The organism is Paenibacillus sp. LHD-117, from assembly GCF_030929555.1.
Lineage (GTDB): Bacteria > Bacillota > Bacilli > Paenibacillales > Paenibacillaceae > Pristimantibacillus.
In genome coordinates, this window is sequence record NZ_JAVFVT010000028.1 from 56,507 (window position 1) to 100,976 (window position 44,470).

At 55.5% G+C, this 44,470-nt stretch carries 39 protein-coding genes (1 of these 39 only partly in view); 30 read left to right on the forward strand and 9 right to left on the reverse strand.

From position 1 onward, the window contains the following. Both RB620_RS20605 and RB620_RS20610 read right to left on the reverse strand, forming a co-directional pair. Window positions 1-546, reverse strand: partial view of an LTA synthase family protein gene (locus RB620_RS20605; RefSeq protein ID WP_308097572.1) — the beginning only. Its footprint begins 1,506 nt before the window's first position; 546 of the gene's 2,052 nt are visible here — the first part of the coding sequence; it begins with the start codon at window positions 544-546; its stop codon lies off the left edge, out of view. Next, complete coding sequence (locus RB620_RS20610) at window positions 539-1,687, reverse strand: THUMP domain-containing class I SAM-dependent RNA methyltransferase (protein ID WP_308097573.1); 1,149 nt, start codon at window positions 1,685-1,687, stop codon at window positions 539-541. Before RB620_RS20610 ends, RB620_RS20605 begins: the two co-directional genes overlap by 8 nt. 163 nt (window positions 1,688-1,850) lie before the next feature. On the opposite strand from RB620_RS20610, the gene RB620_RS20615 reads away from it, so the two are divergent. Next, complete coding sequence (locus RB620_RS20615; RefSeq protein WP_308097574.1) at window positions 1,851-2,492, forward strand: O-methyltransferase; 642 nt, start codon at window positions 1,851-1,853, stop codon at window positions 2,490-2,492. Between the two features lie 83 nt (window positions 2,493-2,575). Here RB620_RS20615 and RB620_RS20620 read toward each other — a convergent pair whose 3' ends face one another. Further along, entirely contained in the window at window positions 2,576-3,787 is a 1,212-nt protein-coding gene (locus RB620_RS20620) for an MFS transporter (RefSeq protein ID WP_308097576.1), read from the reverse strand. Between the two features lie 166 nt (window positions 3,788-3,953). On the opposite strand from RB620_RS20620, the gene hemE reads away from it, so the two are divergent. The 6 genes from hemE (at window position 3,954) to RB620_RS20650 (ending at window position 10,757) form a co-directional block, all read left to right on the forward strand. Then, window positions 3,954-5,027 carry a uroporphyrinogen decarboxylase gene (gene hemE / locus RB620_RS20625; RefSeq protein ID WP_308097578.1) on the forward strand — a complete coding sequence of 358 codons (1,074 nt, stop codon included), beginning with the start codon at window positions 3,954-3,956 and terminating at the stop codon, window positions 5,025-5,027. Beyond that, window positions 5,017-5,955 carry a ferrochelatase gene (gene hemH, locus RB620_RS20630; RefSeq protein ID WP_308097580.1) on the forward strand — a complete coding sequence of 313 codons (939 nt, stop codon included), beginning with the start codon at window positions 5,017-5,019 and terminating at the stop codon, window positions 5,953-5,955. The genes hemE and hemH overlap by 11 nt, the downstream gene beginning before the upstream one ends. A gap of 202 nt (window positions 5,956-6,157) precedes the next feature. Continuing rightward, window positions 6,158-7,579 carry a protoporphyrinogen oxidase gene (hemG, locus tag RB620_RS20635; RefSeq protein WP_308097582.1) on the forward strand — a complete coding sequence of 474 codons (1,422 nt, stop codon included), beginning with the start codon at window positions 6,158-6,160 and terminating at the stop codon, window positions 7,577-7,579. A 183-nt stretch (window positions 7,580-7,762) separates the two neighbouring features. Beyond that, on the forward strand, window positions 7,763-9,070 hold the full coding sequence (locus RB620_RS20640) for a CapA family protein (RefSeq protein WP_308097584.1): 1,308 nt from the start codon (window positions 7,763-7,765) through the stop codon (window positions 9,068-9,070). A 25-nt stretch (window positions 9,071-9,095) separates the two neighbouring features. Next, the gene (locus RB620_RS20645) at window positions 9,096-9,863 is read left to right on the forward strand and encodes a glycerophosphodiester phosphodiesterase (RefSeq protein WP_374121441.1); all 768 of its coding nucleotides are present in this window, start codon (window positions 9,096-9,098) and stop codon (window positions 9,861-9,863) included. Window positions 9,864-9,890: 27 nt separating this feature from the next. After that, window positions 9,891-10,757, forward strand: coding sequence for a DUF92 domain-containing protein (locus RB620_RS20650; protein ID WP_308097588.1), 867 nt, complete (start codon window positions 9,891-9,893; stop codon window positions 10,755-10,757). A gap of 151 nt (window positions 10,758-10,908) precedes the next feature. Here RB620_RS20650 and pepF read toward each other — a convergent pair whose 3' ends face one another. The 3 genes from pepF to RB620_RS20665 form a co-directional block, all read right to left on the reverse strand. Beyond that, window positions 10,909-12,711, reverse strand: coding sequence for an oligoendopeptidase F (gene pepF, locus RB620_RS20655; RefSeq protein ID WP_308097648.1), 1,803 nt, complete (start codon window positions 12,709-12,711; stop codon window positions 10,909-10,911). A 250-nt stretch (window positions 12,712-12,961) separates the two neighbouring features. Beyond that, window positions 12,962-13,141: a hypothetical protein gene (locus tag RB620_RS20660; protein ID WP_308097590.1), complete on the reverse strand. Its 180-nt coding sequence runs from the start codon at window positions 13,139-13,141 to the stop codon at window positions 12,962-12,964. Between the two features lie 100 nt (window positions 13,142-13,241). After that, the gene (locus tag RB620_RS20665; protein ID WP_308097592.1) at window positions 13,242-13,475 is read right to left on the reverse strand and encodes a hypothetical protein; all 234 of its coding nucleotides are present in this window, start codon (window positions 13,473-13,475) and stop codon (window positions 13,242-13,244) included. A gap of 204 nt (window positions 13,476-13,679) precedes the next feature. Between RB620_RS20665 and RB620_RS20670 the strand changes: the two genes are divergently transcribed. From RB620_RS20670 to RB620_RS20680, 3 genes are all read left to right on the forward strand, one after another. Further along, window positions 13,680-14,405, forward strand: coding sequence for a methyltransferase domain-containing protein (locus RB620_RS20670; protein ID WP_308097593.1), 726 nt, complete (start codon window positions 13,680-13,682; stop codon window positions 14,403-14,405). A gap of 85 nt (window positions 14,406-14,490) precedes the next feature. Then, window positions 14,491-14,694, forward strand: coding sequence for a cold-shock protein (locus tag RB620_RS20675; protein WP_308097595.1), 204 nt, complete (start codon window positions 14,491-14,493; stop codon window positions 14,692-14,694). Between the two features lie 356 nt (window positions 14,695-15,050). Then, window positions 15,051-15,719 (forward strand): hypothetical protein, encoded by a 669-nt coding sequence (locus tag RB620_RS20680; protein WP_308097597.1) that lies wholly within the window; start codon window positions 15,051-15,053, stop codon window positions 15,717-15,719. A gap of 565 nt (window positions 15,720-16,284) precedes the next feature. On the opposite strand, the gene RB620_RS20685 is transcribed toward RB620_RS20680, so the two are convergent. Then, complete coding sequence (locus RB620_RS20685) at window positions 16,285-17,472, reverse strand: MFS transporter (protein WP_308097599.1); 1,188 nt, start codon at window positions 17,470-17,472, stop codon at window positions 16,285-16,287. A gap of 237 nt (window positions 17,473-17,709) precedes the next feature. Here RB620_RS20685 and RB620_RS20690 point away from each other — a divergent pair, with 237 nt between their 5' ends. Genes RB620_RS20690 through pfkA form a run of 3 tightly spaced genes read left to right on the forward strand, consistent with a single transcriptional unit; the run spans window position 17,710 to window position 20,130 of the window. Next, window positions 17,710-18,021 carry a hypothetical protein gene (locus RB620_RS20690; protein ID WP_308097601.1) on the forward strand — a complete coding sequence of 104 codons (312 nt, stop codon included), beginning with the start codon at window positions 17,710-17,712 and terminating at the stop codon, window positions 18,019-18,021. A 27-nt stretch (window positions 18,022-18,048) separates the two neighbouring features. Continuing rightward, entirely contained in the window at window positions 18,049-19,131 is a 1,083-nt protein-coding gene (locus tag RB620_RS20695; RefSeq protein ID WP_308097603.1) for a tetraprenyl-beta-curcumene synthase family protein, read from the forward strand. A gap of 30 nt (window positions 19,132-19,161) precedes the next feature. Next, complete coding sequence (gene pfkA, locus RB620_RS20700) at window positions 19,162-20,130, forward strand: 6-phosphofructokinase (protein ID WP_308097604.1); 969 nt, start codon at window positions 19,162-19,164, stop codon at window positions 20,128-20,130. 73 nt (window positions 20,131-20,203) lie between these two features. On the opposite strand, the gene RB620_RS20705 is transcribed toward pfkA, so the two are convergent. Together RB620_RS20705 and RB620_RS20710 are read right to left on the reverse strand one after the other, a co-directional pair. Beyond that, window positions 20,204-20,416 carry a helix-turn-helix transcriptional regulator gene (locus RB620_RS20705; RefSeq protein ID WP_308097649.1) on the reverse strand — a complete coding sequence of 71 codons (213 nt, stop codon included), beginning with the start codon at window positions 20,414-20,416 and terminating at the stop codon, window positions 20,204-20,206. A gap of 128 nt (window positions 20,417-20,544) precedes the next feature. Further along, window positions 20,545-20,730 carry a hypothetical protein gene (locus tag RB620_RS20710; protein WP_308097605.1) on the reverse strand — a complete coding sequence of 62 codons (186 nt, stop codon included), beginning with the start codon at window positions 20,728-20,730 and terminating at the stop codon, window positions 20,545-20,547. A gap of 136 nt (window positions 20,731-20,866) precedes the next feature. On the opposite strand from RB620_RS20710, the gene RB620_RS20715 reads away from it, so the two are divergent. The 17 genes from RB620_RS20715 (at window position 20,867) to RB620_RS20795 (ending at window position 44,280) form a co-directional block, all read left to right on the forward strand. Further along, window positions 20,867-21,799, forward strand: coding sequence for a metallophosphoesterase family protein (locus RB620_RS20715; RefSeq protein WP_308097607.1), 933 nt, complete (start codon window positions 20,867-20,869; stop codon window positions 21,797-21,799). A 22-nt stretch (window positions 21,800-21,821) separates the two neighbouring features. After that, entirely contained in the window at window positions 21,822-22,172 is a 351-nt protein-coding gene (locus RB620_RS20720) for an MBL fold metallo-hydrolase (RefSeq protein WP_308097610.1), read from the forward strand. Window positions 22,173-22,208: 36 nt separating this feature from the next. Beyond that, window positions 22,209-22,886, forward strand: a complete 678-nt coding sequence (locus RB620_RS20725; protein WP_308097612.1) for an MBL fold metallo-hydrolase — start codon at window positions 22,209-22,211, stop codon at window positions 22,884-22,886. A 5-nt stretch (window positions 22,887-22,891) separates the two neighbouring features. Further along, window positions 22,892-23,863, forward strand: a complete 972-nt coding sequence (locus RB620_RS20730) for a metallophosphoesterase family protein (protein ID WP_308097614.1) — start codon at window positions 22,892-22,894, stop codon at window positions 23,861-23,863. Further along, window positions 23,860-25,557 (forward strand): DUF4091 domain-containing protein, encoded by a 1,698-nt coding sequence (locus RB620_RS20735; protein ID WP_308097616.1) that lies wholly within the window; start codon window positions 23,860-23,862, stop codon window positions 25,555-25,557. The genes RB620_RS20730 and RB620_RS20735 overlap by 4 nt, the downstream gene beginning before the upstream one ends. A gap of 120 nt (window positions 25,558-25,677) precedes the next feature. Then, window positions 25,678-27,300: a DUF4091 domain-containing protein gene (locus RB620_RS20740; RefSeq protein WP_308097618.1), complete on the forward strand. Its 1,623-nt coding sequence runs from the start codon at window positions 25,678-25,680 to the stop codon at window positions 27,298-27,300. A gap of 114 nt (window positions 27,301-27,414) precedes the next feature. Further along, complete coding sequence (locus RB620_RS20745) at window positions 27,415-29,211, forward strand: cache domain-containing sensor histidine kinase (RefSeq protein WP_308097620.1); 1,797 nt, start codon at window positions 27,415-27,417, stop codon at window positions 29,209-29,211. Next, the gene (locus RB620_RS20750; protein ID WP_308097622.1) at window positions 29,201-30,637 is read left to right on the forward strand and encodes a response regulator transcription factor; all 1,437 of its coding nucleotides are present in this window, start codon (window positions 29,201-29,203) and stop codon (window positions 30,635-30,637) included. The genes RB620_RS20745 and RB620_RS20750 overlap by 11 nt, the downstream gene beginning before the upstream one ends. Window positions 30,638-30,851: 214 nt before the next feature. Further along, complete coding sequence (locus RB620_RS20755) at window positions 30,852-32,168, forward strand: ABC transporter substrate-binding protein (protein ID WP_308097624.1); 1,317 nt, start codon at window positions 30,852-30,854, stop codon at window positions 32,166-32,168. 88 nt (window positions 32,169-32,256) lie between these two features. After that, window positions 32,257-35,208, forward strand: coding sequence for an extracellular solute-binding protein (locus RB620_RS20760; RefSeq protein ID WP_308097626.1), 2,952 nt, complete (start codon window positions 32,257-32,259; stop codon window positions 35,206-35,208). A 14-nt stretch (window positions 35,209-35,222) separates the two neighbouring features. Continuing rightward, entirely contained in the window at window positions 35,223-36,206 is a 984-nt protein-coding gene (locus RB620_RS20765; RefSeq protein WP_308097627.1) for a carbohydrate ABC transporter permease, read from the forward strand. A 2-nt stretch (window positions 36,207-36,208) separates the two neighbouring features. Next, window positions 36,209-37,096: a carbohydrate ABC transporter permease gene (locus tag RB620_RS20770; protein ID WP_374121440.1), complete on the forward strand. Its 888-nt coding sequence runs from the start codon at window positions 36,209-36,211 to the stop codon at window positions 37,094-37,096. A gap of 22 nt (window positions 37,097-37,118) precedes the next feature. Then, a complete protein-coding gene (locus RB620_RS20775) occupies window positions 37,119-39,230 on the forward strand; it encodes a YIP1 family protein (protein ID WP_308097630.1) in 2,112 nt (703 codons plus the stop codon). Window positions 39,231-39,242: 12 nt separating this feature from the next. After that, window positions 39,243-41,843 (forward strand): DUF5696 domain-containing protein, encoded by a 2,601-nt coding sequence (locus tag RB620_RS20780; protein WP_308097632.1) that lies wholly within the window; start codon window positions 39,243-39,245, stop codon window positions 41,841-41,843. Continuing rightward, a complete protein-coding gene (locus RB620_RS20785) occupies window positions 41,840-42,736 on the forward strand; it encodes a carbohydrate ABC transporter permease (protein ID WP_308097634.1) in 897 nt (298 codons plus the stop codon). The genes RB620_RS20780 and RB620_RS20785 overlap by 4 nt, the downstream gene beginning before the upstream one ends. Before the next feature lie 21 nt (window positions 42,737-42,757). Continuing rightward, window positions 42,758-43,720 (forward strand): carbohydrate ABC transporter permease, encoded by a 963-nt coding sequence (locus RB620_RS20790; RefSeq protein ID WP_308097636.1) that lies wholly within the window; start codon window positions 42,758-42,760, stop codon window positions 43,718-43,720. Further along, window positions 43,720-44,280: an alpha-L-fucosidase gene (locus tag RB620_RS20795; RefSeq protein WP_308097638.1), complete on the forward strand. Its 561-nt coding sequence runs from the start codon at window positions 43,720-43,722 to the stop codon at window positions 44,278-44,280. The genes RB620_RS20790 and RB620_RS20795 overlap by 1 nt, the downstream gene beginning before the upstream one ends. Window positions 44,281-44,470: the final 190 nt, after the last annotated feature.

Sequence of the window (44,470 nt, forward strand, 5' to 3'; positions counted from 1 at the left end):
CACCCAGGACAATTGGCGCGCCGACTTGGCCTCGCGCAATGTTTTGCGGCCTTTCCAGATAACGAATACGGCGTAAGGCAGGATGAAGATCATGTCCGCGAATAACCAGAAGTCGTAAGCGCTCAGCAAGGAAGAAATGCTTCCGCCGAGCGATTCCACTTGCCCGAGCTGAAGCAGCACCGGTACCGTGATCAAGTCTTGAAAGTAACGATAATAGATGACATCCGAATAGAGCAGGAACGACAGAATCAAATTCAGTGCGATCAGCGCCAGCAGGCGGCCGCGGGTCGGCAGCAGCAACGTCCAGCAGGCAAGCAGAAGCACGGCTCCCGTCTCGATGATTTTATCCGTCCTTGTCATGTCCATATATTGAACCGATAGCAGCGTCGAGAAAAAATAAAGCTTCCATACCATGGCGACCGTAAACAGCACGAAATCAACCGCGACCAGCCGGTCAAACCATTTCAAGCTCCATGCGAACAGGCGGCCAAACAAGGTGCGGTTCGGTGCAGCCAGTCGCTTATTGTTTCGGGAAACGTTAAACATGACTTCTCTCCCTCGGAGGGAGAGGGCCGAAAAACTGGTAGAAATCGCATTGGATGCGGCCGTTGAACAGTTTGCGTTTCTTGTCCGCTTGCCTTCCCATGTAATGCTCGACGAGCGTGGACGGACTTATGGCGAATACCGACCACGTCGGGTAATGTAGCGTTGTTAGCCCGAACTGGCGCAGCGCCGCTTCGGCTTCCTTATCGTCCCCGAGACGTTCGCCGTACGGAGGGTTCGTGATGATGACGCCATAATCGCCTATGGGTTTCGCCTTTGCGACGGGCAGAACGTTTACTTTAATATCCTTGGCGAAGCCGGCGCGCTTGATGGCGGCTTCGGCGATTTCGATCGCGTACGGATCGATATCGGAGCCCGCGATCTGCAGCGGGACATCGTCCCGGACGGAATCGTACGCTTCTTCGCGCGCATCGTCCCACATCTTGCGCGTTAGCCGCTGCCAGCCCTCGCTGTCGAAGCTGCGGCGCAGGCCCGGCGCGATGTTCCAGCCGATCATCGCGGCTTCGACGAGAATCGTGCCGGAGCCGCAGAACGGGTCGTAAAGCGGTCTCTCCGGCCGCCAGCGGCTAAGCTGGACGAGCGCGGCCGCCATCGTCTCGCGGATCGGCGCTTCGGTGGACGCAAGCCGGTAACCCCGCTTGTGCAGACCCGAACCCGACGTATCCAGCGTCAGCAGCGCTTCGTCGTTCAGCAACGTAATTTCGATCACGTATTTGCCGCCGTCCTCCGGGAACCATTCTGTGCCGTATTTCGCTTTGAGCGAATCGACGACGGCTTTCTTGACGACGCCTTGAACGGCGGGAACGCTGGTCAGCTGGGACTTATGCGATCTTCCGTTCACGGGAAATTCGCCGTCGGCCGGAATCCAATCCGGCCAGTCCAGCGCTTTCGTTCCTTCGAACAGCTCGTCGAAGGTCGTCGCCTTGAATCTGCCCATATTGATCAGAATACGGCCCGCGGAACGCAGCCATAGGTTCGTGCGGCATATATCCTCGGGCCCGCCTGTGAAGTTCACGCGTCCGTTTTCCGTACGCGTATCCTCGTACCCGAGCTCCTTCAGCTCGCGGGCCACGATAGCTTCAAGCCCCATGGGAGCGGTAGCGATTAATTGCAGTTTGCTCATTTTGTACACTCATTTCCGAATGGATTATAGATGGAACTCGTACTTAAATAGAAACGTTAGGTCCATTTCCCTGTTTCTTGTCACGTATCTCGTAAAAACGTACAATTAAGTATAGGACAAGTTATGGCGAATTTACAAATTGGAAATGGAGGGAATTGGAGAGATGTCAACGAACGAACATTATGTAGACGGACTGTACGAGGCGGACGCGGATTTGGAGCGGGTGAAGGCGGGCATCGCGGAGGCGGGCATGCCAGACATCTCGATCGCGGACGGATATGGCAGGCTGCTCACGCTGCTCGTGCGTATGAGCGGGGCGCGCAAAGTGCTGGAGATCGGGGCGCTCGGCGGATACAGCGGCATCTGCCTCGCGCGCGGGATTGATCAGCAGGAGGGCGGAGGTTCCCTCGTCTCGCTGGAGCTGCTCCAGCCTTACGCGGACGTTGCCGCGCGACATTTGGCGGAAGCCGGTTTCGGCGGCGTCGCGAACTTTATCGTCGGCGACGCGAAGGAAAGTTTGGTTCGCCTGAAGGAAGAAGGCCGCACGTTCGACTTCTTCTTCATCGACGCGGACAAGGAAGGTTACCCGGTTTACTTGGACTATGCGCTGCAGCTCGCGGAACCGGGAGCCGTCATCGTCGGCGACAACATTTTGCTGCGGGGACGCACGACGGACGACACGAAGCAGGGCCCGTCAGTGCAGGCGATCCGCGCGTTCAACGAGCGAATCGCGCGCGACGGACGTCTCGAAAGCACCGTCTTGCCAGGCTACGACGGCCTTGCCATCGCGAGGGTGCGGGGCTGAAGCGGCTCCGGCTATCAAACAAGGGATGTCCCAGCAAGCCAGATCAGGCTTGCCGGAACATCCCTTGTTTGATGCGGCCTCCGTTAACCGCCCGATGCGGGAAGCCGCCGTTTGAGCAACGTCTGCCATACCCAAACGCCGTTCAGCAGCATAAGCGCTCCGGACACCAGGAATAAGCCATGGATGCCGATATAGCCGGACAACGCGCCGCCGGCGATCGGACCGATCATGTTGCCGAGGCTTAGCGTGCTGCTGTTGAAGCTGTAGGCTCGGCTCTCCATGCCGTCCGGCGTATATTTCCGGATGAGTGAGTTGACCGCCGGGATCAATCCCCCGAGGAACAAGCCGAGTCCGAATCTGGCCAGCAGCAGCTGCCAAACGGTATCCGCCAGCGCCTGCGGAATAAAAGCGAGCGCCGCTCCGGCCAGCGAAACGGCAAGCACCTTTTCCGCGCCGATCCGGTCGCTAAGCTTGCCGAGCAGCGGCGAGGCGAACATGTTGGACAGCCCGGTGGCCGAACCGACGAAACCGGCGAGGAAAGCCAAGTTTTCCGTGGAGCCGTGCAGCTCTTGGACGTATAGCGGGATGAGCGTCATCGGGCTCATGTTCGCGAACTGGATGAGGAGCGTCACGCAGAATATAGCCATGAGCTGCGGAATGCGGCTGATCCGTTTCAGGCCATCGATGACGGAAGCTTGTACCCTCGTCGCGGCTTTGGTGAAATCAAACGATTCCTTCACGATGAGGAGGGCGAGCAAAGAGGCGACGAACAGCAGCGCGCCCGTCAAGTAGAAGATCGGGCGGTAACCGACCGCGTCCGCCAGCAATCCGCCGATGAGCGGGCCCAAGATGGTGCCCGCGATCGCGCCGGATTGAATGGAGCCCATCGCGAAGCCCATCCTTACTTTGGGCGTCGTCGCGGAGATAAGGGCGATGGAGGCCGGATTGAAGCCGGATATGGTGCCGTTCAGCATGCGCAAGAGCAGCAAGTGCCAGGGGCTCGTGGCGAACCCCATCAGCACCATGACGACGGCCATGCCGAAGCCGGAGCGGAGGAGCATCATTTTGCGTCCGTAACGGTCGGCGAGTTTCCCCCAGATGGGCTGGAAGATAAACGAAGTCACGAAGTTTCCCGCAAAAATGACGCCTGCCCAAACCCCGATCTCATGCGGATCGGAAAGCCCCAGCTCGAATTGCAAATAGAGGGTGAGGAACGGGATGATCATCGTCATGCCCGCCATGACGAGAAATTGCCCGAACCATAAGACGATTAGGTTTTTTTTCCACTGTTCCATACCGTTAGTATAACATAACCGCCCCTTCCTTTAACCGCCGCGGCCGGAAACGGAATCGCGATTGTCATACTATTGTCATAGGAAGAGACGGTCCGGCGGTTGTTAGGGTCCGGGAAAAAGGGCATAATGGAAAGCAGATGAAATTACATAGAAATGGGGAACGGGAATGTCTTATAACGACCGTTTCATTCGGGCAAGCCGGAAGGAACAAGTAGACCGAGTGCCGGTATGGTACATGAGGCAGGCGGGGCGGTACGATCCGGATTATCGCAAAATAAAAGAAAAATATTCGTTGCTTGAGATTTGCAAGCAGCCAGAACTCGCGGCGGAAGTAACGATGATGCCGATCCGCAAGCTGGGTGTGGATGCGGCTATTCTCTATTCCGACATTATGAATCCGGTTGCTTCGATCGGCATCGACTTCGACATCGTCGCGAACATCGGACCGGTTATCCATAACCCGATTAGATCCGCCGTAGACGTAGCCAAGCTGAAGCCGATCGACGTCGAGGGCGATCTTGGCCATGTGCTGGAGACGATCCGCATCCTAGACCGGGAGCTGGAAGTGCCGCTGATTACGTTCGCGGGCGCGCCGTTTACGATCGCCAGTTATTTGATAGAAGGCAGACCGTCCAAAAACTATCTCCGTACCAAAGAGCTGATGTACAGCGAACCGAAGGTTTGGCATGAGCTGATGCGGAAGCTGGGCGACATGGTCATCGCCTATTTGCGCGCGCATGTCGCTGCGGGCGGCAAAGCGTTCCAGCTGTTTGACAGCTGGGTTGGCGCGTTGTCTCCGGCGGACTTCCGGACGTTCGTATTGCCTACGATCGAAAGAATCTTCGCCGAGCTGTCGGACTTGCCGCAGCCGAAAATCTACTTCCCGGGCGTAAGCTCGGGCGAGCTGCTGCCGGAGCTTCGTGCGGTGCAGGCCGACGTGATCGGTCTGGACTGGCGCGTATCGATCGCGGAAGGCAGACGGAGACTGGATCGCCGCGTAGCGGTGCAAGGCAACCTCGATCCGACGATTCTGACGGCGCCGATGCCGGTTATCGAGTCCTATGCGGCTGAGATCATCGACCAAGGCATCTCGGAGCCGGGCTTTATTTTTAACTTGGGACACGGTTTGTTCCCGGAAGCAAGCCTCGAGAAGCTGGCCGAGCTGACTAAATTCATTCATTCGTATTCCGAGAAGGCGATTGCGGCCAGAAGCAAGGAGGAAGCGGGTTATGTCGGATAAAGCGAACAAGATCGGCGTACTCGTCATGTCTTACGGGACACCTGAATCGATGGACGACGTGGAAGCCTATTACACGCATATTAGACGCGGCCACCCGCCTACGCCGGAGCAGCTGGCGGAATTGACGGAACGGTATGAAGCGATCGTAGGCGGCGTTTTCCCGCTGCGGGAGAACACGAACAGCCAGGTTGCCGGCTTGCAGGACAAGCTGGAATCGACGGCGCCGGGACAATATGTTTGTTACCAAGGGTTGAAACACGCGAAACCTTATATCGAAGACGGAGTCGAAGCGATGGGCAAGGACGGCATCAAGCGCGCCGTCGCGATCGTGCTTGCTCCCCATTACTCGACGATGAGCATCGGCAGTTACATGAAACGGGCAAAAGAGAAGGCGGACGAGCTTGGCATCGAGCTTGCCATGGTCGAGAATTATCACCTGCATCCGAAGCTGCTGAAAGCATTAACGGAGCGCGTGCAAGACGGCTTGCAACGACTGTCTGCCACAAGCGGAGGCGAAACGGCCGTCCGAGTGCTGTTCAGCGCGCACAGCTTGCCTGAGAAAATAAGAGAGCTCGGCGATCCGTACGAGAAGCAGCTGATGGAAACGTCGGCGGCCGTGGCGGAAGCCGCAGGCGTGAAGGATTGGCAATTTACGTGGCAGAGCGCCGGCCGAACGAGAGAGCCTTGGCTCGGTCCGGACATTTTGGAAACGCTCGAGACGATTCGGGAAGAAGGAGTCAAAGCGGTACTCGTCGCGCCGGTCGGTTTCGTATCCGATCATTTGGAAGTGCTCTATGATTTGGACATCGAAGCCAAAGCGGAAGCCACGAAGCTCGATATGACGCTTGAACGCATCGCGATGCTGAACAAGGACCCGCTTTACATGGAGACATTGGCGGAATCCGTTGCTGCGGCGATGCCCGTTTAAATAAGAGTTCAAAAAGTTCGGTTTTCAGCACCGAGAAGATTGAATAAAGCTAGGAAATGAGGAACGGAACGTAGCAGAGCTACGTGAGCACCGGAAGTTCCGGCTGAATTCAAGATTCGATGTCGAGTAGGCTTCCTGGCATACTTCGTGATCAAAAGCGGACTTTTTGAACAACCTCTGTAAGGGGAAAGGAATGAATGAGATGCGGAGAACAGAAACGGTTGATCGAATTGTCATTATTGGCGGGGGGATCAGCGGACTGAGCTCCGCTTTTTATTTGCAGCGAGAAGCGGAGCGGCAAGGCAGGGAGCTGCATATCACGATCGTGGAAGGCGCTCCCGCCTTCGGGGGAAAGATCAATACGCTGCAGCGCGACGGGTTCGTCATCGAGAAGGGACCGGATTCCTTCCTGGCGCGCAAACAAGCCATCATCGACCTGGCCAAGGAGCTGGGTCTCGAGGGGGAATTGACGGCAACGAATCCGGCGGCCAAAAAAACGTACATCATGCACCGCAAAAAACTGTTCCCGATGCCCCCGGGACTCGTGCTCGGCATTCCGACCGAAATCGGGCCGTTCGCGAGAACGGGGTTGTTGTCGTGGAAAGGCAAATTTCGCGCGCTGCTCGACTTGTTCATTCCGGCGAAGCCCGCAAGCGGCGACGAATCGCTTGGCGGTTTCCTGGAGCGGCGAGTCGGCACGGAAGTGATGAGGCGCATCGCCGAGCCGCTGCTTGCCGGCATCTATGCGGGCGATCTGAAGAAGCTGAGCCTGCGAGCGACGTTCCCGCAATTCGGCGAGTCGGAGCGGAAGTTCGGGAGTTTGATCCGCGGCATGCAGCATAACCGCAAAGCGGCCGCGGCCGCAGCGTCTGCCGCGGCGAAGGGCACGACGTTTCTGACGTTTAAGGGCGGTCTCGGCTCACTGGTCGAAGCGTTGATCCATTCGCTGGAAGAGAGCGGCGTCGAGCTGCGCGCCGGCGCCAAGGTGGAGAGAATAGAGAAGCTAGAGCAAGGGTATTCGGTTGTGCTCGCGTCAGGAGACGAACTGCCAGCCGACCGGATCGTTATGACGGCGCCGGCTTTCGCGGCTGCCGACCTGTTAGAAGCGCATGCGGACTGCGGCGAGCTGCGCGGCGTCCGGTACGTCTCGGTCGCCAACGTCGTTATGGCTTTCGACAAGAAAACGTTCGGGCTTGATTTTGACGGATCAGGATTCGTTGTCCCCCGCTCGGAGGGACTTCATATTACGGCCTGCACATGGACGTCGAGCAAGTGGCTGCATTCCAGCCCGGAGGATAAGGTGCTTCTTCGTTGTTATGTCGGCCACTCGGAGGATCAGGAGAGCGTCAAGCTTCCCGATGATCGCTTGATCGCAGCCGTCCGGAGCGATATCAGGGAGACGATGGGCATTACGGCGGAGCCGCTATTTACCGAGATTACAAGACTCGACAACTCCATGCCGCAATATCCGGTCGGACACATCGAACGAATGAACGAATTGAGGAGCAGGCTGGCGGAACGTATGCCGGGCGTATGGGTGACGGGCGCGGCGTTCGATGGCGTCGGACTGCCGGACTGCATCCGCCAAGGGAAAGAAGCGGCGAAGGCCATACTCGAAATATAAGAAAGTATAAGTTTTCTCTATACTGTGCTTCTATTTCTCGGAATGAAACGCGCTGCTGCACCGCCAAAGGACGGCGACAGCCGTTTCACCTTGGCTAGCAAATCGCAGATAAGAGAATTATAGCTTTCGTTTACGAGATAAGAGATTGTATAATGAAGGAAAAACGGGCTAAGGAGTTTTCCCATGTCATTATCGAGATCCGAGTCTCGTCAGAGAGAGAAGCTTAACCGGAAGCAGAAGCAGCGCAGGTCGCTTAGTCTGTTCCTGATTTTGATTGGAAGCGCCATTGTCGTATTCGGCGCATGGCTGATGTTAAACGGCGGAGACGGAATCGGCGGGGGAGGCGGTAATCAGCCTTCGGACCTCGCCGCGAACGGAAATGTAGGTTCTAACGACCATGGTCCGGAGCAGAGTTCGGAAGCAGGCGATGGCAACGAAGATGGAGAGCCGTCGGCGCCAAACGATCCAACCGAGGAAGCGGGGCCAACGCCAACGACTGCGCCCGTAACGGACGAGACGGGAGTGGATGAAGGGCAAGCCGGCGAAGAGGAAGCCGTTTCGATGTCGTTCGTCGGCGATATGCTTCCCGGCGAATATTTGAACCCGCTCATGAAACAGAACGGATTCGATTATCCGTATCGCAACACGCTGCTTTACTTAAGCGAACCGGACATTACGGCGGGCAATCTCGAGCTTCCGATTACGCTGGGCGGAACTCCGATCATCGGTACGCCTTATGTTTACAAAGGCCATCCCGAGGCGCTGCCGGCGATCAAGGACGCGGGCTTCGATGTGCTAAGCCTCGCCAACAACCATGCGATGGATCAGGGCGTGGAAGGCATGCAGGATACGATCAAACACTTGAACGAGGCCGGGATCGGTTTTATGGGTACGGGCAGCAACGATAAGGAAGCGTTCAAGCCTCATATCGTGGAGGCCAAAGGACTGAAGGTCGCATTCGTCGGCATTAGCAGAGTCATACCGTACACCGAGCTGAAGGCGGATCGGAACACCCCGGGCATTGCGGAGACGTACGATACGACCCGCGCGGTCGCGTCGATTAGCGGCGCCAAGAAAAACGCGGATTTGGTCGTGGTTATGGTCCATTGGGGCGATGACGGCGCCGAACAGCCTGTCGATTACCAGAAAACTAACGCCAGGGCGTACATCGACGCCGGCGCGGATCTTGTCATCGGCGCGCATCCGCATGTCCTGCAAGGTTTCGAGATGTATAAAGGCAAATGGATCGCATACAGTTTAGGGAACTTTATTTTTTCGGTTTATCCGAAAGGGACGCAGGCGGAGACCGGCGTTCTGGATGCCGCATGCACGAGGCAGGGCGACTGCAAGCTCAAATTTAACCCAATGATCGTTATGGAAGGCCAGCCGACTCCGCTTCGTGGCGACAAAGCGGCAGCGATGCTCGATCGATTAACTTCCATTTCGCATGGAGCAAGGCTGGATCAAGAAGGTTATTTGGTAGCGGAGTAGTCGGAGGAAGGAAAGGAAGATGGGTATGCGAAATCCGTGCGTCGCGCATCGGGGCTGGTCTGGCCGCGCGCCGGAGAATACGATGGCTGCGATTCGGATGGCTTTGGAGGCGCCGGACGTAGAATGGATCGAAATCGACGTGCAGCTGACCAAGGATGGCGTACCGGTCGTCATCCACGATTATACGCTTCGGCGGACGACGAACGGGAGAGGGGAAGTGAAGAACTGGACGGCGGCCGAGCTGGCTTCGCTCGATGCCGGCTCCTGGTTCTCCTCCGCCTTTAAGGGCGAATCGATTCCGACGCTCGAAGAGGTGCTGAAGGAAGCCGAGGGACGCTGCAAGTTAAATATCGAACTGAAGACCGACGGGATTCGGTATCCGCATATCGAGGACAAAGTGTTGGCGTTGATCGCGGGGCATGGGCTGACGGACGATGTGGTCATCACTTCGTTCCATGTCGGGACGCTGCACCGTGTTCGCAAGCTGTCGAAGCGGATACGGACCGGGCTGATTCTGGACGGCTGGCGCGGCACTTTGATCGAAGAACTGAAGGAATTGGGCTGCGACTTCCTCTCCATCGGCTATGCGAGGCTGAACAAGGATCGGCTGGCGCTGCTGAAGGAAGCGGGCATTCAAGTTATGGCATGGACCGCGAATGACAAGCGGACGATACGCAAGCTTGCCGCGCTTGATCCGAATTTGCTCATTTGCACCAACTATCCCGACCGCTGGCGGGAAGCGACGGGGAGCGGCGGCAGGCCGGCGATGAACGGTTTTTTTCTGAATTTATAAAATCGAGCGGAATTTGGAGGATGTCCGATGGTAGGATGGATCGACGAATGGTGGCTCAGGCTGCTAGCCGGATTGGTCGGCAGCGGCCTTTGCGCGATCGCGGCGTATAAGCTGCGGTCGTTATCGGCGTCAGGCGCCTGGTCGGCCGTCGCGATGGGGACGGGGTTCGTCGCGCTTGGCGAACCCGTATGGTTTGGTTTGTTGGCCGCGTTTTTTGTCTCTTCGAGCCTATGGTCGAAGTGGAAGCGTAAAGCCCGGGCGAAAGCTTCGGCTGAAGCGAAGTATGCCAAAGGCGGACGTCGGGACGCCGGCCAAGTGTGGGCGAACGGGGGCGCAGGCTTGGCGTTATGCGCCGCGCATGCGATCTGGCCCCATGAGGGCTGGCTATTCGCTTTCATCGGCGTCATGGCGGCCGTGAACGCGGATACGTGGGCCACCGAGATCGGGGCCCTAAGCCGGACCGCGCCGCGATCGGTGACGAGCGGCAAGCGGGTCGAACCCGGCACGAGCGGCGGGGTGACGCCGCTCGGCAGCGCAGCAGCGCTGGCGGGCGCCGCGTTCATCGGCGCCGCGGCCGCGCTGCTACTGAGCCCGTCGCTCGCGGGCGATAGCGCCGCGGGCGAGGGCTTGGCCGCGTCAGCTCCGGCGGCGATGGTCATCGCCGTCGCGGCCGCGGCCGGCCTGGCCGGGGCGTTCGCCGACTCCTTGCTCGGCGCAACCGGCCAGGCCATGTATCGCTGCCGGGTCTGCGGCAGCGAGACGGAGCGCGCCGCGCATTGCGGCACCGCGGCGCGGCACGAGCGCGGCTTCGCCGCGCTGACCAACGACAGGGTGAACCTCCTGTCGTCGCTTTTCGCAGGCCTGCTCGCTTACGCGCTCGGTCTGCTGCTCTAACTAGCCGTACTCCAAAAAAAAGTCCCGGAGCCGACTTCAACGTCGGTTTCCGGGACTTTTTTCATTTATACGAATCGAATCGCAGCTTCTCCAAGCAAGCCAAGGGTGGCGCCAGCCGATCTCAGTAGCCCGCTCGTTTGGTCGTTCTTGCTTATTTCGCGGCTTTTGCCGTCAACTGCTCCATCTGGCCGATCAGCTCTTCGAACACGCTCATTGCCTGCTCGATCGGCTCCGTCGTGCTCATGTCGACGCCGGCTTTCTTCAGGATGTTGATCGAGAAGTCGCTGCCGCCGCTTTTCAGGAAGCCGAGATAACGGTCGACCGCAGGCTCGCCTTCTTCCAGAATTTGTTTCGAGAAGCTCGTGGCCGCGGAGAAACCCGTCGCGTATTTGTATACATAGAAGCTGTTGTAGAAGTGAGGGATTCGCGCCCATTCCATTTCGATGTCTTTGTCCACGACCATGCCCGCCCCGTAATAGAGGAGGTTCAAGTCGTAATAAATTTTGCTCAGCTCCTGAGGGGTGAGCGATTCGCCGGCTTCCGCGCGCTCATGCACGATTTTTTCGAATTCAGCGAACATCGTTTGGCGGAACACAGTCGTGCGGAATTGATCCGCATAATAGGTGAGCAAGTACATTTTCTCCTTCGGATCGGTGGACTTGTTCAGCAAATAATCCATGAGCAGCGCCTCGTTCAGCGTGGATGCGACCTCCGCGAGGAAGATCGTATATTGCGCGTCGCGGTAGTTCTGGTTCGTATCGGAGTAATACGAATGAAGCGCATGGCCCATTTCGTGGGTGAGCGTGAACATGCTGTTCAGATTATCCTTATGGTTCAGCAGCACGTAAGGATGCGTACCGAACGCGCCCCAACTGTAAGCGCCGCTCCGTTTGCCTTCGTTCTCGTACACGTCGATCCAGCCGTTGTCGAATCCGTCCTGCAGCACGTTCAAATAATCCTCGCCCAGCGGCTTCAAGCTTTCTTTTATCGTTTTTTTCGCATCCTCGTAGCTGATTTCCATATCGAATTCTTCCACGAGCGGCGCGAATAAGTCGTACATATGCAGTTCGTCGAGACCAAGCAGCTTCTTCCGAAGCTCCATGTAACGATGCATGAGCGGGAGATGTTTGTGGATCGTTTCGATCAGGTTCGTGTACACTTCCTTCGGAATGTTATCGCCGTAGAGCGACATGCCGAGCGCGGAATCGTATTTGCGAGCCTTGGAGTAAAAAATATTTTTGGTCACGTTGGCATTAAGCGTGGAAGCCAGCGTGTTTTTGAGTTTGCCGTATGTATCGTACATGGCGAGGAACGCTTCGCGGCGAACGTCCCGGTTTTTGCTCTCCAGGAACTGAATGTAACGGCCGTGAGTCAGTTCCACTTCTTCGCCTTGCTCGTTATTGACTTTGGGGAATTTCAAATCCGCGTTGTTCAGCATGCCGAAGATCGTTCCCGGCGCGGAGCTGACGTTGCCGACCTGGGCGAGCAGCGACTCTTCGTTTTTGGATAACACATGCGCTTTCTGACGGCGCATCTCTTCCAGCGTATGTCGGAATTTCGCAAGCGATTCGTTGTTGATCATGGCATCCAGATCGGCGTCGGAGAGGCTTAACACCTCGGGCGTCACGAAGGAGAGCGCTTCTCCGGTTTCGACGCTCAGCTTTTTGGATTTGTCGGACAACGCTTGGAAATTAGGCTCAGCCGTATCCTCGTGATGACGCATATTAGCGAAAACGTACAATCGCTCCACATGAAGGGAAAGCTCGTCTTCGAGCTCGAAGCATGCTTTCAGTTGTTCCGGATCGCCAAGCTTGCCCTGGAACCCGGCAACCTTGCCCATCAGCGACTTGGCTTCCTTGTATTCCTTGTCCCATTCGGCCTGCGAAGGGAAAATATCCTCGAGCTTCCAACGGAATTGTTCCTCTGTTTCCGAACGTTTGGGCAGTTGATTCATGGTATTCCTCCTCGATATGGATGGGATGGATTGCTTTGCTTCGCTTGCGCCCTTCTGACTCTGGTTCGTTCGACTTTGTTCCAAATCTTGAATCGCATTGCTTCGAACGGGAACGGCTGCCTGGGTTAGCGACAATGCGAGCATCAGCTTGAGCCACTTCATGCGGTTCACCTCTGGACACAGTTTGTCGATACTGTGCCCTTGCGGTGTACGGATTATGCGTGCGTTCGGCTAATGGTTCCGAGATTCGTTAAGATCCCATGGTGAATAATGAGTAAGCGATTAGGAAAAACGAAAATGCGATCAGCAGGATCGAGACGATGGCGAGCCCTCGCCGCATGCTCTGCGGCAATGAATCGCGCTTCATGATGACGATGGCGCCTAAGCTGAACGCCGCAACGATGAAAATAATAGTGGATGTTGTATCCATGGTGAACCTGATGCCTCCTATCGTTACGTATGCAGATGGGCGCATCGATATGTTCGCCGCGATATCGGCCAAATCCTGCGCCCTGCGTCGCTAGACCCGTTTAGACTTCGCGGAAGGCGTCCATGATCGCCTGCAGCTCATCTTCGCGACCGGCGTAATCCTCGGAACGGAACCGATTTCGAGCCCAATGGAGCATTTCTTGCCGGCTGACGAATTCATGGGATTCTTCGCCCCATTGATCCGAAATCTCGCGCAAAACCAATGTTTTGCCTTTCACTTCGACAGTCAGCATGTTATATTTGTCAGTTTTGTAAATTTGATGTTTTTTGAACATGAGAACCGCTCCTTTCATTAGTTAATTATGGTATAGTTATCATCATAGCTATTCTGAAGTCGGTAAGCAATAGCAAGGCAGAGCGAACCGAATGGCTTCGAACGGCTTGGCGTAAGCGGGTTTCCGCGATGTGTCAAATGAAGTTTTAACAGAGCCGAGATGAGATGGGAAGAGACGAGAAGAGACGAGGAGAGATGAGAAGAGATGGGGAAAACGGAAGGCATTTACGAGCAAGTCGGGGTCGCAATGACCTGCAGGAGCTTCGACGAATATGTAGCAATGTTCCGGTTGACGGACAAGGAGCTGTCCAGCGGTCCGATCTTGGATGTTGCCGCAGGCGGATCCTCCTTCGTGGCGGCGGCATCCGCTGCCGGGTATGAGGTTAGAGGCGTGGATCCCAGATATGACGGGGATCCTACGGACTGGATTAGAGAGGCTGGCGAAGAAATCGAGGCGTCCACCGCCAAGCTTGCCGGATTGGTTGACCGCTTCGACTGGACTTATTACGGTTCGCTGGAGAACCATCGGCTAGGACGCGAACGTTCGCTGGCATTGTTCCGCGCGGATTTGGTGGCAAATGCGTCATTCGATCAATCGGTCTCGAGATATGTTGGCGGCCGACTGCCGCAATTGCCGTTCGAAGATGACCAATTCGGGCTGGTGTTATGCAGCCATTTTTTATTCCTCTACGCTGAGCAATTCGACTTTGATTTCCATGTGCAAGCGGTGCGCGAGCTGCTACGGGTGTGCAGACCGGGAGGTCAGGTGCGGATATACCCGCTGATGTCGTTGCGCTGGGAGCCTTATGAGCGGTTGGGCGATTTGCTTGCGGCCGTGCGGGAAGATGGCGCGGAAGAGGAAGTTTTGGCTTCTGGATTGCCGTTTATTCCGGGCTCGGAATATTATTTGAAGCTCCTAAAAAATGTATGAGTTTTCTGAAATTGCAATCCATGTTTCGGATGGATATAATGGGTTCACTCGCTGCTTTTAAGCGGCGGTACAATTTTAGGAGGTCATGAAGTTGAAAGGTACAGTAAAGTGGTTTAACGCAGAGAAGGGTTACGGATTCATTCAAGTGGAGGACGGGGAAGACGTGTTCGTCCATTTCTCTGCGATTCAAGGCGACGGATTCAAATCACTGGAGGAAGGCCAAGCGGTTGAGTTCGACATTACCGAGGGCAACCGAGGCGCCCAAGCGGCCAACGTCCACAAACTATAGGATTCCAAGAATCGCAAGTACTCCTCAAGTCGCAACGCGGAAGACCCTCACAAGGGGTCTTCCCTAGAGGTTGTGCTAGGGGAGATAGCGCAGGCTTCGGATTGAACAGCATACCGATTTAAATCATCAACATCTAGCGGACTGCATCTGTGTATCTGTGTTGCACTCGGCAACCCGATTATTTTCAAGCTTAACCGAATAACTGCACGCCATTATGTTAGATCGCCATGCACCGTTCATTCATGAAATGATATCATCGTACCGCGCGTAAAGCATACGCCGCTTGTCCCTTGAATAGGGACGGGCGGCGTTTTGTATATTTATAAACTTTATAGGACTGGGAGGCAGTTGATCAAATGATGATAAGAGGATTCGAAGAGCTGTTTGAAGCGTACCTGAACGCGCAGAAAGCACAAGCAAACCCAAGGCGTTTGGAGATGCTGGAACGGGATGTATCGGGCACGGTACGCATGTTCAAGGAAGTGCTTTGGCCGGTGTTTCGTTCGTTTGAAGGGTTTGAGCTTGAGCATGAGTTCACGAGCCCAACCGGTGTGAAAATGTACGTTGACGCATTATACATCCCTTACGGCTTTGCGTTCGAGTGCGAAGGTTTCAGCGTGCATGCCGAGACGATTACAAGAGAACGTTTCAACTTCGAGAAAAGCCGGGTTAGAACGATGTTGCTTTCTGGATACGTGTATGTGCCGTTCACTTGGGACGAGCTGGATAAGAAGGGACAACAGTGCCGGAGCTGCCTTCATGAGTTATTGGGGAAATACAAAGATACACATTCTATGCGGGCTGATCTCTCTATTTACGAAAGAGAAGTGATTCGTTACGCGTTGAGTTTAAGAAGACCCGTCGGAACATTGGATTTATGCGAATGTTTAGGGAAGAAGAAGGATTTTGTTTATCGAGTAATCGACTCACTTATTTCGAAAGGATTGCTTCAGTCAATAAATAGTAGAACTAAGCGCTATCGAACTTACACCGTCGTTAATAATGGGTCTGATTATATTCGCTGATGACAAATTTGCTAAAAGAAATACTCAGGTAGAGAGACGATCTTCTAGGACGCTGATAACGTCTAAGCCATGCTGATATGTGTATTTGAGGACACTAAGACGTTGTAAACGTCTTAGAAGCGCCGATGAAGTGAGTGTAAGGTTCTAAGACGCTGTGAACGTCTAAGCCATGCTGATATGTGTATTTGAGGGCTCTAAGACGTTGTCAACGTCTTAGAAGCGCCGGTGTAGTAAGTGTGAGGCACTAAGACGTTGTCAACGTCTAAGCCAAGCTGATATGTGTATTTGAGGACTCTAAGACGTTGACAACGTCTTAGTAGCGCCGGTGTAGTAAGTGTGAGGTTCTAAGACGCTGTGAACGTCTAAGCCATGCTGATATGTGTATTTGAGGATACTAAGACGTTGTCAACGTCTTAGCAGTCAGCGGTGCGTAAGCGTAGTTGTTTGAGCGTTAAGACACCTGCGAAGATAAAGAGCATCTACTCACCAACTAGTATTTCCCCACAGCAACTATGCACAGACGCGGGCGCGCTAGAACCTAGCGCGCCGCCGCGACCGCTTCCCCCTACCGATTCTGCTGCCCAAGCCAGTGGTACAGCAGGAAGCCTGCCGCAGCTGCGCCGCCGATGAAGGTCGCGGCATGGTAGAAGGCGACGCGGCCGAGCTGTTCGTAGACGACGCCGCCGATGACGCCGCTGATCAGGCCGGCGGCGCCGGTCCAGATAATCGTGTAGACCGCTTGTCCGGAGGAGCGGTATTCGTCCGGGATGAGGAACGAGATATACCTCAGCGCGGTCGAAAAGTAGATGCCGAACGAGATGCTATGCATCGCTTGCGTCGCGATAAACCAGTGCGGATCCGTAATCTCGCTCATCAGCCATAGGCGCAAGCCGTACATCAGCGACGCGAATGCAAGCAGCGGCAGCTCCCGAAGCTTGTGGCCGTATTTGCCCAGCAGGAACAAGATTGGAATTTCACTTGTAGCCGAGACGAGCAGCGCAAGTCCGACCAATGTGTCGCTTGCGCCCAGCTGTCTCATGGTGACGGCAAGGAATCCTTCGTACATCCGGTGCGAGACGGAAACCATCAGAATAAGCAAGAAAAATATCATGACATGGCGCTGGCCTAGCAGCTTGAAAAAGCCGGAAAACTCGATTTTGCGCGCTTTGCTCTGGTAATCCTTGATAAACAAGCTGAGGAACAGCGATACCGATATCGTTCCGAGAGCGACGGCAATCGTCCAATCCGAGCCGATTGCTTTGAGCAGCAGGCCAAGCAGATAGGCGCTGAGGGCGAACCCGAGTGAGCCGAATATTCGAATGAGCGCGTAAGGAGTGCCTGTATGTTGGCTGGATAATAGAATGAGACTGTCGCTCAACGGATTGATCGGCGTCTGAAAAAAATAAAACAACGTCATGACGATCGTGATCAACACGACGTTCTCGAGCGGGAACAATATGCTGACCATGATCAATTGCCCGAACAGCAAGGCGATGAGCAGCTTTCGGATCGTTCGGTATTTGTCGCTGGCCAGTCCCGTAATAATATTCGCGAAGATCGAGACGAACAATCCTGCGGAATAAATGACGCCGATCTGGCTCTCCGAGAAACCTTTGGTCATAAAATACAAGGGGATAAAGGACACGACGAGCGCTTGGGTGGAAAAGGTCGAGAAGTTAAATGCCCGCAGCGCCAACGTTTCTTGTTTGGCCGTGGAAGAGAGCGCTCTTCCCGTGGTGACTGTATCGTTCATAGCAGCAGATTCACTCCATCTCTTTATCATGTGCAAAACGTTTGTCGCCGTCCTATCGCGGCCATAGTTAACGTTTCACGCCGAATTCCAATATCTATTGAAGGATTATTTTATAGGCTTGGAATTTTACAAAATCTACGTGTTTCAGTATAGCATGCTTTCTGCCGAAGATGCTGTCTCTTATTTGTCGCTGGATTATTACCCTCCGAAATGGTACATTATTGATTGGAGGTTGCAATGGACATATTCCAATGGAACGATAGGCTTCGCCTACATATCCCGGCATTGACGAAGGATTGGGAGCGATATTCGCTGGACGATCGAGTGGCGATCATTGCAAGATGGGAGCTCATTCGAGGTTCGATCCCCGATCGCGTGAAGGAGTTCGAGGCCGCCATCAACCGTATTCAAGCCGAATTGAACGAGGAAGACAGCTTCGAGCGCTCCTGTGCGCTCACTTATGAGATTGCGGATTTCGCAAGTCGAATCAACGATCTGCAAATTTGGTACAGAAGAGATCAGGACGTAGAGTCGCGCCGGCATACATGACATGATTTCTCGCAAGGGAGGTGCGCCATGAGATTAACGACGCTATCAGGAAGGCGAGCGCCTCAAGGTCCTATTAAGCTGATGCATCGCGTCTATAAATACGTATTGCCCGAAGTGGAAGCCGAACTTGGCAAGCTAAGAGAATTGGCGGAACGAATACCTGACGACGAGCTGCGGACGCAGGCCTTGAACAGCATGGAAGACAAAAAGTTTCATTGCCAGGGAGGCGGCGTATACGCCGCGGCTAACCTGGAATACCGTCATGTATTGATTCCGCTTATTGTCGCGCTTCAGACGATCAGCGATTACCTGGACAACCTATGCGACCGCAGCACTTCGCTTGACCCCGAGGACTTCCGGTTGCTGCATCAATCCATGCTGGACGCCGTCAATCCGCATGCTAGGCTTCGCAATTATTACGAGCTTCGCAGCGAGAGCGACGACGGAGGCTACTTGCATCATCTCGTGAAAACATGCCAAACCTGCGTTGCCCAGCTTCCGTCATACGGCAGCGTGCAGAAGCATGTGGAAGAGCTCGTTGCGCTGTACGGCGACCTGCAGGTGTACAAGCATATCCGGAAAGACCAGCGCGAAAGCCATTTGCTTGCCTGGTGGGAGAAACATAGCAGCAGGTACCCGAACCTCAAATGGAATGAATTTGCCGCGGCGACAGGTTCCACGCTGGGCATGTTTATGTTGTTTTTGGCCGCGTCGGAAACAAAGTTGTCGGCCAAGGATGCGGAGACGATCCGCCATATTTATTTCCCGCATGTATGCGGCCTTCATATCTTGCTTGATTATCTGATCGACCAGGAAGAGGACCTCATAGGCGGTGATCTTAATTTCTGCAATTACTACGAGAACAAAAATCTGCTTGTCGAGCGTATCGGAACGATCGTTATCCGCGCGAGGGAAGACGTCAAGTCGCTCCCGGCCTCCAGGTTCCACCGTCTCATTATCGAAGGTTTATTGGCCTTGTATTTGACGGACCCGAAGGTTCGTCTTCAAGCCGAAGTGCGCGAAGTATCGAAACGATTGATGAAGAATAGCCCGCTTACGCGACTGTTTTTTATGGTCAACAGCAATTGGATACGGAGACAGCAGGTTTAATCATTACAAAATTGTGTGGAGGAATGAACGATGTCTGCAGTAAAATCGATCGCGGTATTAACAAGCGGAGGAGATTCCCAAGGGATGAACGCTGCCGTCCGGGCCGTCGTCCGGAGCGGGCTATTCCATGGTTTGAAAGTTTACGGAGTACAGAGGGGTTATCAGGGACTGTTGAATGACGATCTGCGCGAAATGGATCTTCGCAGCGTCGGCGACATTATCCAGCGCGGAGGCACGATTCTTCAAACAGCCCGCTGCAAGGAATTTCTAACGCCGGAAGGCCAGCAACGCGGCGCGGACGTGCTGCGAGCGAGAGGCATTGACGGCCTGGTCGTGATCGGCGGCGACGGTTCTTACCAAGGCGCGAACAAGCTAAGCAAGCTGGGCATCAAGACGATGGGTTTGCCGGGAACGATCGACAACGATATTCCGTTCACGGATGCGACGATCGGCTTCGATACGGCGGTTAGCATCGTCGTCGACGCCATCAACAAAATTCGCGACACGATGTCCTCCCATGAACGTTCGTCGATCGTCGAAGTGATGGGCCGCCATTGCGGCGACATCGCGCTCTATGCCGGTCTCGCGAGCGGCGCGGAGACGATTCTGGTACCGGAAGTGCCGTTCGACCTTGCGGAAGTTGCCGATCGGATGAAAACGAACTTCGCCAAGGGCAAACGCCACAGTATCATCGTCGTTGCGGAAGGCGCGGCGAAAGGCGAGGACGTCTCGCAAAAAATTACCGACCTGAGCGGCATCGAAGCGCGCGTGACGGTACTCGGCCACATTCAGCGCGGCGGTACGCCTACGGCAGCCGACCGGATCTTGGCCAGCCGACTTGGCGACTTTGCCGTCAGTCAACTGATGGAAGGCAACTCGGGCAAATCCTGCGGCGTCATCAAAGGCGAGCTCGTCACGACCGACATCGATACGGTCGTCCACAGCAAGAAGCCGTTCGATATGAACATGTACGAGCTGGCGCTTAGACTATCGCAATAGGCACAACCAAAAAACGTCTTTTCCTGCGGAGCAGTTAGCCCGCTGGGGAAAGACGTTTTCGTATTTTGAGGCCTCATAGCGTCGATATCGATTGGCGGTACTGCATTGGCGACATTCCCATCCACCTGCGGAACTGGCGGGAGAAGTGATTGACGGAGCGGAATCCGAGCTGCTCGGCAATCGCGTATACGGTCAGGTTAGAGCCAGCAAGCAGCTCCTTGGCTTTGCTCCATTTCCGCCTCGTCAAATATTGGCAAGGGGACAGCCCGTACACTTTGGTGAAAATTTTGAAATGTTCTTTAGAGAGTGATCTATCGTTGGTTCATCTGAAGAAGGTGGTCACCGGCAGCAGAAGATTATGCAGAGCTTATGAAAGAAAATTGGAAGCTTAAGAAGCTTTATGCAGAGCAAGCCCTAGAGAGCAACTAAAAAAACGAACCCGAACTTGCGGATAAAATAGAGATTGCGTCCGACACATACATGAATCGGTATTTGTTTGAATCGGTATTTGTTCGCATCGAGCTGGTCCTTCAAGCTCCGAATGGCCGTCAACTTGCAAGTACCAATCTCACCGGTCACGCAGCCAATCGACCGCGTCATGACCATGTACTGCAGTCGGGCCACGCACTAATTCGCACAAATGGTTAACTTTATGACTTTTTTAACTATTGCCAGCATGCATAATGTCTCCTTAACATAAAGGAAAACAAGCCTTCTTTGGGGGAGATCCGATACGATGGATAAGCAGTTGAAGTTCAAACCGGACGGAAGCTTTACGATCGTCCAATTTACGGATTTGCATTGGCAAAACGGGGACGAGAAGGATGAACTTACGCGCGCGTTAATGGAAGAGGTGATCCGGGAGGAGAAGCCCGATCTGATTGTGTTCACCGGCGATTTAATCTATAGCGGGCATTGCGAAAATCCGGAACGATCCGTACGCGAGGTCGTCGCGGAAGCGGTTCGCAGCGGAGTGCCTTGGGCGGCCGTTCTCGGGAATCACGACGCGGAAGCGAATGTGACGAGAGAGGAAGTGCTCGGTTACCTGCGTTCGCAGCAGGGAAGCCTTACGGGGCATACGCCCGGGGTGAGAGGCTTCGGCAATTACGCCTTGCAGGTGGCGGGGAGCGACGGCGCACTGGCAGCAGCGCTGTACTTCTTGGACAGCGGCGATTATTCCAAGCTGAAGCATGTCGACAGCTACGCTTGGATCAACCGGGATCAGATTGACTGGTATGCCGCAGAGTCCCGCCATTTCTACGAGAAGAACGGGGGAGAGACGCTGCCGGCGCTTGCCTTTTTCCATATTCCGCTTCCGGAATACGAGACAGTATGGGCGAAGGGGATATGCAGCGGGCAGAAGAATGAGAACGTATGCTGCGCGAAGATCAACTCCGGCTTATTCGCCGCTATGGTGGAGCGGGGCGACGTGATGGGAACCTTCGTCGGCCACGACCATATTAACGATTTTTGGGGCGAGCTGTACGGAATCCGTCTAACATATGGACGAGCGTCCGGCTACAACACCTACGGCAAGGAAGGATTCCCGCGAGGGGCGCGAGTCATTCGTCTGCGTGAAGGAGAGAGGCAATTCGAATCGTGGCTGCGACTGGCGGACGGCTGCGTAGATAGGCAAGAGGCAGCACATGAAGCGGAGCTGAAGCGATAATAGATTCGGGAGGAAGTTAGGCATGAAGTTGCATTTTCTGGGGACGGCTGCGGCCGAAGGATTTCCGAACGTATTTTGCAGATGCGATGCTTGCCTCGAAGCACGCAAGCTGGGCGGCAAAAATATAAGGACAAGAAGCTCCGTCATCGTCGACGACATCATCAAGTTCGATTATTCGCCGGATTCGAGCATGCAGGCGCTTCGGGACGGCATCGATCTGGGGAAAGTCGAGCATTTGCTGTTCACGCATACGCATTGCGACCACTTTATTCCGGAGGATTTGTTCTGCCGGGTTGAGGAGTACGCCCACGGGCCGAAAGCTCCCATGAGGATATACGGCAACGACGCTGTCATTATGCGCAGCTATGCCTAGCTTGGCATTTACGGAGGAAACCGGCTCGCCTTCCAATTGGTCCGTCCTTTCCGTCCGTTTACGTTCGGGGATACGGTGGTTACTCCGCTGCCCGCCGATCACGACCGGCACGAAACTTGTTTGCTTTATTACGTGGAGCGCGGGGGTAAGCGGCTGTTCTACGGACATGATACGGGCTGGTTCCCGGAAGGTACTTGGGAGTGGCTGAAGGACAAAAAAATTGATTTGGCCATTCTGGACTGCACACACGGCTTTACGGGCAACAACCGAAATGCCGGCCATATGAACGTCGAGACGGTGCTGGAGGTGCAAGCGCATGGCGGGAGCAAGGCGTCATCGACGCGGACAGCAAGCTGTATGTTACGCACTTTACGCATAATTCGGGCATGTTGCATAACGATTGGGAAAGAGCTTTTGCTCCGGCGGGTATTCATGTCGCTTACGACGGGCTTGTTATTCACGTCTAATGGAAGAGGGACGAGAACAATCGGCAAGACGCAGCTCGGAGCGCGCGGTTATCGCGGTGGGGGCGGTACGATAACCACTTACACGGTAAGCACGAATTTGGGAGCGGCAGCCGGCCCGGCACTGGCTTATGTCGCTTTGGGGAGCACGAACGGCATCACGACCGCATATATCGCGAGCGCCGTCTTATTCCTTATCATTGGACTTTGGTTCCGAACGGTACCGCGTTTACAAGCAGAGAGGGGATAGCCGCAATGGCCAAAAAACTGACATTTCGCGAGGACGGCACGTTCGTCATCGTCCAGTTTTCCGATACGGAATTTATTTCGGAAGGAGATTACGATCCGGATACGCCAGATTTTAACGCGGAGGCAAGAGCGACGATGGAGACGGTCATCGCGCACGAGAAGCCGGACCTGATCGTCTTCGCCGGCGATGTTACGGCAAGCGCGCGCGGCATCGATCCGCGCGAATCGTTCCGGCAGGCGGTGGCGGTCGCCGAGGAGAAGGGCATTCCATGGGCCGCCGTATTCGGCAACCATGATTCCGAAGGAGCGGTCACGAGAAACGAGATGAACGAGGAGCAGCTGGCGCACCGCTATACCGTCTCGGAGCCGGACCCGCCGCATGTCAGCGGCTTCGGCAATTATTCCGTGACGTTAACGGAAAAGGACGGTGCTGCTTGCGCCGCGCTCTACTTCTTGGACAGCGGCGATTATTCGCAGCTGCCCTCCGTCGGCGGATACGACTGGATTCGCCGCGACCAGATCGACTGGTACGTGACGGAGTCGCGCAAGCGCACGATCGCCGCAGGAGGCGTTCCGCTGCCTTCTCTGGCCTTCTTCCACATTCCGCTTCCGGAGTACAGGGAGGTATGGGAGACGACAACTTGTCTTGGCCATTGTTTCGAGGGAGTAAGCTCCCCCCGCCTCAACTCCGGCATGTTCGCGGCGATGGTGGAGATGGGCGACATTATGGGCACCTTCGTCGGCCACGACCATGCCAACGATTTCAGCGGAGAGCTGCATGGCATCCGCCTGTGCTACGGCCGCTCCACCCGCTATGTCAGCTATGTTGACGGTGCGCGCAACGATCGATTCAAGACAGGCGGCCGCGTCATTAGGCTCCGTGCAGGCGAACGCGGCTTCGATACTTGGATTAGACAAAACGACGGCACGATCGCGGAGCTTAGGGCGCATCGGCCGAATGAGGAGGGGATACGATGACACAGCAACCCAAAACTTTTACGACAAGAAGCTTAAGCTCGCTAAGCAAAATATTTCCGGACGAGGCGCTCGCGGACGAAGCCGTCCAGACCGGAAGCGCAATGTGGAACGAGACGTTCAGCTTTCAGGCTGCCTATTGCTCGTCCCATCTTATCCGTTCGGTACGGGCGAAGATTGAAGCAGATTCCGAGCTGCTTCCCTTTATTACGGTACGTTCCGTAGGGCTGTCACCGTCGGAACTGCCCGTATACGATAAACCGGACGCTAACTATATCCGGACGACGCCGGGCCTGTACCCCGACCCGCTTTATCCGCTCGAAGCAGAATTCAAGGCGCTTCCGGGCCAATGGCGCTCCCTGTGGCTGACCGTTCGAATCCCTTCCATGCCGGAATCGGTCGCTTCCGAGAAGAAGAGCCTCTTCCATGAAATCAGCGTCAGCTTCTTGGATGAGAACGGAGAAGACCTGGGCAAGGATACCTTCACGCTTGAGATCATCCCCGCCGAGCTTCCTCCTCAGAAGCTGATTCATACGGAATGGTTCCACGCCGATTGTATCGCGACGCAATACGGTGTAGATGCGTTTTCCGAGCGCCACTGGGAGCTAATGGAGGGCTATGTCCGCAACGCGGCGGAGCATGGCGTAAACATGCTGTTGACTCCTCTCTTCACGCCGCCCCTCGATACGGCTTTCGGCGAAGAGCGCTTGACCATGCAGCTCATTGACGTAGAAGTTTCGGGAGAAAATGAGTATATATTCGGCTTTGGGAAGCTTGAGCGTTGGATCGAAATGTGCAAGCGCGCCGGCATCCAATATTTCGAATGCTCCCATCTGTTCACGCAGTGGGGCGCAGCTCATGCGCCTAAGATTATGGCGAAGACATCGGAAGGGGAACGGCGCATATTCGGCTGGGAGACGGACGCGGCGGGCGAAGCCTACGACGCTTTCCTGGATTCGTTCCTGCCGATGCTGACGGCGTTCATCCATGCGAGAGGAATGGAGAGCGCCTTTTATTTCCATGTCTCGGATGAGCCGGGATTGGCGCAGCTGGAGTCGTACCGCCGGGCAAGCGAGAAGCTGAAGAAGCATCTCCAAGGCTTCCGCTTCCTCGACGCTTTATCCGACTACGCCTTCTACGAGCAGGGCTTGGTGGAAATACCGGTTCCGGCGAACAATCATATGGACCGGTTTCTGGAAGGGAAGGTCGATCCGCTATGGACCTATTATTGCTGCTCCCAGCATCGGGACGTCTCCAACCGCTTCTTCGCTATGCCGTCCGCTAGAAACCGGATTATCGGGATGCAAATGTACAATTTCGGCATTCAAGGATTCCTGCATTGGGGCTATAACTTCTGGTACAGCCAAGGCTCGAAGCGCGCGATCGACCCTTACAAGGTTACGGATGCGGATTGCGCCTTCCCTTCGGGCGACGCTTACGTCGTCTACCCTGGGCCGGACGGTCCCGTCGATTCCATCCGGTGGGAAGTGTTCCGCGAAGGTCTGCAGGACCAGCGTGCGCTGGAATTGCTGGAGACGCATGCGGGCAGGGAGAAGGCGCTTGCTTTGCTGGCGGAGGACTTGAAGGAGCCGATTGGGTTCAAAGCATTTCCCGTCTCCATCGACTGGATGCTTGGAGCGCGCCGGTGCATTCACGACGCGATCTTGAAGGCGATGGCCGCATCGGCCTCTGCTTGAAGGATTTAGCGCTGCCCGCATGGAATAGATATGGACGGAATTCACTGCAGAGACGACATACCGGAGCGGATGCCGAAGGGCTATTCTAGTGACATATCATAAGTCTTGGAGGATCTCTTTATGTCGATCAGATGGCGAGTATGCGATGCATTTGAATGGTTGTACCCCGATCTCGAGCCTGCGGGAGAAGAGGGCGGCAATATCGTTCTGGAGGCGGCGAGCGGCACGTACGCCGGCTGCCAGCTGTGGTGGGACGGCGTGACGGCCGGAACGAAAGTGGAATGGATGTTCCAATCCGGCGCGTCATCCGAAGACGGTTCGCTCTTGGAATGCTGCAGCTTATATGAGCTACGCAGCGTAAGGGTGGAGGAGAACACGGGACCGGATTATTCCACGGTACCGGTCGGAACGGACGCGCCGTATACGACGCGCCCGGCTCCCTTCCGGGTGTATGACGCCCTTAAGCCGATCGGGAGCTCGTTCCTGACTGGGCCAGAAGGAATGGCGTTATATGTATGCTGGCATATTCCGGAAATGATAAGACCCGGCACGCATACAGGCGCCCTCCGTCTGACGATCGGTTCGGACAACATATCCATACCCGTCCGGATTGGCGTTCACGGCGCTGTCGTTCCAAGCGCGGGCTCGCTCTCCGTTACGAACTGGTTCTCTCTGTCCAATATAGCGAAGTGGCACGGCCTTGAGCTGTGGTCGGAGCCATTCTGGGAGATGACGGCGAAGTACGGCGAAGCTATGCGCAGAGCGCGGCAGACCCACTTCCTCGTCGGCATGGAGCTGACGGACATTCGGAGAAGTGATGAGGGCCGCTACGAATTCGGCTTCGCCAAGGCGGAGCGCCTGATTCGCATGTTTCTGAAGCTTGGATTCACCCGTATAGAAGGCGGGCATCTTGCGGGGCGCAACGGTTGGGACGATCTTCGCTTCGTCCTGTCGTATGATCGAAGCGTTATGGCGACGGGGCCGGAAGGCGCCGCTTTCTTATCGCAATATTTGAAGGCTTGGCGCACGTTTCTCGATTCAAACGGCTGGCTTGCGCTGACGGCGCAGCATATCGCCGACGAACCGATCGCGGAATCGGCCGAAGATTACCGGGTACTCTCCGGCATCTTCAGGAAGTGGATGCCCGGCGTTCCGCTCATCGACGCCGTCATACATCCGGAGCTCGACGGCGCGCTCGATATTTGGGTGCCGACCAACCGGGACTTCGAGCGCCATATGGCGGATTATGAACGTCTTCGCGATTACGGCGACGAAGTTTGGTTCTACACGTGCTGGAATCCCGGTGGCTACTACTTGAACCGGTTTCTCGATCTTCCGCTGCTCAAAACACGGTATTTGCATTGGGGGAATTATTTGTACGGCTTGAATGGTTACCTTCACTGGGGCTTCAACTATTGTCTGAAGGGTCAGGACCCCTTCGAGAGCAACAATCCGATGCTCGCTCCCGGCGTCCATGGGAAGCGCGTGCCTGCAGGGGATACTCATATCGTCTATCCCGGCGATGACGGGCCTTGGCTAAGCATGCGGCTCGAAGCGATGCGGATGGGCGTGGAAGATTACGAGCTGCTTCGGATGGCTGCAGCGCGCAAGCCGGATTTGGCCGACGAGATCGTGGGGAGCTGCATGACGAGCTTTGCCGAGGTCGAGCTCTCTATCTCCCATTTCAAACAGGCGTATCGACGGCTGCTGAAGGCCGCCTCCGGAACAGACGCCATAGGCTAGCATAACAACTCCCTTCTTGAATCTTGATGGATTTCCATATCAAGCTCGAGTACGGGGGTTTTTTTCATAAGAAAGATCGTGAAGCCTATATTCGGAAAGATTGGAGCGATAGACGTGACCCTGCTGCGCAAGCTGACCATTCGTTCTCAATTGTTCATCATCGCGCTATCTATCGCTTTTGTCGTGCTTTTTATTTTACTTTCCAGCTACTGGCAAATGTCCAAAATCATCGGGTCGAACAACGAAAAATATACGAGCGATCTGATCCTCCAGATGAAGCAGACGATCCACTCCAACAAGGACGTTCTCGAGCGCCTCATGATGAACATCGCGTTCAACTCCGACGTGCAGTCTTTTTTGATCGAACAGGACAAAGTGCAAACCTTCATGTTATCGAAAAGGATCGACAGCCTGCTCATCAATTCCCGTACGCTTAAGGAGGGCATTCTGGATATCGTTATTCACGGCGAGAACGGACGTTGGATCGACATTTCCGGAGGCAGGGGTCCAACGAAGCTTTATCAGGGGGCGCTCGGAGAAGATGAATCGTTCCATTACTATGGCTTGCAGCGATTCGCCGGACAATACGATCCGGAGAATGTGTTCCTGATCGGAGCCAAAATCAAATATTCGCAGCCCGGCGCGAAGTTCAACGATACGATCGGGACGCTCTTCTTCGTCGTCTCGCCTGAGGCCCTGCTTGGAGAAATCAGCGAGCTGTCGAGCGAGATGAATACGACCTCTTTCTTCGTGGATTGGCAGAAGCGGGTCGTATCCGGGAGCGGCGCGCTGGAGAACGGCGTCGAGCTGGATGCGCTGAGCGACGAGCGCTCCGGCTCCGTCAAGCGGGAGATCAAGTGGAACGGGAAGACGTACGTGGCCCATACGGAGTATTTGTCCGAGATCAAGAGCTCCATCGTCAGCATGATTCCGAAGGAAGCGCTTATGCGCGACATGAACGCCGTTCGCCTCTTTTTTATCGCGGTCTTCCTGTTCGGCAGCGTCGTCCTGCTCGTGCTCTTCGGCATCATCGCGGGCAATATCCTGCTACCGCTCAAGAAGCTGATGATGTTTATGAATATGCTGAAGCGCGGCGATCTGGGCAAGCTGAAAAGCCGGATCGACCTGGATGGGTACGTCGAAATCAGCCTCATGGCGAACGAGTTCAACCATATGCTCAACCAGATCGACGCGTTGACCCGGGAGCTTCTGAACACGAACGCGGCGCTGTACGGGGCGGAGCTGGAGAAGAAGAAGTCGGAGCTCGCTTATTTGCGCAGCCAGATCAATCCCCACTTTCTCTACAACACGCTGGAGATGATCAAAGGCATGGCGGCCGTCAAGGGCGCGCAGGAAATAAGGGAGGCGGCGTCGTCGCTGGGACGAATATTCCGTTACAGCATTAAAGGAGAAGGCATCGTTCCGCTGCATACGGAGCTGTCCATCGTGGAGTCTTATCTTCAAATCCAGCGGATGCGCTTCGGCTCGCGGTTCATCTTCACCTTCGATATCGACGGCAACGCCCTGCAATGCCAAGTGCCCAAAATGATTCTTCAGCCCATCGTCGAAAATGCGGTCTATCACGGCCTGGAGCCGAAAGAGCAGCATGGCATCCTGAAGATTAAGGCCTACCTGGACGAACGGAACGATCTTATCGTCGTGGTGGAGGACGACGGGGTCGGCATGGAGCCCGAACGTCTTGCGGCGCTGCGGAACGCGTTGTCCGACGAGCAATACAAGCGCCAGCTGGACGGCGAAGGGGGCGGCAGCATCGGCTTCTCCAACGTCAACGCCAGAATCAAGCTGACCTGCGGTTCCGACTACGGGCTGGAAGTCGTCAGCGCGGAGAACGCGGGCACGAGGGTCCGAGTAAAGCTGCCTACGAAAGGAGAGGTTCCGAATGCTATATAAAGTGCTGCTGGTAGACGATGAGGCATGGGTGCTCGAAAGCCTGAAGGCGAGCGTCAATTGGGAGACGCAAGGCTTTGAGGTGGCCGGGACGGCGCTTAGCGGCCAGGAGGCGCTCGCCATGATCGGCGAGATGAAGCCGGACGTCGTATTTACCGATATCCGCATGCCGGGCATGAATGGGCTGGAGCTGATCAAGAAGGGAAGCGAGCTGCCTGATCGCGTCCTGTATATCGTCGTGAGTGGCTACGCGGAGTTCGCATATGCGCAGAAGGCTCTTACTTACGGTGCGGTCGCTTATTGCCTGAAGCCCTTCGACGAAGACGAAATTTTGTCCATTCTCGGGAAGATCAGACGGGACAAGGACGGCGAGCGGATGCGTTCGGGCAAAACGCTGCAAGCTTATCTGGAGGAGCCGGGCGACGGCCGATTGGAGGCGGCACTTGCGACTGAGCTTCGGGAGCTTAATGGCTGGAGCGGGGAGGACGCGGACATCGGCGCGATCGTCTGCTCCCTTGAGGGGGCTATTCCCACGATTGCTTCGGGAACGGCGCTGTATGCCAAGATCGGCAAATCAAAGCATCTCTTTCTCGCTCCATGGAGCAGAGTAGAAACGTTCGCGGAACGTCTGCGACAGGAATTGGGAGATGCGGCTAGGGGGATCGGCATAGGAGGACGGATTGCGGATATGAGGAAGCTGCAGGATGCCGTTAACACGGCAGGCACCCTGGCTGATCATGCGTTCATAGCCGGAAGAACCGGCATATTTCGGGCAGCGGCGCCGCCGGACAAGGAGTCGTTTAACGCCGCGCTGAAGCAACTGGGAGGCGCGATCGGGGAAGGCGACGTCGCGGCTTCGAGCCGCGCTTTCGATGCCATGGAGGCGCTGTTCCGGGAAGGCGGCTTGACGGTGAGGTATGCGCTCCAGCTCTATAACATCGTGCATTCGTTCCTATACCGCTACAAAGCGGAGACGACCGACAATATGCTGTACAGCGTCGACCTGCTGATGGCGTCATTCCGCACCTTCGCTGATATGCTTATATTTTTGAGGCAGTTCGTCAGCCGGTATATGCTGGAGACGCCGGAATTCGCCGCGCAGGAGACTGGCAACGAGACGTTCCGCGCCATCCTTCAATACGTTAACCAGAATTACTTGCAGGAGCTTTCCGTTCAAAGCCTGTCGCAACGGTTCTATACCAATCCAAGCTACATTAGTCAGTTGTTCAAGAAGGAAGTCGGGGAGACGTATACGTCCTATATCGCCAAACTGCGTATCACGTATGCCTGCGAACTCTTGTCCAGTACCAGCATGATGATTGGTGAGATCGCCGAGAAGGCGGGTTATCCCGATTACTTTTACTTCACGAAGCTATTCAAGAAGGCGATCGGCAAAACCCCGTCTCAATTCAGGGCGGAGATGAAATAAGCCCTATGTCTTTTTATTAGCTCTTTATTTCTTTATCTTATATGTACCGATTCCAGGCCCCTGCCTCGTAGGGGTTTTTATGTAGGGAAAGTATGCGACTGGCTAAATACACATGTCCTTTCCTCATCCTTTACAATAAGCGTACAGCCAAGTGAAAGCGCTTACTAGTCAGCATCGAAACGCTAAACCAATTAATCGTGTAGGGGGAAAAAGGATGAAGCTGAAATGGACGCCAGTATTGCTAATCATGCTTGTTATCGCCGTCATGGCGGGCTGCTCCTCCGGCAGCGGTTCGAACAACGAGCCAACGAACGCGCCGGATCCGACCGCAAACGCCGAGACGACAGAAGCGCCTGCGAGCGAGGAGCCGTCGGCCGCGCCTTCGGATGGTCCATCCGACTTGGGCGGTCGAACGATCCGTATCGGGCAATGGTGGGGGATGGAAAATTATTTGTCGGAAGAGGAGAAGGAGAGGCAGCGCAAGACGGAGGAGAAGTATAACGTCAAGATCGAATATGTGACGGTTCCGTTCGCGGAGATACAGTCCAGAATCATTACAACTTCCGTTGCAGGACAGCCGTTCGCGGATATTATCATGATTCCTCTTGAGTGGTCGATTCCGAAGATGGTCAGCGAGGGCTATATTCGCAACATCGACGACCTGGTCGACATGAATGATCAGAACTGGAACCAAATCATGCTGAATTACGGCAAATACAACGGCAAGCAATACAGTTTTACGGACAAGGACAACAACGGTCACGGCTTCTTCTATAACAAAACGCTCATACAGCGCAACGGCCTGGAAGATCCGTACGAGCTCCAGGAGAAGGGCGAATGGACATGGGATAAGTTCCTGGAGATGACGAAAGCGGTGACGAAGGACGGCGTGTTCGGCGTTGCGCCTTACGATACGCCAACAAGCCTCACTATTCCGTTTCTTTACTCTAATAACGGGTTTGTCACGAAGGACGACCAAATTACGTTCGATTCGCCGGAGTCGCTCGAGGCAATCCAGTTCGTTTCCGATCTCTACAATACGCACAAGGTCGTGGGCGGCAGCTGGGTCGAAGGAACGGCGCTCTTCTATCCGGGCTATCGCTGGGCGGCGTACGACTTTAACGGCACTATGGCCGACGATTGGGGCTACGTCTTCTTCCCGAAAGGACCTAAGGCGGACAACTACGTCGTTCCGACGCCGATCAACATGTGGCATCTTATGGCGGATGTCGAAAATCCGAAGGAAGTGATGACGGTCTGGATGGAATTGTTCGAAAGGGATATCGAGAAGAGCAATGATGGCGTAATTCGTGCGGAAGAAGCCAACTTCAGAAACCAGGAGGGGCTGAATACGCTTAGAAAAATGCTTGGCAACGGCACCGTTCTGGAATATTTGGCCTATGATGGCTTCGGCGGCTATTTCAACGAAGCAATCAACAACATCATGTCTGGCAAAGGAACGGTCTCAAGCGAACTGGCTCGAATCAAGCCGCTTACGCAAGCTGCCATTGACGTTACCCTTAAGAAATAACTGCGCAGTTCCATAGCAACGCTTCGGACACCCCAATTACGCTGGTGCGGCTGTTGGGGTGTCTCCGCAAGCGGAGAGGAGGCACCCTATGGTACATGGGGCGAAACGCCGGCTACTGAATTCGGTTGTTCTGATCGCGTTATGCGCGGCTAGCCTGATGCCCGAAGCGATTCCCAACAGATATGCGGAGGCCGCAGGCGTAAGAGGCTCGGTCACGGCGACGAACGGCTCGGATGAAGCGGACGATAAGATGCTGGGCAACAAAAGCGAGGGAGGGTACGACCAATATCTCTCGCAATTCGCGGACGCTCCGAGACCGGATCGGGAGCTGCTCGTGCGCGCGGAGACGTTCAGCGGCGCGGACGGCATGGAGCCGAAGCGGGTAAGCGGCATCCCCGGCGCGGACGGCACATTACTGGAGACGGACGAGAAGGGCAGCGTCACTTGGACCGTCGACGTCCCAGAGACGGGGCTTTACGGCATATCCGTTCGTTATTACCCGGTGGAGGGCAAAGGCGCGAATATCGATCGGGAGCTGCTCATCGACGGTAATTCGCCGTTCTCCGAGAGCCGGAATTTGATGTTTCGCCGCATCTGGTCAAGCGCGGGCGAGCCGGACCGCGACGAGCGGGGGAACGATCTTCACGTGAAGCAGATCGAGAAGCCGCAATGGCTGGAGACCCCACTTCAAAGTTCGGATGGGCGCCATAACGAGCCGTATTTATTTTATTTTACCGAAGGGAGTCATACGATAACGCTGGTTTCGTCGCGCGAGAAGATGATTATCGATTATTTAAAGCTAAGCAATGTTGAAGAACCGGCCGACTACGCCGAACTGGCGGCGGGATACGAACGCGCGGGCAACCGGGACGCATCGGACGTGCTGGTCAAGGTGCAGGCCGAATCGGCGGAATTGAGGTCTAGCCAGGTGCTGTATCCCATGATGGACCGCAGCAGTCCCGCTTTGGAGCCTTACCATATGTCGCAAATCCGGCTCAATACGATCGGAGGCTATAACTGGTCGGAAGCCGGGCAGTGGATGACATGGGAAATCGAAGTCCCGGAGGACGGGCTTTACCATATCGGCGTCAAGCAAAAGCAGGGCTTCCAGCGCGGAATGACCTCCTATAGGAAGCTGTATATCGACGGCAAGATGCCCTTTAAGGAAATGGAGAGCATCGGCTTCGGCTTCTCCACTTCATGGAAGATGACGACGCTCGGAGACGGAAGCGAGCCTTACAAGTTTTATCTGACGAAAGGCAAGCACGAGCTCAAGATGGAAGTAACGCTGGGAGAGATGGACATTCTGCTTCGCACCGTGGAATCCAGCGTGCTCGAGCTGAATCGGATCTACCGACGCATTATTATGGTGACTGGAACCGTTCCGGACGAATATCGCGATTATCAGCTGGAGCAGAAAATTCCGGAATTGGTGGACGTGCTGTCCGAACAGGCGGATATTCTGTCATCCGTCGTTAGCCGGGTGGAGGCCGTTTCGGGCGGAAGCAGTGACCGGACGGCGACGCTTAACCGGCTGATCTACCAGCTTCGGGACATGGCGGAGAAGCCGGATACGATAGCGCGCCGGCTGGAGACGTTCAAGTCGAATACGAGCTCGCTCGGCGATTGGATCTATTCCATTAACTACATGCCGCTCTCGCTCGACTACATCACGGTAGCGTCTCCGGACAAGCGCATGCCTTCCCCCGAAGCAGACTTCTGGGGCAAGCTGAAACATCACACCGGCTCCTTCATGCTGTCCTTCTTCACTGACTACAACCAGCTCGGCGCATCCGTGAAGACGGACAAGAAGATTGAGGTTTGGATGACGCAAGGAATAGACCAGGCCAAAATCGTGAAGAGGCTCCTTGACGAAACGTTCACACCGGAGACCGGCATCTCCGTAGAGATCAAAGTCGTAAGCGAAGCGGTGCTGCTGCAGGCGATGCTGGCGGGTCGCGGTCCAGATGTCGCGTTCGCCCTGCCGGACGACAAGCCGGTCAACTATGCGCTGCGCCATGCGGTAGAGGATCTGTCGGCATACCCCGGCTTCGAGGAAGTGAAGGAGCGCTTCCACGAAAGCGCGCTCGTTCCTTATTCCTTCGACGGAGGAACCTACGCGCTGCCGAGCGAGCAAGACTTCCCCGTCTTGTTCTACCGCAAAGACATCATGGGCGAGCTTGGCCTTGACATTCCGGATACATGGGACGACGTGTTCGAACTGGTTCCGGAGCTGCAGAAGCAAAATTTGCTGTTCGGCTTTCCAATCCAAGTATTGGTCCGTCTGGGTTCCAACGTGCAGGAAAACGCCTCTCTGCCCGTAAACGCGACCTACGGGACGATGCTGTTCCAGAACGGCGGAGAGCTGTACCGGGATGGCGGCAAGGAAAGCGCGCTGGATACCGAGACGGCCGTGAAGGCGTTTATGGATTGGACGGATCTATATACGACATATAAGCTGCCGCTTACGACGGACTTCGTCAACCGGTTCCGGAGCGGGGAGATGCCGATCGCGATCGCCGATTACACGAGGTTCAACATTATAAGCATCGTCGCGCCGGAGCTGAAGGGCTTATGGGATTTCACCGTAGTGCCGGGCATGCGCGGAGAAGACGGCATGATCCGGCGCGACGTTCCGGCCAACGGCAAGTCTGTTGTCATGCTTGAAGACAGCAAGCGCAAGCACGAAGCTTGGGCGTTCATGAAGTGGTGGACCGATGCGGAGACCCAGGCCAAGTACAGCCTGGAGCTCGAAGGCATCTTCGGTCCGGCGGGGAGGAACGCCACTGCGAATTTGGAAGCCGTGGCACGGATACCGTGGCAGGTGGACGATTACAACACGCTGATGGAGCAGTGGGGCTGGGCCAGAGGCGTTCCCGAGGTAGCCGGCGGCTATTTCACGGGACGGCATCTGGACAACGCATTCCGCAGCGTCGTCATCTCGGATGAGGATCCGCGCGAGGCGCTCGATATGTATACGAGGTTCATTAACGATGAAATCAAGAAAAAACGGAAAGAATTCGGCTTGCCGAATGAATGAAAGGGGCGATTGCGATGTCTGCATGGACCGGTCGAAGCGAAGCCGGCACAGAGCTCGGCAGAGGGGCGGGGCCGGCTGCGAGAACGGGTAACAGACGGGGAAAGCTGTCGCTCATGCTCGGCGAGATCAAGTCGAAGCGGCAGGGATACGCGCTTCTTGCGCCATACTTCATTTTGTTCTTCATCTTTACGGCCTTTCCCGTTTTGATGGCGTTCGGGCTCAGCTTTACGAATTTCAATGTGCTGGAGCCGCCGAGCTGGGTCGGGTGGGAAAATTACGCCAACCTGTTCGTGAAGGACGAAGTGTTTCTCATCGCCGTCAAAAACACGCTTCTATTCGCGGCGATTACGGGGCCGCTCAGCTATGTCGCCTGCTTCTTTCTGGCTTGGCTCATTAACGAGCTGTCGCCGGGCATCCGCTCCGTCATTACGCTGCTATTCTACGCGCCGTCCATATCGGGCAACGTTTATCTGATCTGGCAGGTCGCGTTTTCGGGCGATTCCTTCGGCTATGTGAACGCCTTCCTGATGAAGTGGGGATTCATCCTGGAGCCGATCCAATGGCTTCAGGACCCTAAATATATGCTGGGGATCATTATGATCGTCCAGCTGTGGCTCAGCTTGGGAACGGCGTTCCTTGCCTTTATCGCGGGATTGCAGGGCTTGGACATGACGCTCATCGAGGCGGGGGCGATCGACGGCATCCGCAACAGGTGGCAGGAGCTGTGGTATATTACGCTGCCGTCGCTACGGCCGATGCTCATGTTCGGCGCCGTCATGCAGATTACGTCCTCCTTCGCGGTGGCGGACGTGGCGACCAATCTGGTCGGCTTTCCGAGTCCCCAATACGCGGGACATACGATCGTCACCCATCTGAACGACTTCGGCACGATCCGGTTCGAGATGGGCTACGCCAGTGCCATCGCGTCCGTCTTGTTCGCGATGATGTTAGGTTCCAACTTGATTGTGCAGAAGCTGCTGCGGAAGGTGGGGGAATGAGCATGAACGCAAGCTTTCGGCTCAGCTTAAGACGGAGCAAGAAGCTGAACCGCTCAAGGGCGATGGACTTTGCGCTGTTCCTTGTGCTCGCGGGCTCAGGAGCGTTCATGGCCGTGCCGTTCGTCTTTATGATCAGCACGGCGCTGAAGCCGCTCGACGAGATGTTCCTGTTCCCGCCGACCTTTATCGTGCGATCTCCCACACTGGATAACTTTTACGACTTAACGCTTATCTTCTCGAACTCGTGGGTTCCGCTGTCCCGCTACGTGTTCAATACGATATTCGTTTCGATTGCCGGTACGGTCGGTCACGTCATTCTGGCGTCCATGGCCGCCTATCCGCTTGCGAAGCTGAAGCTGCCAGGCGGCGGCGTCTTGTTCACGGTCGTCATCCTGTCGCTTATGTTCGCGCCGCAGGTGACGGCGATCCCGAACTACCTGACCATCACATGGCTTGGGCTGCTCGATTCGTATTGGGCGCTTATCTTCCCGGCGCTAGCAACGTCGCTTGGCTTGTTTCTGATGAAGCAGTTCATGGAGCAGATTCCGGACGCCGTCATCGAAGCGGCCAAAATCGACGGTGCGAGCGAATACCGGATCTTCTGGAGGATCGTCATGCCCATGGTGAAGCCGGCTTGGCTTACGCTCGTCATTTTCTCGTTCAAGGGATTGTGGGGAACGGGAAGCGGCGGACAAGGCGCTTCGTTCGTCTATAGCGAGCAGCTGAAGACGATGGACTACGCGTTCAGCCAAATTTTGTCTGGCGGCTTCATCCGCTCCGGTCCCATGGCCGCGGCGGCGCTCATCATGATGCTTGTGCCCGTGTCCATCTTCATCTTCACGCAGAGCAGCGTCATTCAGACGATGTCGACTTCGGGCCTCAAAGATTAATCGAGAAAGGGGGGGAGCACACATGGCAGTAAGTAGAAAAGCCTGTTTGCTGCTGATCCTCGTCTGCTTCATCGCGGGCTTCTCTGAGGGCTTCGCCGCTCCGGCTTACGCGCTGCCTGACCATGGCTACAACTACTCCTATTGGAACGAGGCGGAGCCTGCCCCATATCCCTATGCGGCGGAGAAGCATATATACGGAGCCGACCTTGGCATCGGCCATTTCAAAGAACCGCAAGACGTTTTTGTGGGAGAAGACCGGAGGATCTATATCGCCGACACCGGCAACAACCGCATCGTATGCCTGGATGAACGGGGCAATCTGATCCGCGTTATCGACGGTTTCCGGCAAGGGGACGGCATGGATACGTTCAATAAGCCGTACGGGGTATACGTCGACGCGAACGGGATTATTTATGTGGCGGATACGTACAACAACCGGATCGTCAAGCTGACGGGAGAAGGCGAATGGCTTGCGGAATACGACAAGCCGGAATCCAGCATCATTCCGAAGGATTTTCAATTTTTCCCATTGAAGCTGAACGTGGACAAAGCAAACCGGATTTATGTCGTGGCTCAGGGAGCCTACGAGGGCATTATGGAGCTGGACGCGTCCGGCGGCTTCAAAGGGTATGTCGGCACGAACAAAGTCAGGTTCAGTCCCGCGGACCTGTTATGGAAGAGGCTGTCCACGAAGGAGCAAGCGGAGAAGATGGAGCTGTTCCTTCCGATTGAATTCAGCAATCTGGACGTCGACGACAGAGGGTTCATCTATGCGGTCTCCTCCGAGGTCAACACGAATGAGCCGATCAAGCGGTTTAACCCGAGCGGCGAAGACATTCTTCGGCGGGAAGGTTATTTCCCGCCGATGGGAGACGTGTCCGTCATACGGGTGGACGCAGCGGCAGCGGGCGATGCGGCCGTTCAGCTCTTGAACGAAGGAAGCTCTCGGTTTATCGACGTCATATCGGAAGAAAGCGGCATGTACAGCGGCCTCGATTCCACGCGGAACCGCATCTTCACATACGACCGCGACGGCAACCTGCTCTATCAGTTCGGCGGCATTGGCACCAGATCGAACAATTTTCAGAAGCCGGTCGCTATCGAAATGATCGGGGATCGGATGGCCGTGATCGACAACGAGATGAACAGGCTGACGATCTTTGCCCCGACCCGCTATGGCACTCTCATCCGCGACGCCGTAAAGGCGCATTACAATGGTATGTCGGAGGAAGCGGCGGAGGCGTGGAACGGAGTGCTCCAGCTGAACGCCAACTTCGACATCGCCTACATCGGCATGGGTAAAGCGCTGCTTAAGCAGGATCGGAACAAGCTGGCGATGGACTATTTCAAAAACGGCAACAACCGCAAATATTATTCCGAAGCCTTCAAGCGTTACCGCAAAGAGCTGGTGTGGGACAACTTCGGGACGATCATGACTGTGCTGCTGTCGGGGGCGGCGGTCGCGATAGCGGCGCGGATCTACTGGGTCAGGCGCCGGCCGAACGTTTACTTCGTTGATACGGGCGTCGTCAAAGCGCCGTTCCATACGATGTTCAGGCCATTTGCGGGATTCTGGGAGCTGAAATACGAGGGCAAAGGCCGGGTTGGCATTGCGCTGCTGATTCTGTTCATGCTGGTGGGGACCATGATCATGAAGCGGCAATTCGCCGGATTTATCGTCAATTTCAATAAGCCGAATGAGCTGAACAGCGTGGATGAACTTGCGTTCATCGTGCTTCCGTTTCTGCTCTTCTGCGTGGCGAACTGGTCGCTGACGACGTTGATGGACGGCGAGGGGAAATTCCGGGAAATCGTCATGGCTGCGGGTTATGCTCTGCTGCCCCTTGTGGTTCTGTACGTCCCGCAAATCTTGTTCAGCACTATGATCACCCGGGAAGAAGCGCCCTTTTATTATTTAATAGAGTCGGTAGCGTATATCTGGTTCCTCTGGCTTCTGTTCATCGGGATGATGACGGTTCACCAGTATTCGATACTGAAAACGGTGGTTACGATGTTTTTGACTGTCGTCGTCATGATCTTTATCGTGTTTTTAGGCATTCTTTGTTTCAGCCTGCTGCAGCAGATGGCTGCGTTCGTAATCTCTCTATTTACCGAAATAAGGGCAAGGGCTTAAGGAGGCGGCAGAATGGGCAAACGGAAATCATGGATCATTCTCCTCGGTTGCTGTCTGATCGCGGCCGTTGTTGCGGCCGAGACGGCGCCGGGCGGCCTTCAGGCTTCGGAGCATGCGGCGGCGGAGGGGGCGGCTGGCGCCATACGGGCGGCTTCCGCCTCCGCCGAAGCTCCCGGCAAAGAGAAGGGCGAGGTCAAGACGGCCGCCGCAACTGTTCGCGGAGAGCTGCCCCCCGGCATGGAGCTCGTCGTGGAAAACGACATGCTGCAGCTGCTGCTGGATCCCGAAACGACGGTCGTCGCTGTGAAGGATAAGCGAAGCGGAGAGTTGTGGTCGACCAACCCCGAAGGGCGGGATGAAGACCGGATCGCGACCGCCGTGAATAAGAAGGAGCTGGCATCCCAGCTTATTTTGTCTTATTACAACGACCGCGGACACGAAGCCTTTATGAATAACGCGGCCGACAGCGTGGAGAAGGGGCAATTCGAGATTGAGACAGACGCGGGCGGCGTTACCGTTACGTACGAAATCGGCAGCTCAGAGAAAGGGCTGAGCGCAATTCCCGTTGCGGTAAGCAAGGAACGGTTCGAGAAGCGAATTCTGGGACAGATCGAGGATGAAGACGCCAGAGGCCGTCTGCGGTCGCGCTTCTTCTACAATGAAGAGAAGGCGCTATACGAACGCAAGGATATGCAGGATTACATCGTAAAGGATGTCGTCGCGATCCTGCAATCCATCGGCTATACCGCCGAGGAAGCGAAGCGGGACAGTGAGCAGGCGGCTAATCAGGAATCGGAGGAAGACTTGGCGCCGCGCTTTACGGTCCCGATCCGCTATGAACTGGACGGCCAGCATCTAATCGCGCGGATCGACACGACGAAGGTAACGGATTCGGAAGCGTTCCCGCTGCACGAAATTCAGCTTCTGCCGTTTTTCGGAGCGGCCGGCCAGGATGAGGAAGGCTACATGCTCGTGCCGGACGGCTCGGGCGCGCTTATCGCCCTGAACGAAACGAACAAAGGAGCGAGAGCTTACGAGGTCCCTCTCTATGGAGAAGACTACACGCCGAAGAGCGAAGAGGGAAGACAGGTTCAATTCGAGCAAATTTCCAGATTGCCCGTATTCGGCATGAAGCGCGGAGACGAGGCGATGTTTGCCATCATCGAGCAGGGAGACGCGCAAGCATCCGTAACGGCGGATACAAGCGGCAAGCTGAACAGCTACAACAGGGTAGGAGCTCTGTTCCGCCTGAAGGACATGGAACCGGTGGAATTCCGGGCAGGCTCCGTTACCCGCCAAGTACCGAAATATTCGGACCTGTACGACGGCGGGATCGCCGTACGCTATTCGTTCCTCTCCGGCGATGACGCCGATTACGCGGGCATGGCCAGCGCGTATCGCCGATATCTAGTAGAGAAGCATGGACTGAAGCCGCTGGAGGCTGAAGAGGACACGCCGTTCGTCATGGAGCTGGTCGGCGCCATTCCGGTGAGGAAGACGTTCATGGGCGTTCCATACCGCTCCACTAGGCCGGTAACGACCTTCAAGCAGGCGACAAGCATATTGGATGAACTGCAAAACCGAGGCGTCTTCCGGATCGATCTCCGCTATTCCGGCTGGTTCAACGAAGGCTATTATCATTCTTTGCCGGACTCCGTCAAGCCGGACGAGTCGCTTGGAGGACGGAAAGGCTGGGAGAGGCTGCTCGCCTACGCGGAGGAGCGAAATATCGAGGTGTATCCCGACGTCGCGTTCCAGCGGGTTTATGTGAACGGCAAAGGCTTCAAGGCGACGAGGGACGGCGCCCGGTTCTTGAACCGGAAAGCGGCGAAACGTTACAAACAAGATCTCGTGACGACGAACCCGGAAGGGAGGGCCTATTACGTGCTGTCCCCGCGCAAGCTGGACGGCGTCGTAGACGGATTCCTGAAGAGCTATTCGTCATACGGGGCTTCGGGTTTATCCTTGCGCGATCTTGGCGAGGACCTAAATAGCGACATCCCTACGAAGGGGACGATCGACCGACAGGACGCAGCCGGCATAGCGGAGCAGAACATGGAGAAGTTTCGCGCGGCATCCGGCAACGTGATGATAAGCGGGGGAAATGCGTATGCTCTGCCGTACGCATCGACGATCGTGAATGCTCCGCTTACGAGCAGCGGCTTCAATATCGCCCCGGAGCAAATTCCGTTCTATTCGATGGTGCTCCATGGGTACGTCGATCTGGCGGGAGCGCCGCTTAATCACGGCCGCAATCAGGACAGCCGCGCCGCTCTGCTCAGAACGCTGGAGACGGGCTCGATTCTGTACTATCAATGGTTCTACGAGGAGCCGTCCGTCATCCGGGATACGAAGCTGAACTATCTCTTCTCCCCATACTACGCCAATTGGCTGGACGAAGCCGCGCAGCTATACAAGGAGACGAACGAGACGCTTAGGGAAGTGCGGGGCCAAACGATCGCGAATCATCGCAAGCTGGCGGACGGCGTCTATGAGACGACCTTCGAGAAGGGCCTGAGGATTATCGTAAATTACAAAAAAGAGGCGGTTACGGAGGGCGGGCTGACAATCGAAGCCCAAGGCTTCCGCGTAATAGGCGGTGAAGGCGTATGACGAGAAGGCGGATGAGTCTGCAGCAGAGAAAGGCGGCGCTAGGCATCATCTTTGTTGCGCCCTGGCTTTTCGGGTTTGTGATTCTATTCCTCATTCCTCTTTATGAATCGTTTCTGTACAGCCTGAATACACTCACGCTAGGCAAGGGCGGGTTCGATACGCAATACGCCGGATTCGCGTTCTATAAGGAGCTGTTCCGGTCTCACCCGACATTCACGCGCACGCTGCTGGAAGCCGTGAGCGACATCGTGATTAATGTTCCTTCCATCACGATATTCAGCTTGTTCGTCGCAACGCTAATTAACCAGAAGTTCAGGGGCAGAGTATTCGCCCGCTCCATCTTCTTCTTGCCGGTGCTGCTGGCCGCGCCCGTCCTGTCGCTGGAGAACAGCTCGCAGATGGCGTCCATCGCGTCTTCCGTCACTGGCGCATCAGAGGATGGGGGGCTCGCCTTTACGAGCTTCGAGCTGCAGAGGCTGCTGCTGGAGGCGGGAGTCGGCGGCGTTATCGTCGATTATGTGACAGGCTCGGTCGATCGGATTTACGAGGTGATTAGCTCTTCCGGCGTGCAGATCCTGATTTTCCTCGCCGCTCTGCAATCCATCTCGCCGTCGCTGTACGAGGCGGCCAAAATCGAGGGGACGACGGGCTACGAGGCGTTCTGGAAAATAACCTTTCCGATGATCAGTCCCATTCTGCTGACGAACGTCGTCTACACGATCGTGGACGCGTACAGCCGAAACGCGCTTAGCCAGATGATTACGGATACGGCGTTCCAATCGCTGAACTTCAGCTTAAGCGCCGCGATGGCGTGGGTTTATTTTATTGTGGTGGGACTGATCCTGCTGCTCACGACGACGTTGATCTCGCGCAAAGTATTCTATTACGACTAATGGATGAAGGAGGAGATTGGCGTGAAGCTTGCCGTTCGTACGCGCGCGGAAGTTTGGGCAGGGCGGGCCCGCCGCTTGCATCCCGTTAACTGGGCGAAGCATTGGAGCTGGGTAACGTTGCGCACGATCCTTGTCGTGGGGTTTTGTTTCGTCATTCTGTACCCTCTGTTCTTTAAGTTATCGGTTTCCTTCAAGGACAGGGTGGACATTTACGACACCACCGTCCTATGGATTCCGAAGCATTTCACATGGGAGACGATCCGCATCTCGTTCGAGGCGCTCAGCTATCCCAAGACGGCGCTTAACTCGCTGACGATCGCCGGCATATCGACGCTGCTGCAGGTCGTGTCCTGTTCGCTTGCGGCTTTCGGCTTCGCGCGGCTGCGCTTCAAGGGAAGCGGCATCCTGTTTGCGTGCGTCATCTTTACGATTATCGTGCCGGTGCAGACGATCATGATCACAACGTATTTGAACTACCGCTACTTCGATATTTTCGGCTTGGTGAAGCTGTTCACGGGACAGCAGGGCATCAACCTGCTGGACAGCTACTGGCCCTTTATTTTGCAATCCGTGACGGGCATGGGCATTAAGAGCGGGCTGTTCATCTTTATATTCCGCCAGTTTTTCCGCGGCATTCCTACGGAGCTGGAGGAGGCGTCCTACATCGATGGCTGCTCCGTCTTCCAGTCGTTTTACCGGATTATGCTGCCGAACGCGGTGCCTGCGATAGTAACCGTTATCCTCTTCTCGTTCGTATGGCAGTGGAACGACAATTATTTCGTATCTCTGTTCCTAACGTCCACGGATGTTCTGTCCACGAAGCTGCCCGTCATGTGGGCCTCCTTCTCGCTGACGGACCCCTTGTACGCTTATTTGGTCAAAAATGCCGGGGAGCTGCTCTTTATCGCCCCGATTGTGCTGCTTTATATGTTTGCGCAGCGTTATTTCGTGGAAAGCGTCGAGCGAAGCGGGCTTATCGGTTAATGTTACGGTTCCCGGCCGAATGCGATGTGCAGATGAGGAACCATTGGTTCTATAGCGACCACGACGAACATATGGTGAAAAGTCTGGATGAGCTGCTGGGACTTTATTACCTGTCAATTGACCGGGGAGCCAATCTGCTCCTGAACATCGGCCCGAACCGGGAAGGCTTATTGCCGCGGAAGGACAAGAAGCATTTGCTTGCGCTCGGTTCGGAGGTCATGCGAAGATTCAGCCATCCCATCGCAAGCTTTGATCATTGCGTGCTGGAGAACGGAACATGGTACTATGAGGCGGAACAGAGCCATCTGCTCGATCATATCGTCATCGAAGAGGATTTGACGCTGGGGGAAAGCGTGGAGTCGTTCGTCATCCGAGTCGTGACAGCCCATTCCGCAGCGGAGGTAACGGTATATGAAGGGCGGAATATCGGTCATAAAGCCATTATCCGGCTTCCTGCGGTGAAGATACGCGGCGTTATTCTCGACATAACGGAAAGCGAAGGCGAACCCGCCATCAGGTGCCTGTCGCTGCATTATGCCGGCGATGCGACCGGCCTTTAAGCGGCATAGAATGGGGACGGAAACGACATTTACAAACATCGGCGGCCTGTCGAACATGAAGATCGACAGGCCGTTTTTTGTGCGCTTGGCAGCGCACTCTACTAAGGAGTGAAAGTCTCCAGTACACCGCAGGTGGCGGAAGTACATAGCCGACACATAGTGCTTAGTCCGTGAGGATAGGTGCGGAGGA

Bases quoted from the DNA above. Each gene is read 5' to 3' on its own strand.
- RB620_RS20610 (WP_308097573.1), bottom strand. From the start codon at position 1,687: ATGAGCAAACTGCAATTAATCGCTACCGCTCCCATGGGGCTTGAAGCT.
- RB620_RS20615 (WP_308097574.1), top strand. From the start codon at position 1,851: ATGTCAACGAACGAACATTATGTAGACGGACTGTACGAGGCGGACGCG.
- RB620_RS20620 (WP_308097576.1), bottom strand. From the start codon at position 3,787: ATGGAACAGTGGAAAAAAAACCTAATCGTCTTATGGTTCGGGCAATTT.
- hemE (WP_308097578.1), top strand. From the start codon at position 3,954: ATGTCTTATAACGACCGTTTCATTCGGGCAAGCCGGAAGGAACAAGTA.
- hemH (WP_308097580.1), top strand. From the start codon at position 5,017: ATGTCGGATAAAGCGAACAAGATCGGCGTACTCGTCATGTCTTACGGG.
- hemG (WP_308097582.1), top strand. From the start codon at position 6,158: ATGCGGAGAACAGAAACGGTTGATCGAATTGTCATTATTGGCGGGGGG.
- RB620_RS20640 (WP_308097584.1), top strand. From the start codon at position 7,763: ATGTCATTATCGAGATCCGAGTCTCGTCAGAGAGAGAAGCTTAACCGG.
- RB620_RS20645 (WP_374121441.1), top strand. From the start codon at position 9,096: ATGCGAAATCCGTGCGTCGCGCATCGGGGCTGGTCTGGCCGCGCGCCG.
- RB620_RS20650 (WP_308097588.1), top strand. From the start codon at position 9,891: ATGGTAGGATGGATCGACGAATGGTGGCTCAGGCTGCTAGCCGGATTG.
- pepF (WP_308097648.1), bottom strand. From the start codon at position 12,711: ATGAATCAACTGCCCAAACGTTCGGAAACAGAGGAACAATTCCGTTGG.
- RB620_RS20660 (WP_308097590.1), bottom strand. From the start codon at position 13,141: ATGGATACAACATCCACTATTATTTTCATCGTTGCGGCGTTCAGCTTA.
- RB620_RS20665 (WP_308097592.1), bottom strand. From the start codon at position 13,475: ATGTTCAAAAAACATCAAATTTACAAAACTGACAAATATAACATGCTG.
- RB620_RS20670 (WP_308097593.1), top strand. From the start codon at position 13,680: ATGGGGAAAACGGAAGGCATTTACGAGCAAGTCGGGGTCGCAATGACC.
- RB620_RS20675 (WP_308097595.1), top strand. From the start codon at position 14,491: ATGAAGTTGAAAGGTACAGTAAAGTGGTTTAACGCAGAGAAGGGTTAC.
- RB620_RS20680 (WP_308097597.1), top strand. From the start codon at position 15,051: ATGATGATAAGAGGATTCGAAGAGCTGTTTGAAGCGTACCTGAACGCG.
- RB620_RS20685 (WP_308097599.1), bottom strand. From the start codon at position 17,472: ATGAACGATACAGTCACCACGGGAAGAGCGCTCTCTTCCACGGCCAAA.
- RB620_RS20690 (WP_308097601.1), top strand. From the start codon at position 17,710: ATGGACATATTCCAATGGAACGATAGGCTTCGCCTACATATCCCGGCA.
- RB620_RS20695 (WP_308097603.1), top strand. From the start codon at position 18,049: ATGAGATTAACGACGCTATCAGGAAGGCGAGCGCCTCAAGGTCCTATT.
- pfkA (WP_308097604.1), top strand. From the start codon at position 19,162: ATGTCTGCAGTAAAATCGATCGCGGTATTAACAAGCGGAGGAGATTCC.
- RB620_RS20710 (WP_308097605.1), bottom strand. From the start codon at position 20,730: ATGACGCGGTCGATTGGCTGCGTGACCGGTGAGATTGGTACTTGCAAG.
- RB620_RS20715 (WP_308097607.1), top strand. From the start codon at position 20,867: ATGGATAAGCAGTTGAAGTTCAAACCGGACGGAAGCTTTACGATCGTC.
- RB620_RS20720 (WP_308097610.1), top strand. From the start codon at position 21,822: ATGAAGTTGCATTTTCTGGGGACGGCTGCGGCCGAAGGATTTCCGAAC.
- RB620_RS20730 (WP_308097614.1), top strand. From the start codon at position 22,892: ATGGCCAAAAAACTGACATTTCGCGAGGACGGCACGTTCGTCATCGTC.
- RB620_RS20735 (WP_308097616.1), top strand. From the start codon at position 23,860: ATGACACAGCAACCCAAAACTTTTACGACAAGAAGCTTAAGCTCGCTA.
- RB620_RS20740 (WP_308097618.1), top strand. From the start codon at position 25,678: ATGTCGATCAGATGGCGAGTATGCGATGCATTTGAATGGTTGTACCCC.
- RB620_RS20750 (WP_308097622.1), top strand. From the start codon at position 29,201: ATGCTATATAAAGTGCTGCTGGTAGACGATGAGGCATGGGTGCTCGAA.
- RB620_RS20755 (WP_308097624.1), top strand. From the start codon at position 30,852: ATGAAGCTGAAATGGACGCCAGTATTGCTAATCATGCTTGTTATCGCC.
- RB620_RS20760 (WP_308097626.1), top strand. From the start codon at position 32,257: ATGGTACATGGGGCGAAACGCCGGCTACTGAATTCGGTTGTTCTGATC.
- RB620_RS20765 (WP_308097627.1), top strand. From the start codon at position 35,223: ATGTCTGCATGGACCGGTCGAAGCGAAGCCGGCACAGAGCTCGGCAGA.
- RB620_RS20770 (WP_374121440.1), top strand. From the start codon at position 36,209: ATGAACGCAAGCTTTCGGCTCAGCTTAAGACGGAGCAAGAAGCTGAAC.
- RB620_RS20775 (WP_308097630.1), top strand. From the start codon at position 37,119: ATGGCAGTAAGTAGAAAAGCCTGTTTGCTGCTGATCCTCGTCTGCTTC.
- RB620_RS20780 (WP_308097632.1), top strand. From the start codon at position 39,243: ATGGGCAAACGGAAATCATGGATCATTCTCCTCGGTTGCTGTCTGATC.
- RB620_RS20785 (WP_308097634.1), top strand. From the start codon at position 41,840: ATGACGAGAAGGCGGATGAGTCTGCAGCAGAGAAAGGCGGCGCTAGGC.
- RB620_RS20795 (WP_308097638.1), top strand. From the start codon at position 43,720: ATGTTACGGTTCCCGGCCGAATGCGATGTGCAGATGAGGAACCATTGG.